This window comes from Streptomyces sp. NPDC007856, assembly GCF_042868225.1.
GTDB lineage: Bacteria > Actinomycetota > Actinomycetes > Streptomycetales > Streptomycetaceae > Streptomyces.
This window is the reverse complement of record NZ_JBIAEC010000015.1, coordinates 53,854-109,602: the sequence shown is the minus strand read 5'-3', so window position 1 is coordinate 109,602 and position 55,749 is coordinate 53,854. Positions and strand designations below refer to the sequence as shown.

47 protein-coding genes and 2 pseudogenes (2 of these 49 cut by a window edge) are annotated in these 55,749 nt (G+C 73.2%); 21 read left to right on the top strand and 28 right to left on the bottom strand.

The features are described from left to right. Window positions 1-697: the end of a DUF885 domain-containing protein gene (locus ACFYOH_RS31660; RefSeq protein WP_388632639.1), read on the top strand. 995 nt of this gene lie to the left of the window's left edge; 697 of the gene's 1,692 nt are visible here — the last part of the coding sequence; its start codon lies beyond the left edge, outside the window; the stop codon is at window positions 695-697. A 12-nt stretch (window positions 698-709) separates the two neighbouring features. Here ACFYOH_RS31660 and ACFYOH_RS31655 read toward each other — a convergent pair whose 3' ends face one another. Further along, window positions 710-1,552, bottom strand: coding sequence for an SDR family oxidoreductase (locus ACFYOH_RS31655; protein ID WP_388632636.1), 843 nt, complete (start codon window positions 1,550-1,552; stop codon window positions 710-712). A 173-nt stretch (window positions 1,553-1,725) separates the two neighbouring features. Here ACFYOH_RS31655 and ACFYOH_RS31650 point away from each other — a divergent pair, with 173 nt between their 5' ends. The 4 genes from ACFYOH_RS31650 (at window position 1,726) to ACFYOH_RS31635 (ending at window position 5,446) form a co-directional block, all read left to right on the top strand. Further along, window positions 1,726-2,394, top strand: coding sequence for a hypothetical protein (locus ACFYOH_RS31650; protein WP_388632633.1), 669 nt, complete (start codon window positions 1,726-1,728; stop codon window positions 2,392-2,394). A 168-nt stretch (window positions 2,395-2,562) separates the two neighbouring features. Beyond that, on the top strand, window positions 2,563-2,793 hold the full coding sequence (locus ACFYOH_RS31645) for a ferredoxin (RefSeq protein WP_388632631.1): 231 nt from the start codon (window positions 2,563-2,565) through the stop codon (window positions 2,791-2,793). Continuing rightward, window positions 2,783-4,174: an NAD(P)/FAD-dependent oxidoreductase gene (locus tag ACFYOH_RS31640; protein WP_388632629.1), complete on the top strand. Its 1,392-nt coding sequence runs from the start codon at window positions 2,783-2,785 to the stop codon at window positions 4,172-4,174. Before ACFYOH_RS31645 ends, ACFYOH_RS31640 begins: the two co-directional genes overlap by 11 nt. A 33-nt stretch (window positions 4,175-4,207) precedes the next feature. Next, window positions 4,208-5,446 (top strand): cytochrome P450, encoded by a 1,239-nt coding sequence (locus ACFYOH_RS31635; RefSeq protein ID WP_388632627.1) that lies wholly within the window; start codon window positions 4,208-4,210, stop codon window positions 5,444-5,446. A gap of 18 nt (window positions 5,447-5,464) precedes the next feature. On the opposite strand, the gene ACFYOH_RS31630 is transcribed toward ACFYOH_RS31635, so the two are convergent. Both ACFYOH_RS31630 and ACFYOH_RS31625 read right to left on the bottom strand, forming a co-directional pair. Then, on the bottom strand, window positions 5,465-5,980 hold the full coding sequence (locus tag ACFYOH_RS31630; protein ID WP_388632624.1) for an immunity 21 family protein: 516 nt from the start codon (window positions 5,978-5,980) through the stop codon (window positions 5,465-5,467). A gap of 26 nt (window positions 5,981-6,006) precedes the next feature. Beyond that, window positions 6,007-6,483: a rhodanese-like domain-containing protein gene (locus tag ACFYOH_RS31625; RefSeq protein ID WP_388632621.1), complete on the bottom strand. Its 477-nt coding sequence runs from the start codon at window positions 6,481-6,483 to the stop codon at window positions 6,007-6,009. 94 nt (window positions 6,484-6,577) lie between these two features. Here ACFYOH_RS31625 and ACFYOH_RS31620 point away from each other — a divergent pair, with 94 nt between their 5' ends. Further along, a complete protein-coding gene (locus tag ACFYOH_RS31620; protein ID WP_356030067.1) occupies window positions 6,578-7,024 on the top strand; it encodes an Lrp/AsnC family transcriptional regulator in 447 nt (148 codons plus the stop codon). 13 nt (window positions 7,025-7,037) lie between these two features. Here the strand turns inward: ACFYOH_RS31620 and ACFYOH_RS31615 are convergent, their stop codons facing one another. The 5 genes from ACFYOH_RS31615 to ACFYOH_RS31595 all read right to left on the bottom strand — a co-directional run bounded on the left by ACFYOH_RS31615 (window position 7,038) and on the right by ACFYOH_RS31595 (window position 13,433). Continuing rightward, window positions 7,038-10,028, bottom strand: a complete 2,991-nt coding sequence (locus ACFYOH_RS31615) for an AAA family ATPase (protein WP_388632618.1) — start codon at window positions 10,026-10,028, stop codon at window positions 7,038-7,040. Further along, complete coding sequence (locus ACFYOH_RS31610; RefSeq protein WP_388632615.1) at window positions 10,025-11,188, bottom strand: exonuclease SbcCD subunit D; 1,164 nt, start codon at window positions 11,186-11,188, stop codon at window positions 10,025-10,027. The genes ACFYOH_RS31615 and ACFYOH_RS31610 overlap by 4 nt, the downstream gene beginning before the upstream one ends. A gap of 106 nt (window positions 11,189-11,294) precedes the next feature. Then, a complete protein-coding gene (locus ACFYOH_RS31605; RefSeq protein WP_388632612.1) occupies window positions 11,295-11,921 on the bottom strand; it encodes a YigZ family protein in 627 nt (208 codons plus the stop codon). A gap of 130 nt (window positions 11,922-12,051) precedes the next feature. Continuing rightward, the gene (locus ACFYOH_RS31600; protein WP_388632609.1) at window positions 12,052-12,594 is read right to left on the bottom strand and encodes a SixA phosphatase family protein; all 543 of its coding nucleotides are present in this window, start codon (window positions 12,592-12,594) and stop codon (window positions 12,052-12,054) included. Further along, a complete protein-coding gene (locus ACFYOH_RS31595) occupies window positions 12,591-13,433 on the bottom strand; it encodes a hypothetical protein (RefSeq protein ID WP_388632606.1) in 843 nt (280 codons plus the stop codon). Before ACFYOH_RS31595 ends, ACFYOH_RS31600 begins: the two co-directional genes overlap by 4 nt. Window positions 13,434-13,540: 107 nt before the next feature. Between ACFYOH_RS31595 and ACFYOH_RS31590 the strand changes: the two genes are divergently transcribed. The 3 genes from ACFYOH_RS31590 to ACFYOH_RS31580 all read left to right on the top strand — a co-directional run bounded on the left by ACFYOH_RS31590 (window position 13,541) and on the right by ACFYOH_RS31580 (window position 17,094). Beyond that, on the top strand, window positions 13,541-13,948 hold the full coding sequence (locus tag ACFYOH_RS31590; protein ID WP_388632603.1) for a CoA-binding protein: 408 nt from the start codon (window positions 13,541-13,543) through the stop codon (window positions 13,946-13,948). Between the two features lie 214 nt (window positions 13,949-14,162). Beyond that, window positions 14,163-15,806 carry an APC family permease gene (locus ACFYOH_RS31585; RefSeq protein WP_388632600.1) on the top strand — a complete coding sequence of 548 codons (1,644 nt, stop codon included), beginning with the start codon at window positions 14,163-14,165 and terminating at the stop codon, window positions 15,804-15,806. A gap of 64 nt (window positions 15,807-15,870) precedes the next feature. Next, window positions 15,871-17,094: a 4-hydroxybenzoate 3-monooxygenase gene (locus tag ACFYOH_RS31580; protein ID WP_388632597.1), complete on the top strand. Its 1,224-nt coding sequence runs from the start codon at window positions 15,871-15,873 to the stop codon at window positions 17,092-17,094. Window positions 17,095-17,132: 38 nt separating this feature from the next. Here ACFYOH_RS31580 and ACFYOH_RS31575 read toward each other — a convergent pair whose 3' ends face one another. Further along, window positions 17,133-17,690 (bottom strand): YbaK/EbsC family protein, encoded by a 558-nt coding sequence (locus ACFYOH_RS31575; protein WP_388632594.1) that lies wholly within the window; start codon window positions 17,688-17,690, stop codon window positions 17,133-17,135. A gap of 32 nt (window positions 17,691-17,722) precedes the next feature. After that, window positions 17,723-18,295, bottom strand: a complete 573-nt coding sequence (locus ACFYOH_RS31570) for an XRE family transcriptional regulator (protein WP_351807939.1) — start codon at window positions 18,293-18,295, stop codon at window positions 17,723-17,725. Between the two features lie 103 nt (window positions 18,296-18,398). Here ACFYOH_RS31570 and ACFYOH_RS31565 point away from each other — a divergent pair, with 103 nt between their 5' ends. Next, window positions 18,399-19,256 (top strand): EamA family transporter, encoded by an 858-nt coding sequence (locus tag ACFYOH_RS31565; protein ID WP_388632591.1) that lies wholly within the window; start codon window positions 18,399-18,401, stop codon window positions 19,254-19,256. A gap of 671 nt (window positions 19,257-19,927) precedes the next feature. Here the strand turns inward: ACFYOH_RS31565 and ACFYOH_RS31560 are convergent. Then, entirely contained in the window at window positions 19,928-20,692 is a 765-nt protein-coding gene (locus tag ACFYOH_RS31560) for an acyltransferase (RefSeq protein WP_388632588.1), read from the bottom strand. Between the two features lie 109 nt (window positions 20,693-20,801). Between ACFYOH_RS31560 and ACFYOH_RS31555 the strand changes: the two genes are divergently transcribed. Then, window positions 20,802-21,329, top strand: coding sequence for a gamma carbonic anhydrase family protein (locus ACFYOH_RS31555; protein WP_388632585.1), 528 nt, complete (start codon window positions 20,802-20,804; stop codon window positions 21,327-21,329). 66 nt (window positions 21,330-21,395) lie between these two features. On the opposite strand, the gene ACFYOH_RS31550 is transcribed toward ACFYOH_RS31555, so the two are convergent. Further along, window positions 21,396-22,043, bottom strand: a complete 648-nt coding sequence (locus ACFYOH_RS31550) for a DedA family protein (RefSeq protein WP_388632582.1) — start codon at window positions 22,041-22,043, stop codon at window positions 21,396-21,398. Window positions 22,044-22,293: 250 nt separating this feature from the next. Between ACFYOH_RS31550 and ACFYOH_RS31545 the strand changes: the two genes are divergently transcribed. After that, window positions 22,294-23,355 (top strand): YbhN family protein, encoded by a 1,062-nt coding sequence (locus tag ACFYOH_RS31545; protein WP_388632579.1) that lies wholly within the window; start codon window positions 22,294-22,296, stop codon window positions 23,353-23,355. Between the two features lie 6 nt (window positions 23,356-23,361). Here ACFYOH_RS31545 and ACFYOH_RS31540 read toward each other — a convergent pair whose 3' ends face one another. From ACFYOH_RS31540 to ACFYOH_RS31505, 8 genes are all read right to left on the bottom strand, one after another. Continuing rightward, a complete protein-coding gene (locus tag ACFYOH_RS31540) occupies window positions 23,362-24,456 on the bottom strand; it encodes a class I SAM-dependent methyltransferase (protein WP_388632576.1) in 1,095 nt (364 codons plus the stop codon). After that, complete coding sequence (locus ACFYOH_RS31535; RefSeq protein WP_388632573.1) at window positions 24,453-25,634, bottom strand: glycosyltransferase; 1,182 nt, start codon at window positions 25,632-25,634, stop codon at window positions 24,453-24,455. The genes ACFYOH_RS31540 and ACFYOH_RS31535 overlap by 4 nt, the downstream gene beginning before the upstream one ends. After that, on the bottom strand, window positions 25,631-26,428 hold the full coding sequence (locus ACFYOH_RS31530) for an alpha/beta fold hydrolase (protein WP_388632979.1): 798 nt from the start codon (window positions 26,426-26,428) through the stop codon (window positions 25,631-25,633). The genes ACFYOH_RS31535 and ACFYOH_RS31530 overlap by 4 nt, the downstream gene beginning before the upstream one ends. 9 nt (window positions 26,429-26,437) lie before the next feature. After that, on the bottom strand, window positions 26,438-26,758 hold the full coding sequence (locus tag ACFYOH_RS31525) for an acyl carrier protein (protein ID WP_388632570.1): 321 nt from the start codon (window positions 26,756-26,758) through the stop codon (window positions 26,438-26,440). Continuing rightward, window positions 26,755-31,632, bottom strand: a complete 4,878-nt coding sequence (locus ACFYOH_RS31520) for a beta-ketoacyl synthase N-terminal-like domain-containing protein (protein WP_388632567.1) — start codon at window positions 31,630-31,632, stop codon at window positions 26,755-26,757. The genes ACFYOH_RS31525 and ACFYOH_RS31520 overlap by 4 nt, the downstream gene beginning before the upstream one ends. A gap of 1 nt (window position 31,633) precedes the next feature. Then, on the bottom strand, window positions 31,634-39,280 hold the full coding sequence (locus ACFYOH_RS31515; RefSeq protein WP_388632564.1) for an SDR family oxidoreductase: 7,647 nt from the start codon (window positions 39,278-39,280) through the stop codon (window positions 31,634-31,636). 388 nt (window positions 39,281-39,668) lie between these two features. After that, the gene (locus ACFYOH_RS31510) at window positions 39,669-41,546 is read right to left on the bottom strand and encodes a ricin-type beta-trefoil lectin domain protein (protein WP_388632561.1); all 1,878 of its coding nucleotides are present in this window, start codon (window positions 41,544-41,546) and stop codon (window positions 39,669-39,671) included. Window positions 41,547-42,062: 516 nt separating this feature from the next. Beyond that, window positions 42,063-42,515: a DUF4442 domain-containing protein gene (locus ACFYOH_RS31505; RefSeq protein ID WP_388632558.1), complete on the bottom strand. Its 453-nt coding sequence runs from the start codon at window positions 42,513-42,515 to the stop codon at window positions 42,063-42,065. Between the two features lie 126 nt (window positions 42,516-42,641). On the opposite strand from ACFYOH_RS31505, the gene ACFYOH_RS31500 reads away from it, so the two are divergent. From ACFYOH_RS31500 to ACFYOH_RS31490, 3 genes and pseudogenes are all read left to right on the top strand, one after another. Next, the gene (locus ACFYOH_RS31500; protein WP_388632556.1) at window positions 42,642-43,655 is read left to right on the top strand and encodes a hypothetical protein; all 1,014 of its coding nucleotides are present in this window, start codon (window positions 42,642-42,644) and stop codon (window positions 43,653-43,655) included. Next, a pseudogene (locus ACFYOH_RS31495) lies at window positions 43,652-43,873 on the top strand (hypothetical protein); the annotation flags it as partial. The gene ACFYOH_RS31500 and the pseudogene ACFYOH_RS31495, both read left to right, overlap by 4 nt. Before the next feature lie 334 nt (window positions 43,874-44,207). Next, window positions 44,208-44,693 carry a MarR family winged helix-turn-helix transcriptional regulator gene (locus ACFYOH_RS31490; RefSeq protein ID WP_388632553.1) on the top strand — a complete coding sequence of 162 codons (486 nt, stop codon included), beginning with the start codon at window positions 44,208-44,210 and terminating at the stop codon, window positions 44,691-44,693. 94 nt (window positions 44,694-44,787) lie between these two features. Here the strand turns inward: ACFYOH_RS31490 and ACFYOH_RS31485 are convergent. After that, window positions 44,788-45,433 (bottom strand): annotated as a pseudogene (locus tag ACFYOH_RS31485) (FMN-dependent NADH-azoreductase). A 150-nt stretch (window positions 45,434-45,583) separates the two neighbouring features. On the opposite strand from ACFYOH_RS31485, the gene ACFYOH_RS31480 reads away from it, so the two are divergent. The 3 genes from ACFYOH_RS31480 (at window position 45,584) to ACFYOH_RS31470 (ending at window position 47,787) form a co-directional block, all read left to right on the top strand. Further along, window positions 45,584-46,252, top strand: coding sequence for a nitroreductase (locus ACFYOH_RS31480; RefSeq protein WP_388632550.1), 669 nt, complete (start codon window positions 45,584-45,586; stop codon window positions 46,250-46,252). Between the two features lie 97 nt (window positions 46,253-46,349). Beyond that, entirely contained in the window at window positions 46,350-47,078 is a 729-nt protein-coding gene (locus tag ACFYOH_RS31475) for an SDR family oxidoreductase (RefSeq protein WP_388632547.1), read from the top strand. Window positions 47,079-47,121: 43 nt separating this feature from the next. Next, a complete protein-coding gene (locus ACFYOH_RS31470; protein ID WP_388632545.1) occupies window positions 47,122-47,787 on the top strand; it encodes a nitroreductase in 666 nt (221 codons plus the stop codon). Between the two features lie 63 nt (window positions 47,788-47,850). On the opposite strand, the gene ACFYOH_RS31465 is transcribed toward ACFYOH_RS31470, so the two are convergent. The 3 genes from ACFYOH_RS31465 to ACFYOH_RS31455 form a co-directional block, all read right to left on the bottom strand. Beyond that, complete coding sequence (locus ACFYOH_RS31465; protein ID WP_388632542.1) at window positions 47,851-48,696, bottom strand: spermidine synthase; 846 nt, start codon at window positions 48,694-48,696, stop codon at window positions 47,851-47,853. A gap of 28 nt (window positions 48,697-48,724) precedes the next feature. Then, window positions 48,725-49,906: an elongation factor Tu gene (gene tuf / locus ACFYOH_RS31460; RefSeq protein ID WP_388632539.1), complete on the bottom strand. Its 1,182-nt coding sequence runs from the start codon at window positions 49,904-49,906 to the stop codon at window positions 48,725-48,727. A gap of 260 nt (window positions 49,907-50,166) precedes the next feature. Continuing rightward, the gene (locus ACFYOH_RS31455) at window positions 50,167-50,451 is read right to left on the bottom strand and encodes a hypothetical protein (RefSeq protein ID WP_388632536.1); all 285 of its coding nucleotides are present in this window, start codon (window positions 50,449-50,451) and stop codon (window positions 50,167-50,169) included. A 140-nt stretch (window positions 50,452-50,591) separates the two neighbouring features. Between ACFYOH_RS31455 and ACFYOH_RS31450 the strand changes: the two genes are divergently transcribed. Together ACFYOH_RS31450 and ACFYOH_RS31445 are read left to right on the top strand one after the other, a co-directional pair. Next, a complete protein-coding gene (locus ACFYOH_RS31450; RefSeq protein WP_388632976.1) occupies window positions 50,592-51,743 on the top strand; it encodes a glutathione-independent formaldehyde dehydrogenase in 1,152 nt (383 codons plus the stop codon). A gap of 97 nt (window positions 51,744-51,840) precedes the next feature. After that, window positions 51,841-52,608 (top strand): TVP38/TMEM64 family protein, encoded by a 768-nt coding sequence (locus tag ACFYOH_RS31445; RefSeq protein WP_388632534.1) that lies wholly within the window; start codon window positions 51,841-51,843, stop codon window positions 52,606-52,608. Between the two features lie 3 nt (window positions 52,609-52,611). Here the strand turns inward: ACFYOH_RS31445 and ACFYOH_RS31440 are convergent, their stop codons facing one another. Continuing rightward, window positions 52,612-53,790, bottom strand: coding sequence for a thiolase family protein (locus tag ACFYOH_RS31440; RefSeq protein ID WP_388632531.1), 1,179 nt, complete (start codon window positions 53,788-53,790; stop codon window positions 52,612-52,614). Between the two features lie 136 nt (window positions 53,791-53,926). On the opposite strand from ACFYOH_RS31440, the gene ACFYOH_RS31435 reads away from it, so the two are divergent. Then, the gene (locus ACFYOH_RS31435) at window positions 53,927-54,397 is read left to right on the top strand and encodes a winged helix-turn-helix transcriptional regulator (RefSeq protein ID WP_388632528.1); all 471 of its coding nucleotides are present in this window, start codon (window positions 53,927-53,929) and stop codon (window positions 54,395-54,397) included. Between the two features lie 50 nt (window positions 54,398-54,447). On the opposite strand, the gene ACFYOH_RS31430 is transcribed toward ACFYOH_RS31435, so the two are convergent. The 3 genes from ACFYOH_RS31430 to ACFYOH_RS31420 form a co-directional block, all read right to left on the bottom strand. Further along, window positions 54,448-54,675 carry a hypothetical protein gene (locus tag ACFYOH_RS31430; protein ID WP_388632526.1) on the bottom strand — a complete coding sequence of 76 codons (228 nt, stop codon included), beginning with the start codon at window positions 54,673-54,675 and terminating at the stop codon, window positions 54,448-54,450. A gap of 143 nt (window positions 54,676-54,818) precedes the next feature. Then, entirely contained in the window at window positions 54,819-55,541 is a 723-nt protein-coding gene (locus ACFYOH_RS31425; protein WP_388632524.1) for a cupin domain-containing protein, read from the bottom strand. Beyond that, window positions 55,538-55,749 carry the end of a PmoA family protein gene (locus ACFYOH_RS31420; RefSeq protein ID WP_388632521.1) on the bottom strand. It continues 718 nt past the right edge of the window, so the window shows 212 of its 930 coding nt (coding positions 719-930); the start codon falls outside the window, past its right edge; the stop codon is at window positions 55,538-55,540. Before ACFYOH_RS31420 ends, ACFYOH_RS31425 begins: the two co-directional genes overlap by 4 nt.

The window sequence follows — 55,749 nt, the reverse complement described above, 5'->3', positions numbered from 1 at the left end:
GGTGGAGTCGCGCATCGCCCCGCCCGGCGGCGCCGCGGCCCCCTATTACACGCCTCCGTCGGAGGACTTCTCCCGCCCTGGGTGCACCTGGCTGCCCACCATGGGGCAGACCCGCTTCCCGGTCTACGACCTGGTCTCCACCTGGTACCACGAGGGCGTGCCCGGGCATCACCTCCAGCTCGCGCAGTGGGTGCACGTGGCGGAGAGCCTCTCCCGCTACCAGGCGACGGTCGGCGGGGTGAGCGCCAACGCCGAGGGCTGGGCGCTGTACGCGGAGCGGCTGATGGACGAGCTGGGCTACCTCACGGATCCCGAGCAGCGGCTCGGCTATCTGGACGCGCAGATGATGCGGGCGGCCCGGGTGATCGTGGACATCGGCATGCACCTGGAGCTGGAGATCCCCGCCGACTCGCCGTTCCACCCCGGTGAGCGGTGGACGCCGGAGCTGGCGCAGGAGTTCTTCGGTGCCCACAGCAGCCGGCCGGCGGACTTCGTGGAGAGCGAGCTGACCCGGTATCTGACGATTCCGGGCCAGGCGATCGGCTACAAGCTCGGTGAGCGGGCGTGGCTGCTGGGCCGGGAGAAGGCGCGCGAGCGGCACGGCGACGCGTTCGACCTGAAGGCCTGGCACATGGCGGCGCTGTCGCAGGGTTCGCTGGGCCTGGACGACCTGGTGGACGAGCTGGCCCGGCTCTGACGCCCGGGAGCGTCAGCGCCGGAAGCCGCCTTCCGAGTTGATGACCTCCCCGGTGATCCAGCCGGCCTCGTCCGTGGCCAGCCACGCGATGAGGCGGGCCGGGTCGTCGGGGAGCCCCCAGCGTCCGCCGGGAAAGCGGGCGGCGACGGCGGCGTGGGCCTCGCCGGTGGCGTAACCGGTGTCCACCGGGCCGGGATTGACGGCGTTCACCGTGATGCCGTGCTCGGCCAGCGTGCCGGCCAGTGAGCGGGTGATCGAGGCGAGGGCGCCCTTCTGCAGGGCGTAGGCGATCTCGCCGGGCATGCCACCGCCGAGGTCCTGTCCGGAGGTCATCAACACCACCCGCCCGCCGGGAGCACCGTCGGTCAGCCGTGCGCGCGAGCGGGCGTAGGCCTGGACGAGCAGCAGGACCGAGCGGGTGTCGACCGCCCAGTGCGCGTCCAGCATCGCGGCGTCGATCTCGTCCAGGGTGCCGTCCGAGCCGCTGAGGGCGTGGTTGGCGACGAGGATGTCCAGCCGGCCGAACTCACCGACGACCGTGTCGATCAGCCGCGCCGGCTCGGCCGGGTCGGCGAGGTCACCGGGTCCTGCGGCGACGCGGGCCCCGGGATCACCGAGCGCCTCACGCACGGAGCCGACGACAGCCTCGGGACTGTCGGCGCCCCACGGCATGGCGGCGTCGTGCGGCACATGGTGATGCAGATACACACTCGCCCCGTACGCCGCCAACCGCCGCGCCACAGCATGCCCGATCCCGGTCCGCCGGCTCGCCCCGGTGACGAGAGCGGTACGGCCACGCAGGGGCAACGGGTCGCGGCGCAGCTCTTCCGGGGCGGGGGGAGTGCTTGCCGACATGGCGGATCACCTTAGGGGGAGCGAGATCGCGCCGCGAGTGAATAGGGCCCCAGCTCCGCGCCCACCCCACCCCCACACACCCCATCGCTCCGCCGTCCGGCCGTGCCCGGTGGCGTGGGGCGGCGGGTGGGGGCTAGCTGGTGCCGGAGTCGATGCGGAGGAGGCGGGCCGGCATGCAGCGGAAGAGGTCGGCGCTGGAGACGCCGCGGGCCGCCGGGCTGGCCGGAGTCGGGTTCGCGCTGCTGCTGACGGCGGCGATCGTCCTGGTCCGGCTGGGGATGCCCCAGGGCGCTGCCGCGATCACCGCCCAAGGGTTCACGAACTCCGCGCGGCGCGGCGCACTTGAGAGGGCCCTCGCGCTCGTGCCGTTCGCAGGCATCTTCTTCCTGTGGTTCATGGGCTCCATTCGGGCGCATGTCGGTGCGGCCGAGGACAGGTTTCTGGCCACCGTGTTCCTGGGCAGCGGCCTGGTCTTCACGGCCACGATGTTCGGCGCCGCCGCGGCGGCCGGTGCCGTCCTCTCCGTCGCGCACCCGGCCGGCACGGCACCCGCGCCCGCGTCCTGGGACTTCGGCCGCCACTTCGCGTACACGATGCTGGTGGGGTACGCGATGCGGATGGCGGCCGTCTTCGTGTCCGTCGTGTCGGTGATCGGCCAACGTCTCGGTGTCCTGCCCCGCCCGATCACCGTCCTGGGCGGCCTCACCGCCCTGACACTGCTCTTCGTGTCGGACAACGTGCCCTGGTCGGAGCTGGTCTTCCCGGCCTGGTCGCTGGTGCTCAGCGGTCACATCCTCCTGGCGGGCGCCGGCTCGCGCTCACCTGCCGCGCCTCGGGCATGACGGACCGGTCCGGCGCGCCCGGCGTGGCGCCGACCCGGACGGGTTCCCCGACGGGCAATCTCGCCGCACTGGACCCATGCTGACAAACGGGACATGACCGCCGTCCGGGAATGCCGCGCGACACGGCCGGCGCGGACCGGACCTGGCCACCGGAAAGGCGGAGCGTCGATGCGGCTCGTCGTCGATCTCAACAAATGCCAGGGGTACGCCCAGTGCGCGTTCCTCGCTCCCGATGTCTTCGCGATGCACGGCGAGGAGTCACTGATCTACAACCCGCACGCCCCCGAGGAGCAGCGGGAACGGCTGGCCCGCGCCGTCGCCGCCTGCCCGGTGCAGGCGATCACCGCGGACGGTCTGGACGACATGGGAGACTCCCGGGAGGCGTCCGATGGCCGGTGATCACATCGAGTGGCTCAGGCGCGAAGGCCGGATCGTGATCGTCGGCGCCTCGCTCGCGGGGCTGCGGGCCGCCGAGACCCTGCGTGCCGAGGGCTTCGCCGGCGAGCTGACCCTGATCGGCGACGAACCGTACGAGCCGTACGACCGGCCGCCGCTGTCCAAGTCCGTCCTGCTGGGGATGGCCTCCCCGCACCGCACCGAGCTGCCGCACCGCCGGGAGATCGACGCCAAGTGGCGGCTCGGTGTCCCGGCGACCGGTCTGGATCTGACGGCCAAACGGGTCCGGCTGGCCGACGGCGACGAGGTGGAGTACGACCGGCTGCTCATCGCGACCGGCGTCCGCGCCCGGCCCTGGCCGAATGAGGACGAGGCCCAGCTGGACGGCGTCTGCCTGCTGCGGACCCGGGACGACGCGGCCGATCTGTACCAGCGGCTCAAGGCAGGGCCGCGCCGGGTGTTCGTCATCGGCGCGGGCTTCGCCGGTTCGGAGGTGGCGTCGGCCTGCCGGGAGATGGGGCTGCCCGTGACCGTGGCGGAACGCGCGGCAGCACCGCTGGTGGGCGCGCTCGGCGGGGTGATCGGCGCCGTCGCCGCCGACCTGCAGACCGACAACGGGGTGGACCTGCGCACACATGTCACGGTGACCTCGCTGGAGGGTGACTCGGCCGGCCGGGTGCGGGCGGTCCATCTGTCCGACGAGAGCGTCGTCGAGGCGGACGTGGTCGTGGTCTCGCTGGGCTCGCTGCGCAACACCGACTGGCTGACCGGGTCGGGGCTGGGCGCCGGCCCCCGGGGCATCGCCTGCGACGCGGGCTGCCGCGCCTTCGACTTCCGGGGCATCGTCACCGACGACGTCTTCGTGGCGGGTGACGTCGCGCGCTCCCCGCACGCGCTGTTCGGCTACCAGTTCCTCTCACTGGAGCACTGGGGCAACGCCGTCGCGCAGGCGGAGACGGCCGCGCACAACATGATCTGCCACGGCGCCGACCGGCGGCCGCACCTGTGGATGCCCGCCTTCTGGTCGTCGATGTTCGGCGTGAACATCAAGTCGGTCGGCGTGCCGCCCATGGGTGACCAGCTCATGATCACGCAGGGTTCGCCGGCCGAACGCCGGTTCGTCGGCGTGTACGGCTACCAGGGCCGGATGATCGCCGCCGTGAGCTTCGACAACACCAGGTGGCTGGAGTTCTACGCGCGGCAGATCGAGCAGGGCGCGCCGTTCCCGGTGGAGCACCCGCCGATGGACCGGCGTCCCGAGGGCAGGCAGCCGGTGGCGGCCGACTTCCCCGACCCGTCCCTGCCGACCCACGGCCCCACCGTGACCCTCACCGGCTACTCGCCGGCCGACCAGCAGCTGGTCTTCCACCCCGCCCGGCACTGACCGCCGCCCGGCCCGACGCTCCAAGGACGTGTCATGACGCAGGCCCCGTTGTTCCGTCGGATCACCGACTTCGCCAGCCGCGCCAACCCGTACCCGCTGTACGAGGAGCTGCGCAAGACCCCGGTCCTGCACGAGGAGGAGGGCGGCCCGTACGTCTTCAGCTCGTACTACGACATCGAGGCCCTGCTGCACGATCCCCGGGTCAGCTCCGACTCCGCCAACCTCGCCGCCGCCGGAGAGGACCCACTGGCCCAGTCGGAGGAGACGGGGGGACTGCCGCCGTCCTTCCTGCGGCTCGACCCGCCGGAGCACGACCGGCTCCGGCGCATCGCCAACAGCGCCTTCGGGCCGCCGCACCGGCCGCGCCGGGTCGACGACATGCGCGGTGACATGGCGGCCATCGTCACCCAGCTGATCGACGGCTTCGGGGACGCGCGGCAGATCGACCTGGTCGACCAGTTCGCGTATCCCTTCCCGGTGACCGCGATCTGCCGGCTGCTCGGAGTGCCCCGGGAGGACGAGCCCCGGTTCCGCGCCTGGGTGGACCCGCTGGTGGCCAGCCTGGACCCGGAGGCGCGCGAGCATCCCGATCCCGAGTTCGTGAAGAAGGCGCAGGAAGCACGGATGCAGCTCGGGATGTACCTGGCCGGGCTGGTCGAGCAGCGCACCAAGGAACCCCGGGACGACCTGCTGTCCGACCTGGTCGACAGCAAGGGCCCGGACGGTGCCATGACGATGATGGAGGTGCTGAGCACCGCGGTGCTGCTGCTGATCGCCGGTCACGAGACGACGGTCAACCTGATCACGAACGGCATGCTCACCCTGCTGCGCCACCCGGACGTCCTGCAGCGCCTGCGCCGGGACCCGGGCCTTTCGGTGCGCATCGTGGAGGAGTTGCTGCGTTACGAGCCACCCGTGCAGATCGTGCCGCAGCGCACCAGCATCACCGACATCGAGGTGCGCGGGGTCACCGTCCCCAAGGGTTCGCGGATCTGGCTGGTACTGGCCGCCGGCAACCGCGACCCCGAGCGGTTCAAGGACCCCGAGCGCTTCGACCCGGACCGCGAGGACATCCAGCACCTCGGCTTCGGCAGTGGCATCCACAGCTGCTTCGGCGCTCCGCTGGCCCGGCTCGAAACCCAGATCGCGCTGTCCGAACTGGCCCGGCGGCTGGAGAATCCCCGTCTGGTCGAGGACCCGCCGCCGTACCGGCAGAACGCGGTGCTGCGCGGCCCCCGGCATCTGAACATCGCCTTCGACAACCTGCGTTGACAGCCGTCGGCGGTCCGGTCAGTGATCGAGCCGTCTGAGCTGCACCAGCCCGACCCAGGTCTCGGGCCCCGGCTGCGCATACGCGGCGCGCACCGCGTACGTGCCCGGCTCCAGCGGCACCCTCAAGTGCTCGTTGCGGTCGGCCGCCGGGCCCGGCCAGGCCGAGTCGAACAGCAGCACCGGTCCGGGCACCCGCCAGTGCACCTCGCTCCCCCACACCGCCGTGTCCAGGGCGGCGGGGACACCGGCGAGGAGTTCCGCCTCCGAGTTCGCGGCGGACCACCGCACGAAGGTGGCGTGGTCCGGGAGGTACGAGGTGGCCGCGGGTTCGTCGCCGAAGACCAGGGCCGCGCTGTCGCCGACGGGCAGCAGGCCGGCGTAACCGTCGACCTCGCACGCGCGGTCGTAGTCCGTGTCGAGTTCCTCGCTGTCGGCGCCCGCCCAGAAGGGCAGCACCGTCTCCGGGACGGCTATCAGCGGGCCGCCGCCCGATTCCACCCACTCCAGCGCGCCTGGATCCGCGTATCGAGCCATGGGCAGAGAACCTACACGGGTGTCGATCAGCAGCCGCAATCGCCTTCGACGGGTGCGGTCAGCGGGTCGGCGTCGCGCTGTGCGCGCCCCTGCCAGGTCTCGTAGGCGAAGCCCTCGCGCGCCCAGTACTCGAAGCCGCCGAGCATCTCCTTGACCTGGTAGCCCAGTTCGGCGAGGGCGAGGGCGGCGCGGGTGGCGCCGTTGCAGCCGGGGCCCCAGCAGTACGTCACCACCGGCACGGACTTGTCCAGGAGCTGCTCCGCCTGCTCGGGGATGAGCGCGGTGGGCAGGTGGACGGCGCCGGGGATGTGCCCCTGGTCCCAGGACTCCGTCGAGCGCGAGTCCACGACGACGAAGCCAGGGTCGCCGCCGGCCGCGAGCGCGGCGGCCACGTCGGAGACATCGGCGTGGAAGGCCAGGCTCGCCCGGAAGTGGGCGGCCGCCTCGGCGGGGGCCGCGGGCGCGACGCGCAGGACAGGGTTTTCCGTGGTCTTCGTGATCATGACTGTGAATCTACGGCTCACGACCCCGGCCCTGAAGCAGGTATCCATGGCATTCCCCTTGTCCAGGCCGGGATTTCCCTGCTATCCATCCGGGATGACCGTGTATTCCCCGGACGCCACCGACTGGCGCATCCTAGAGGTCCTCCAGCGCGAGGGCCGGGCCAGCTACGCCGAGCTGGCGCGGGCCGTCTCCATGTCGCCGAGCGCCGTCACCGAACGGGTCCGCCGGCTGGAGGAAGCGGGCGTGATCCAGGGGTACGCCGCGGTCGTGGACCCCGAGCGGCTCGGGCTGCCGATCCTCGCGTTCGTAAGGCTGCGCTACCCGAACGGCAACTACAAGCCGTTCCACGACCTGGTGGCCGCGACGCCCGAGATCCTGGAGGCGCACCACGTGACGGGGGACGACTGTTTCGTCATCAAGGTCGCCGCCCGGTCCATGTCCCATCTGGAGGAGATCTCCGGGAAGATCGGCGCGCTGGGCTCGGTGACCACCAGCGTCGTGTACTCCTCTCCCCTGCCCCGGCGCGCACTGGGCCGCTGAGCCGGGTACCTGGTCAGACCCCCCGCTGCCGCAGCGCCGACCCCGATCTGCCCTTGACGACCTCCAGCTGGGCGTGGATGCGGCGGCGCAGGTCGGGCACGTGGCTGACGATGCCCACGCTGCGGTCGCGTTCGCGCAGGGAGTCCAGGACGTCCAGGACCTCGTCGAGGGTCTGGTCGTCGAGGCTGCCGAAGCCCTCGTCGATGAACAACGTGTCGAGGCGGACGCCGCCGGCCTCGTCGGTGACGACGTCCGCGAGGCCGAGGGCGAGGGCGAGGGAGGCGAAGAAGGTCTCGCCGCCGGACAGGGTGGCGGTGTCGCGTTCGCGTCCCGTCCAGGCGTCGACCACATGCAGCCCGAGCCCGCTGCGGCCGCGTCCGGCGCGGTCGTCGGAGTGGACGAGGGTGTAGCGGCCCGACGACATGCGCTGCAGCCGGGCGGTCGCGGCGGCGGCGACCTGCTCCAGGCGGGCCGCGAGCACATACGACTCCAGGCGCATCTTGCGTTCGTTGTCGGCGGAGGTGCCCGCGGTGAGGGCGGCGAGGCGGGCGACCCGGTCGTATTCCTCGCGGAGCGGGGCGAGCCGTCGTACGGCCTCGGCGGTGCGCGCGGAGAGGCGGTCCAGCTCGGCGCAGCAGCGGGCCGCCGCGTCGCGTGCGGACGCCGCCTCGCGCAGCCGGTGTTCGGCCGTCGCGGCCGCGCGCTCGGCCGTGGCCGGGTCGGCGGGCGGGCGCTGGGCGGCGGCCGCGGTGTCGGCCTCCGCCAGTACCGCGCGTACGGCGGCCTCCTCGGCCTGCCAGGCGTCCAGGCGGTGCTGCAGTTCGCGGTGGGCCGCGGCGTCCAGGAGAGCGCCGGCCGCGGCCCGCGGGGTGTCGAAGCCGGCCCGGTAGGCGGCGTCGGCGAGGCGGGCGTCGGCGTCCTTCAGCCGCTGGGCGGCGTCCTCGGCGGCGCGCACGGCGTCGGCGGCGTCGGTCAGCAGCGCCGTCTGCCGCTCCAGTTGCGCGGCACGTGCGGCCACACTGCCGGAGTTGCCGCGCGCCTTGGTCAACACCTCTTCCAGTTGCGCCTGTTCGCGCTCCAGGGTCTCGCGCCGGGTGAGCCGGGAGGCGGCCCGTACGGCGGCCTGCTGGCGGTCCGCGAGGCGCTGTTCGCGCTCGTGCTCGGCGCGCCGCAGCTCCTCGTGGGCGGCGTGCAGCGCGGAGGCGTCGCGCCGGGCGCGGGCGTACTCGTGCTCCAACTGCGCGTTGGCTTCTTCGAGTTGGGCGGTGGGCGTGTCTCCGGCCTCGGCGGTGGCGGCGGCCAGGGCTTCGCGGACGACGCCGAGCCGCCGCTCGTCCTCGGCGTGCTGCTCCTCGGCGCGCCGGCAGTCGGCCAGGGCCCGGTCCTCGGTCTCCCGGTCGACGTGTCCGGCGACCTTGCGGGCCGGCGCCGGATGTTCGATGGCTCCGCAGACCGCGCAGGGCTCGCCGTCGGTGAGGTGGGCGGCCAGTTCGGCGGCGATGCCGTGCAGGCGCTGTTCCTTGAGGTCCAGCCAGTGGGCTCGGGCGTCGAGGGCGCGCTGCCCCGAGGCGGCCGCCTGCAGCCGGGCCCCCTCCAGGTCGGCGGCCAGCTGGTCCCGGGTGCGGGCCGCCTCTAGGCGCCCGCGCATCGGTTCCCGCTGGACGGCGAGCTGTTCGGCGCGGGTGGCGGCCTCCTGGGCGGAGTCGACGCGGGACTGCAGCGCCGCGCGGGTGGCGTCCCAGCCGTCGAGCCAGGCCTCGGCCTCGCGGAGCACGTCCTCGTCCGCGCGCTCCTGGCGGTCGAGCCCGGACCGCTCCTCGGCCAGTTCGGCGAGCCGCTGCTCGGCCCGCCGGGCCGCGTCCAGACCGCCCAGCTCCTCGGCGGCCCGGCGGGCGGCGGCGGCGAGTCCGGCCACGCCCGCGTCGGCGTAGGACTCGGGGAGCATGCCACGCGTGCGTGCCTCGGCCGCGGCCGTCCTGCGGTGCTCCTCCTCGGCGGCCTCGCGCAGCTCCAGCGCGGGCGCGACCGCCTCCGCCTTGCGGGACCGCTCCATGCGCCGCTGTGCCTCGTGATGGGCGCCCGCCCGCTCCTGGAGCCGCTCGGCGCGCTGCCGGGCCTCGGCCAACCGGCTCTGCAGCCGGGCGAGTTCGCGTACCTCGTCCAGGTCGCGTCGGGTCTCGGCGTGGGCCGACTCGGCGGCGGCGAGCCGGCAACGGGCGACGGTGAGGCGTTCGCGGGCGGTGGCCCGGGCGACCGCGGCGGCGCCGAGGACGGCGTCGGCCAGGCCCGGGTCGCCGGGGGCCAGCTCGGGCAGCTCCATGGCGTCGCCGGCCTCCTGCTGCATGCGGTGGGCGTCGGCGAGCAGCGCCGCGTCGCCTTCCCGCACGCGTGCCTCGGTGGCGCGGCGGCGCTCGGCGAGGCGCTTCTCGACGTCGGCGAAGCGCTGGGTGTCGAAGAGGCGGCCCAGCAGCCGGCCGCGGGCCTCGGCGTCGGCACGCAGGAAACGGGCGAAGTCGCCCTGGGGCAGCAGCACGACCTGGCAGAACTGCTCGCGGCTCATGCCGAGCAGCTGGGTGATCTCCTCGCCGATCTCCTGGTGGGAGCGGCTGCGGTCCTTCCAGGCGCCGACCGCGGCGTCGTACTCGCGCAGCCAGGTCTGGGCCTTGTCGACGGTCGTGCCGGCGCCGCGCAGTTTGGGCCGCTCCCAGGGCGGCTGCCGGGTGATCTCCAGGCGGCGGCCGGCGACGGTGAGGTCGAGGCGGACCTCGGTGCGGGTGCGCGGCTCGGCGTGGTCGCTGCGCAGGTGCATGCCCTGGCCGCTCTGCCGGGCGCCGGGGACGGAGCCGTACAGGGCGTAGCAGACGGCGTCCAGGACGGAGGTCTTGCCGGCGCCGGTGGGGCCGTGCAGCAGGAAGAGTCCGGCGGCGGACAGGGCGTCGAAGTCGATGCTCTGGGAGCCGCCGAAGGGCCCGAAGGCGGTGATGTCGAGCCGGTGCAGCCTCACCGGGCCACCTCCCGTACGGCGGCGTCGGCGCGCATGGCGTCGAAGGCCTCGCGCAGCACGGCCGCCTCCCGTTCGTCGGGCCCGGCGCCGCGCACATGGGCGACGAAGTCCTGGGCGATCTGCTGGTCGCTGCGGCCCGCGAGACGCCGGGCGTAGGACACCTGGGGGTCGTCCGGGCCGCGTTCGGGGGCGAAGACGAGGCTGAGGGTGTGCGGGAAGCGCTCGGTGAGCCGGGCCATGGGTTCGGCGGGGCGGACCGGGTCGGTGAGGGTGGCCTCGACCCAGGCGTCCTCGTGGCGGGCCAGTGCCGGGTCGGCGAGGAGGTCGTCCAGCGTGCCCCTGATGCGGGCCAGCGGGCGCGGCACCGGGCAGTCGACGCGCTCGGCGGAGACGGAGCCGTCGGGGCCGAGGTCGATCAGCCACATGCTCTTGCGGTGGTCGGCCTCGGAGAAGGAGTAGGCGAGCGGGGAGCCGGAGTAGCGCACGCGCTCGGTGAGAGCCTGGCAGCCGTGCAGATGGCCGAGCGCCACATAGTCGACACCGTCGAAGACCCCGGCCGGTACGGCGGCGACCCCGCCGACGGTGATGTCCCGCTCGCTGTCGCTGGCCTCGCCGCCGGTGACGAAGGCGTGGGCCAGGACGACCGAGCGGGTGCCCGGCCCGCGGCCGGCGAGGTCGGCGCGGACGCGGTCCATGGCGGCGCCGAGCACGGCCTCGTGTCCGGCCTTGTCCACGGCGAACTCGTCCTTCACCAGGGCCGGTTCGAGGTAGGGCAGACCGTAGAAGGCGACGTCGCCGTGGGCGTCGGTGAGCACCACGGGGGTGCCGGCGGCCGACGGTTCGGTGCGCAGGTGGATGCCGGCGCGGTCGATGAGCCCGGCGCCGACGCCGAGGCGGCGGGCGGAGTCGTGGTTGCCGGAGATCATCACCGTGGGCAGACCGAGGTCGGCGAGGCGGTGCAGGGCGTCGTCGAACAGCTCGACCGCGGCGAGTGGGGGCACCGCGCGGTCGTACACATCGCCCGACACGACCACCGCGTCCACCTCGCGCTCGCGCACGGTGGTGACGAGGTGACCGATGAACTCGGCCTGGGCCCCGAGCATGTTCACCCGGTGGAAGGCCCGGCCGAGATGCCAGTCGGACGTGTGCAGGAGTCTCATGATCCCCGAGACTAACGGCCGGGTCTGACATCACGGGCGGTTACTCCCGTATCGACCCGACACAGCCGGTCAACTATGGCCGTATTTGCCCGATCAGGGCGGAGTGTCAGGCATCTCCGTAGGCCTCGCCGCCCAGTTCGAACCCTGCCGTGCCCGCCGTCGCATCGGCGAGCCAGACGCGGAAGGCGTCCACGTCCGCGTCCGGCAGGCCGATCTCGATGGTGACCGCCTCGGCGTAGCGGACGTCCCGCACCTCGCGTCCGGTGGCGCGCAGGTCGTTCTGGACCTTGCCGGCGCGCTGGTGGTCTACGGTCACCGTGGCCAGCCGGAAGCGGCGCCGGGTGATCGTGCCGAGGGTGTCGAGGGCCTCCCCGACGGCGCCGCCGTAGGCCCGGATGAGTCCGCCGGCGCCGAGCTTGACGCCCCCGTAGTAGCGGGTGACGACCGCGACGACGTAGCGCATCTCACGGCGCAGCAGCATCTGGAGCATGGGGACGCCGGCGGTGCCGCCCGGTTCGCCGTCGTCGCTGGCCTTCTGCACGGAGGCGTCGGCGCCGATGACGTACGCCCAGCAGTTGTGGGTCGCGTCGGCGTGCTCCTTGCGCACGGAGGCGATGAAGTCCTGCGCCTCCTGCTCGGTGGCGGCCGGGGCGAGGGCGCACAGGAAGCGGGAGCGGTTGATCTCGATCTCGTGCACGCCCGCGCGGGCGACTGTGCGGTACTCGTCCTGCATCCCGCAAGCCTATGTGCTGACAGGGAGTGGGCGGCGACGGGCGCATGCCGGCGGTGGGGGCACGGACGACGGTCGGGTACGCGCGCGCAGCCGGTGGTCGCGGCGTGGGCACGCGCACGCGCGCGTGGGCCTACTTCTTCTTCCCGCGTGCCACGATCAGCGAGGTCAGAAGGGCGGTGCCGGGGCCGAGGGCGGGCCAGCCGGTGCCGTGCCAGGACAGGACGGCGATGGCGGACGTGGGGAACTTCGTCCGCACCCGCTCCAGCGTGTCCTCCAGACCGTCCCGCGCCAGCTCCAGGACGAGCTCCTCGAGACCGGGGTTGTGCCCGACCAGCAGGAGCGTCTCGACCTCGGGCGGCGCCTCGTGGACCACCTCCAGGAGTTCCGGTACGCCGGCCGCGTACAACCGCCGGTCGTAGCGCACCGGCGGCGGAGTGCCCCACTCGGCGGAGGCCAGCTCCCAGGTGCGGCGGGCGCGCACGGCCGGGGAGCACAGGGCGAGGTCGGGCAGGCAGTCGGCCTCGGCGAGGGCGCGTCCGGCGGCCGGGGCGTCGCGCAGCCCGCGCCGCGCGAGCGGCCGACGGTGGTCCTCGACGCCCTCGGGCCAGGCGGACTTCGCGTGCCGCAGGACCACCAGCCGGCGCAGCGAGCCCCTGCCCGCCCGCGTGATCACGCCGGGCTCCCGAGGTCGCGGGCGAGGTCGAGGGCCAGCAGCCGGTCGGCGTAGACGTAGGTCTCGAACCGGGCCCCGTCGGGCAGGTCCGGGGCGCTCTCCACGTCCCGCAGCACCTCCAGCACTCCGGGCAGGTCGAGGTCGTCCTCCCACGCGGAGCGCAGCCGCGCCCGCACCTCGTCGGGCACGGGCCGCGAGGGCTGCCGCGCCCACCCCGCCACTGCCCGCCGCCACCGGTCCAGCCGCCCGGCGGCCTCCTCCAGCACGGCGAGGCCCAGCCGGACCGGCTCGCCACGCGGCACGCGGAGCAGCGCGAGCCGAAGGGCAGCGGGGTCGGAGAGACCGGAAAGGAGGTCGGGGAGCGTGGGGTGTGCAGCGGGCTCGGGGACGTGCCCCGCGGCGGGATCCGCCCCCGGGCCGCCCACCGGCTCCCCCGTCCACTCCATCGGCGCCACCCACGCCACCGGTCCCCCGCCGGAGGTGTCCGGGATTTCGGTCGTCACGTGGATCGTCTGGGCCTCCCCGAGGCCCGGCGTGGCGTCGTGGGCGTCCTCGAAGGGGCGGATGGCCAGGGTGGTCGCGGCGGTGTGGAGGCCGGCGGGGCCGCGGGGTGCGGCGAGGGTCGCCCAGACCGGTGTGCCGCCCAGTTCCAGGGCGCGGACGAGGAGGTCGGCGGTGAGCAGCACCCGCAGGGAGGTCGGGTCGGGGCCGGAGGCGTGGGCCTGGATGCGGGTCAGGCCGCGACGGGCGGGCGCGGCGGGGACGGGCTCACCGGTTCGGGCGTCGAGGATGCGCAGCACGGGCTGAGCGTAGGCGGGCGGACGGTCGTACGCAGGCATCTTGTGTCCATTCCGGACATGGTGGCGAGAGGTCGGGCCGGGAATCCGGACCCGCCGGGGTGCTGTTGCCCAGGGGAACAGTTTCCCGCAGCCCCGAGGAGGCGGCCGTGTACGGCGACGAAGCGACGATCCGCAGGATCCTGACCGGGCTGGGCGACACCTGGGCGGTGGTCGGTCTGTCCGGCAACCGGGGCCGGGCCGCGTACGGCGTGGCGCAGGTGCTGCAGCGGTACGGCAAGCGGATCGTGCCGGTGCACCCCAAGGCCGAGACCGTGCACGGTGAGCAGGGCTACGCCTCCCTCTCGGACATCCCCTTCGAGGTCGACGTGGTCGACGTCTTCGTCAACGGCGACCTGGCCGGCGCGGTGGCCGACGAGGCGGTGACCAAGGGCGCGGGGGCGGTGTGGTTCCAGCTCGGTGTCGTTGACGAGGCCGCCTACGAGCGCACACGGATGGCAGGCCTCGACATGGTCATGGACCGGTGTCCGGCCATCGAAATTCCCCGTCTGGGCTAACGAATCTCTCCTTCTACTCACAATTGGTCGCTGAATATTGACATTCCTACTAGGCATCTGACCTGTGACAAGTCAGTGACCGAGTGTGCGCCCAAGACACCGAAGATCCCAGGTCAAAATTTGGTTAACACTCTTTTGCTGACTCGGAAAGCATCCCTAGCCTGTGGCCTCCTTGCTCGTTAACGCTGCGTATAGATCTGAGAGGCCACTAGACATGGCGAAAGTCGACCAGGCTGCTACGCCGGTAGCCACAAGCGACACCGGCGGCGGCCTGCGCCGCGATGTGGGACTCATCGGCCTGATGTGGGCTTCGGTGGGTTCCATCATCGGCTCCGGCTGGCTCTTCGGTGCCGAGAAGGCGGTCACGGCGGCTGGCCCCGCGGCGATCATCTCGTGGGTGATCGGTGCCGTGGCGATCGTGCTGCTCGCCCTCGTGCACGCCGAGCTCGGCGGAATGTTCCCGGTTGCGGGCGGTACCGCCCGTTACCCGCACTACGCCTTCGGCGGTCTGGCGGGTATGTCCTTCGGCTGGTTCTCCTGGCTGCAGGCCGCGACGGTGGCCCCGATCGAGGTCGAGGCCATGATCGGCTACGCCAAGCACTGGCACTTCGCCGACGGACTGCAGAACGCGAACGGCACGCTCACCACCAGCGGCATCGTCGTCGCAGTGCTCCTCATGGCCGTGTTCGTCGCGGTCAACTTCCTTGGCGTCCGCGTGCTGGCGCACACGAACAGCGCCGCCACCTGGTGGAAGATCGCGGTCCCGCTCGCGGCGATCTTCATCATCGCCATCGGCAACTTCCACCCGGCCAACTTCACCTCCGAGGGCTTCGCCCCGTTCGGCGCCAAGGGCGTCCTCACCGCGATCAGCTCCAGCGGCATCATCTTCGCGCTGCTCGGCTTCGAGCAGGCGATCCAGCTGGCCGGCGAGAGCCGCAACCCGAAGCGTGACCTGCCGCGCGCGACGCTCGGTTCGGTCGCGATCGGCGCCACGATCTACGTCCTGCTCCAGGTCGTGTTCATCGCCGCCCTGCCGCACGCCTCCTTCGCGAAGGGCTGGGCCAACCTGGCCTACGCCGGCATCAGCGGCCCCTGGGCGGGTCTCGCCTCGCTGGTCGGCCTGGGCTGGCTGGCCTGGGTCCTGTACGCCGACGCGATCATCTCCCCCGGCGGCACCGGCCTGATCTACACCACCGCCACCTCCCGCATCTCCTACGGCCTGGCCAAGAACGGCTACGCTCCGAAGGTGTTCGCCAAGACGGACTCGCGCGGTGTGCCGTGGTTCGGCCTGGCGATGTCGTTCGTGACCGGTGTGATCTGCTTCGCGCCGTTCCCGAGCTGGCAGACGCTGGTCGGCTTCATCACCTCGGCGAGCGTGCTGATGTACGCGGGCGCCCCGCTGGCCTACGGCGTCTTCTCCGACCGACTGCCGAACCACGAGCGTCCGTACAAGCTGCCCTTCGGCAACATCATCTCGCCGCTGTCCTTCGTGGTCGCCAACCTGATCATCTTCTGGTCCGGCTGGGACACCCTGTGGCGCCTGGGCTGCGCGATCCTGATCGGCTACGTGCTGCTCGGCTCCTACGCCTGGTACGCGATCCGCAAGAACCTGCCCAACGCGCCGCGCCTGGACTTCAAGGCCGCGCAGTGGCTGCCGCCCTACCTGGTGGGCATCGGCGTGATCTCCTACCTGAGCACCTTCGGCGGTAACGGTGACCTGCCGCTGTGGTGGGACATCCTGGTCGTCGCGGTGTTCTCGCTCGTCATCTACTACTGGGCCAAGGCGACCGCCTCCAAGCCCGAGCAGATCGAGCGCGACATCGAAGAGGTCGTCGTCACCGACGCCCCCGCGCACTGACCTCGCTCCCCCCTGGTGTCCCGTCGGCCGGATCCGGCTGACGGGACACCGTCATAATGCGGGGATGATCTCGCCTTCCCCCCACCTCGGCTCCGCGCCCGAGGAACGCCGTACCGTCGTCGTCGTGGGCGCCGGGCCTGCTGGGCTCACCGTCGCCGGCATCCTGCGGGCCGCCTCCGTCGACTGTGTCGTCCTGGAGACCGAGAGCAGGCAGTTCATCGAGACCCGGCCCAGGGCCGGTGTCATCGAGGAGTGGGCGGTGCGCGAACTGGGCCGGCGCGGACTGTCCGCACGGCTCCTGGAGCGGGCCGAGTCGCACGGCGCCTGCGAGTTCCGCTTCGACGGCGAGCGGTACCGCTTCCCCTACGCCGACCTGACCGGCAGCCGTCACTACGTCTACCCGCAGCCGTTGCTGGTGACGGACCTGGTGCGGGAGTACGCCGACGTACGGGGCGGCGACATCCGCTTCGGCGTGCGCGACGTCACGCTGCACGACCTGGACTCCGACCGGCCCGCGGTGTCCTACCGGTGCCCGGACACGGGTGAACGGCGGCTGCTGCGCTGCGACTTCGTCGCGGGCTGCGACGGGGCGCGCGGGGTGACCCGGGACGCGATACCCGTCGAGCGGCGGCGCATCGCACGGCAGGACGACGGCATCGGCTGGCTGGCGCTGCTCGCGGAGGTCCCGCCGTCGACGGACTGCGTCCTGTTCGGCGTCCATCCGCGCGGTTTCGCCGGCCAGATGCCCCGCAGCCCGGAGCTGACCCGGTTCTACCTCCAGTGCCCGCCCGGCGACGACCCGGACAACTGGCCGCACGACAGGGTCTGGACCGAGCTGCGCGAGCGGCTCGGCGCGGCCGGAGCGCCCCCGCTCGCCGAGGGCCGGCTGATCGAGAAACGCGTCCTGGACATGCACCACTATGTCGTCGAACCCCTGGCCCACGGGCGGCTTTTCCTGGCCGGTGACGCCGGTCACCTGGTCGCGCCCATCGCCGCGAAGGGCATGAACCTCGCCCTGCACGACGCCTTCCTGCTCGGCGACGCGCTCGCGGCCTGCGTCACGAAGGGCGACGGCAGCGGCCTGGACGGCTACTCGACGGCCTGTCTGCGCCGGGTGTGGGACTACCAGGAGTTCTCGCAGTGGCTGTCGGACATCTATCACGGTGTCGCGTCCGGCGACCCGTTCCGCGCCGGCACCACACTGGCCCGGCTGCGCCGCCTGTTCACCTCACCGGCCGCGGCAGCGGCCTTCGCCGAGCAGTACCTCGGCACCGCCACCGCCTACTGAATCCCAACACGGGCCGGGCCATGCGCGGGGCAGCCGCCTCAGGCGACCCCGAGGCCCTCCAGCACCACGGCGCCCGGCAGTTCCGCGAGGGCCTTGCCGGGCACCAGCAGCTTGCCGCGCCGGCGTCCGCTGCCGACGAGGACGTAGGGGAGGTCCACGACGGCGGAGTCGATCAGCAGGGGCCAGCCGGCGGGCAGTCCGACCGGGGTGATGCCGCCGTACTCCATGCCCGTCTCGCCGGTCGCCGTCTCCATCGAGGCGAACGAGGCCTTGCGCGCGCCGAGTTGGCGGCGGACCACGCCGTTGACGTCGACCCGCGTGGTGGAGAGCACCAGGCACGCGGCGAGAGTGGTCTCGCCGCCCCGCTTGCCGGCGACCACCACACAGTTCGCCGACCGCTCCAGCAGCTCGCGGCCGTAGTGCTCCACGAAGACGGCGGTGTCGGCCCAGCGCGGGTCCGTCTCGACGTAGAGGACGCGGTCGGCGGGGATCACGCCCCGCCATTCGCGTACGGCGTCGGCGACCGGGGCGGTCAGCTCCTCGAGGCAGTCCGGGACGGGGGTAGCGGTGTCGAAGTCTCCGATGGGCGCGCGCATGGCCGCACGCTAACAGGCCCCCGCGGTGCGGTTCAGCGCACGGGCGGCACGGAGACGGCCATCACCATCTCCATCGGTACGTCGCCCTCGTTGCCGTAGGTGTGCGAGGTGCTCGCTTCGAACGTGGCGCTCGCGCCGGTCGGCACCAGGTGCTTGACGCCGTCCACGGTGAGGGTCAGTTCGCCCGCGGTGACATGGACGAGTTCCACCGTGCCCACGGGGTGCGGCTCGGAGGGGCTCTGCTCGCCGGGCATCAGCCGCCAGTCCCACATCTCCAGTGGACCGGGCGCCTCCGTGCCGGCGAGGAGGCGGTTGTAGCTGCCGGCGTCCGTGTGCCACAGCCGTACGGCCTGCTCGGCGGGGACGATGCGGACGGTGGGGCCCTGTTCGTAGTCGAGCAGGGTGGTGATGCTGATGCCGAGCGCGTCGCCGATCTTGACGACGGTGCCGATGCTGGGGTTGGTCCGGGCCTGCTCGATCTGGATGAGCATGCCGCGGCTGACGCCCGCGCGGGCCGCGAGCGCGTCCAGGGTGAAGCCGCGCTCGGTGCGCCAGCGCTTGACGTTGCGCGCCAGGGACTGGGTCAGCAGGTCGAGGTCCGACACATCACGTCCATGAGGGTTCAATATACGGCATGACAGAGTTCACTTGACTGAACTACGGTGTGGTGTACCTGATTGTTCACCACACTGTACTGCGAGGCCAGCCGTGACAGCATTCTTCGCCCTCACCACCAGTCTGCTGTGGGGACTGGCCGACTTCGGCGGTGGACTGCTGACCCGGCGCACGCCCGCGCTGACGGTCGTCGTCGTCTCGCAGGCCGTCGCGGCGACGGTCCTCGGCGCGATCGTCGTCGCGACCGGTGGCTGGAGCGAGGCCGGGCCCCGCCTGTGGTTCGCGTTCGCCGCGGGGCTGGTCGGACCGATCGCCCTGCTCTCCTTCTACAAGGCCCTCGCGCTCGGCCCCATGGGGGTCGTCTCCCCGCTCGCGACACTGAGCGTGGCCGTGCCGGTCGGGGTGGGCCTCGTCCTCGGCGAGCGGCCCGGTCTGCTCCAGGCCGCGGGCATCGCGGTCGCCGTCACCGGGGTCGTCCTCGCGGGCGGCCCGCAGTTGCGCGGCGCGCCCGTCCAGCGGCGGACGATCCTGCTCACACTGATCGCGGCGCTGGGCTTCGGCACGGTCTTCGCCCTGATCACGGAGGCCTCGACCACCGTCACCGGCCTGTTCCTGTCCCTGTTCGTCCAGCGGCTGACGAACGTCGCGGTCGGCGGGGCCGCGCTCGCCGTCTCCCTACGGCGGGGCGGCCGGGCGGTGCCCGAGGGCGGCTTCCCGTGGGCCTCGCTGCCCGCGCTGGCCTTCGTCGGGCTCGCCGACGTGGCCGCCAACGGCACCTACGCCGTCGCCGCCCAGCACGGCCCGGTCACCGTGGCGGCCGTCCTCGCCTCGCTGTACCCGGTGGTGACCGCGCTGGCCGCGCGCGGCTTCCTCAGCGAGCGGCTGCGGGCGATCCAGACAGCGGGCGCGGGCCTGGCGCTGCTCGGCACCCTGCTGCTGGCGACCGGCTGAGCGAGCCCGCGGGTCCCAGCTCCGACTGGACCGACCTTCGGTTTCCAGCTCCGAAAGGGTCAGCCTGGGCGCTCTGGTCCTGGCGGACCCGACCTGCGGGCCCCGGTCCCGACCGAACCCACCTGCGGCTTCCGGCCCCGGCCGAACCCACCGGCGGAATCCGGCCCCGACCCAGCCGACCCGCGAGCCCCGGCCCCGACCGAGCCGCCCCGCGGACCCCCGGCCCCGACCGAACCAGCCCGCGGACCCCGGAACCGGCCGAACCGACCGGCGGAATCCGGCCCCGACCGAACCCACCGGCGGAATCCGGCCCCGACCCAGCCGACCCGCGGACCCCGGCCCCGACCGAACCGACCCGCAGACTCCGGTCCCGACCGAACCCACCGGCGGAATCCGGCCCCGGCCGAACCGACCCGCGGGCGCCCGTCCCGACCGAACCGACCCGCGGGCGCCCGTCCCGACCGAACCGACCCGCGGACCCCCGGCCCCGACCGAACCGACCCGCAGACTCCGATCCCAGCCGAACCAACCCGCGGCCCCCGGCCCCGACCGAGCCGCCCTGCAGGCTCCGATCCCAGCCGAACCGACCCGCGGACCCCCGGCCCCGGCCGAACCGACCTGCAGGCTCCGATACCAGCCGAACCAACCCGCGGAATCCAACCCCAGCCGAGTCAGCTTTCGGTTTCCAGTTCCGCGAGGCGGGCCACCCCGTCCTCGTCCAGTTCGGCCAGTGCCCGCAGCTGCTGTGGTGTCATGCCGTCCGGGATCGGAACCGGGGCCGGCGTCCTGAGCGGCGGCTGCCAGCCCTGCTCGGCCGTCCAGCGCCGGACGACCCGGGCGGGCGCCCCCGCCACGACGGCGTGATCGGGCACCGTGCCGCGGACCACGGCGCCGGCCGCGACGACCACGTTCCGGCCTATGCGCGCGCCCGGCAGGATCACCGCACCGGTGCCGATCCAGCAGCCCGGGCCGATGTCCACCGGCTGCATGCGCGGCCACTGCCTGCCGATGGGCTGGTGCGGGTCGTCGTAGGAGTGGTTGGTGGAGGTGACGTAGACGTACGGGCCGAAGTAGCAGTCGCTGCCGATGGTGACCGTCGTGTCGGCGATGACATGGCTGCCGCGGCCGAGCACCACGCCGTCGCCGATGCGCAGGATCGGGTCCGGGCCGAGGTCCAGGTCCGGCATCAGGCCGGCCGTCAGCGTGACCTGTTCGCCGATGATGCAGTGCGAGCCGAGGTGGATCCAGGGCTCGCCGAAGACCGTGCCGAGCGGGAAGGTGAGCCGGGTGGCTTCGCCGATCGCGCCGAACTTCAGGCGGCCGGGATGCTCGGCGGAAACGGAGCCGGTGCGTTGGGCCCACGCCCAGGCCGCGTGTACCGCGCGTTGGGCGAGGCCGCGGCGCCAGGACGAGAACGTGTTCTTGGGCTTCGGCACGGGCTTACGTTACTCAGCGGTTGCCTTCGGCGAGAGAGCGGGCTGCTGTGATCTTTGCCCCACGCCGTGTCGTAGCGTGCGGGGTACTTACGGATGCGAGGAGACGGTGATGACACAGCAGGCGCTGATCGTGGGCATCGGAGGCAAGGAGCCGCGGGTCGATCCGGAGGCGTTCGTGGCGCCGACGGCTTCCGTGATCGGTGATGTCACCCTGCACGCGGGGGCCAGTGTCTGGTACGGGGCTGTGGTGCGCGGGGATGTCGAGACGATCACCGTGGGTGCGCAGGCGAATGTGCAGGACAACGTCACGCTGCATGCGGATCCCGGGTTTCCGGTGAGCGTGGGCGAGCGGGTGTCCATCGGGCACAACGCCGTCGTTCATGGGGCGACCGTGGAGGACGACTGCCTGGTCGGGATGGGGGCGACTGTCCTGAACGGGGCGGTGATCGGGGCGGGGTCGCTCGTCGCGGCTCAGGCATTGGTCCCGCAAGGAATGGTCGTGCCGCCCGGGTCGCTGGCGGCCGGGGTGCCGGCGAAGGTCAAGCGGCCGTTGTCGGAGGAGGAGCGGCAGGGGATCACGCTCAACGGCACGATGTATGCGGAGCTGGCCAAGGCGCATCGTGGGGTGCATGAGTAGGCGCGTCGGCGGGTGCGGGTGCGTTTCGGTTGATCCCGCAGTTCCCCGCGCCCCTGTGGGGGCGTCCTACTCCCCGGCGCTTACAGGTTCTGCTTCTCGGTCCGCCTGCTGCTGGGCCTTCTTCGCCTTGCGCTTGATGATCAGCATGGTGGCGAGACCGAGCAGGACCGCCGCCGCCAGGCCCACGTAGGAGAACTTCTTCAGCCAGCCCTCGGCCACCACGCCGACGTAGTAGACGGCGGCCGTGGTGCCGCCCGCCCAGCAGATGCCGCCGAGGACGTTGGCGATCAGGAACTTCCAGTACGGCATCTGGAGGACGCCCGCGAGCGGGCCGGCGAAGATGCGCAGGAGGGCGACGAAGCGGCCGAAGAAGACGGCCCACATCCCCCACTTCTCGAACGACCGCTCGGCGGTGGCCACATGGCCCTCGCTGAAGTGTCTCGGGAACTTGTCGCCCAGCCAGGCCAGCAGCGGGCGGCCGCCCTTGCGGCCGATCGCGTAGCCGATGGAGTCGCCGATCACGGCACCCGCGGTCGCGCACGCGCCGAGGACGACCGGATTGATGCCCGAGTGCTGGGAGGACATCAGCGCCGCCGAGACCAGGATGATCTCTCCGGGAAGCGGGATGCCCAGGCTCTCCACACCGATCACCAGGGCCACCACTGCGTAGACGGCGGCCGCGGGCACCGTGTCGAGCCATTCCTGGACGTGCACCGCGGGATCCTCCCCTGTCGCTGTCCTTGCGTTCCGGGCCGCCGCATGCACAGCGCGCCCCAAGGGAAGGCTACCTGGTCGGCGGTGAACGGCGGCTTGCGCGCACCCGCCCGGCGGCACCGTCCCGCCCTCGCGCCTTCGGTTTTCGGACATCCCCGTGTCACGCGGGAGGGGAAGGCTCCCCGCGGTATCGCCCGACCCGCCTCCCCCAGGTCCCCGCAGGGACCCGCTGCGGAAGGACGACGTCCCCGTGTCCTCACTGTCTCCGTCCCCTTCGCTCCCCTCCCCGCCGTGTCCCCGGACGGCGGATCCGCTCCCCGTCGGCCCCGGTGCCCCGCCCGACACCGGTTCCGAATCCGCTCCCCGGTCCGTGTCCCCCCTCGCGGCCCGGCACGTCCGGCTGGTCCTGTGCCTGGCTCCCCTGCTGCTCGCCGCCGGCTGGGCCGTCGCCAACCGGCCCGTGATGTACGAGGGGGTCCGGCGGCTGCTCGCGGCCGACCCGGGGTGGCTGCTGGCCGGGGCCGGTTTCACCTGCCTGAACTGTGTGGCGGCCACGTGCGTCCGGCAGGGCGCGCTGCCCGACCGGGTGCCCCCGGGGCTGCTGCTGGCCTCGCAGTTCGCCGCCGGTGCCGCCAACCACGCGCTGCCGGCCGGGCTCGGCGCCCATGCCGTCACACTGCGCTTTCTGCAGGGCCAAGGGGTGACGCCGGCCCGGGCCACCGCGTCGATCGGGCTGTACTCGCTGGCCAAGTCGAGCGCGAAGACCCTGGTGCTGCTGGTGTTCCTCGCCACCTCACCGGCCTGGCGGCGGCTCGGGGATCTGGTGCCGGACGGACGGCTGGTGGTTCCGGTCGCCGCCGTCGTGGGCGGGGCCGTCGCGGTGGCGGGGGTGCTGCTGACGGTCGTACGGCCGTTGCGGCGACCGGTGACCGGGCTGCTGCGCTCCGCCCTCGCCGACGCCCGGGAGGTGCACACGAGGCCCTGCCGCGTGGTCGCGCTGTGGGGCGGGGCGGTGGCGATGCCGCTGGTGCAGGGGTCCACCCTGGCCTGTGTCGGTGCCGCGCTCGGGCTGGGGCTGCCCTGGGCGCATGTGGTGCTCGCCTATCTCGCGGCGGGCACGGCCGTGGGGGCGGTTCCGGCGCCGGGCGGGTTCGCGGTCGACGCGGCGCTGGTGTGGACGCTGGTCACGTTCGGCGCCGGGCCGGCGGTGGCCACGGCGACGGTCATCGGCTACCGGGTGCTGACCGACTGGGTGCCGCTGCTGCCGGGCACCCTCACGCTGTCCGCGCTGATCCGGGCCAAGGTGCTGTGAGCGGAGTCACTCGCGGCGCGCCACCAGGCGGTAGGCGTTGGACAGGCCGAGGCGGTGGGACAGGGGGCGTACCGCGAACCGGTCGAGGAGCGTCGCCGCGATGAGGGCGGGCACCCCCGCGAGCAGCAGTGCGGTGCGCGTGGCGCGTCGTAGGGCGCGGGGCGGCTCCGGCAGCCAGGGGGCGTCCTCGCGCGGGGCGGTGTGGTCGAGGGTCAGCCAGACCGCGGCGAGCAGGTCGACCGGGTCATGCGCTTCGGCGTGTTGCTCGGCGAGCACGGTGAAGCCCAGCTCGGTCAGCCGCCGTCGGAGGCTCGCGACCGGCATGAGGTGCAGGTGCTGGGGCTGGAGCCAGGGCAGCCACCAGCGGCCGAGCAGCCGGGCGTAGCGGCTCTCCGGGTCCGGCACCTCGATGAGCAGGTGGCCGCCGGGGCGTACGACCTGGTGGGCGGCACGGAGTTCGCGGTCCGGGTCGGTGCTGTGCTCCAGGTAGTGGAACATGCTCACCACGTCGTAGCGGGCGCCCAGTTCGGGCGCCAGATCGGGGAAGGCGCCGCGGTGGGCGTGGTCCACGCGGCCCTCGCGGGCGGCGAGTTCGACGCCGTCGGTGAAGTCGAGGCCGTCGAAGGAGGTGCCGGGCAGGACGGCGCGGGCGCTCGCGCAGAAGTGACCGTGGCCGGTGCCGACGTCCAGCCAGGTCTTCGGGGCGGGGTCGTACGGGAGCATCGCCTCGGCGCGGGCCCGGTACATCGCGCCACGGCCGCCGAAGGTGCCGCTCATGCGCTGTTCACCGAGGCCGTCGTAGAAGTCCCGGTAGTAGAACTCCAGCCCGGCGGCGGCGAGTTGGGGGTTCTGGAAGATGTGGCCGCAGTCGGCGCACCGGTCGAGGGTGAAGCGGCCGGGCTTGTGCTGGAGCAGGTCGGTGGTCCGCAGCCGGGTGGTGAGCCGGGCCGAGCCGCACCAGGGGCAGTCGGGGCGGCGGGCGGTGAAGAAGCGTTCCGTGCCGGCCGCCAGGTCGCTCTGGTAGGCGGGACGCAGGGCGGCGATACGCGCCGTCCTGTCCTTCTGGGCGCTCTCGGCGTTCTGTTCTTCGTGGTCGCTCATCGGCCCTCCGCTGCGAGTCGTTCGAGATGGGCCGCCGCGGCCCGGGCCCCGCCCGCCGCGCGGAACGCGGTGCGGATGCGGACGGCGGCGGCCCGGTGGACCGGATCGGTGAGGACGGTGTCGAGTGCCGCGCCGAGCCGGTCCGCGCGGGCCCGGCCGAAGCGGATCCGGACGCCGGCGCCGGCGTCCACGACCTGTCCGGCCACCACCGGCTGATCGTCGCGAATGGGCGCGACGACGAGCGGCACGCCGTGCCACAGGGCCTCGCACACGGTGTTGTGTCCGGCGTGGCAGATGACGGCGTCCATCCGCTCCAGCAGCGCGAGCTGCGGCACGGACGGAAGGACCAGGACGTCCTTGTCGCCGGGTGGCACCGCGAGGTCACCACCCGGGTCGGCGATCACCGCCTGCACCCGGTCGGCGCGTTCCCGCAGCGCGCTGAGGCACTCGGCGAGGAACCTGGCGCCCGCGTCGGCGTTCGCCGTGCCCAGGGTCACCAGCACTTTCGCCCGGGACCGGTCCAGCAGCTCCCAGGGGAAACCGGGGCCGGTCGGGCGGGCGGCGAGGGAGGGGCCGACGTAGTGGATGTGCGGGGCCAACGGCGCCTGGACGCCGAGGAGTTCGGGCGTGCTGAAGATCACCGTCAGGTGCGGCGAGAAGCGTGGGTCGGCGGTGCCGGACGGGTCGCCTACGCGGGCGCGCAGTTCGGTCAGGCGGTCTCGCAGCCAGGCGGCGACCTTCGGCAGGCCGTCGTAGGCGCCGGTGAACTCCGCCGAGGTGGTGGCCGAGGTGGCCCACGGCAGTCCGAGGCGTTCGGCCACCAGGGCGCCGGCGAAGGCCTGCTGGTCGGCCACCACCACGTCCGGGCGGAACGCCCCCGCCGCCGCGCGGACACCGGGCGCCATGGCGTCGGCGAGCGGGAGCAGATAGCCCTCCCACAGGAACCTCAGCGCCTCCGCGCCGCGCAGGTCCGGCGGCCGTACGGCACCCTCGGCGCCCGGCACCGGGCCCCCGCAGCCGAACACCTCGGCGTCCGGACCCGCGAGCCGCCGTACCAGCGCCGGATCCGCGCACACCCAGGCCACGCGGTGCCCGTGCGCGGCCAGTCGGGCGGCGACGCCGACGGCAGGGTTGACGTGACCGGTCAGCGGCGGCACCACGAAGAGGAAGCCGCTCATCCGACGACCCCCGCCCCGGCGCCGATCAGGTCCAGGATGTGCCCGCCGACGGCCGTGTGCGCCTCCACGAGCACCGAGTGCTCGTGCCCGGGCAGCACGACCGCCCGGTAGTCCGCCAGCAGCGACCGCATCAGCGGGACCAGGTCCGCGAGGTCCGACTCGCCGCCGTAGACGCCGAGGACCGGGCAGCGTACGGCCCTGACGGCGGCCTCGGTCAGCACCCGGCTGGTGGGGATGTCCCGGCCGAGGGTGGTCTCCCGGGCGAGCCGGGCCGCGCCCTTGGCCAGCCGGGCGGTGTTGCGGCCGCGGTGCGTGGTGATCCAGGCGATCGCGTCGGGTTCGTTGTGGGCTAGTTCGGTCATGACCCGGTCGAGGATCCGGCCGAGTTTCGCCGCCCAGGCGGTGGTCGCGGGCTCGGACTCGATCAGCGTCAGACTGGCCGTGCGCGCCGGGTGGCGGGCGGCGAAGCCGAAGGCGATCGTTCCGCCGTAGGAGTTGCCCACCAGATGGACGGGCCCGGTGACGGCCAGCCGGTCGAGGATGGCCTCCAGGTCGTCGATGTTGTGGTCGAGGGTGTAGCCCTGCTTCGGGCGCTCGCTGCGGCCGTGGCCGCGCAGGTCGTACATGAGGACGTCGAGGCCGGCCGCGGCGAACATGGGCGCGACGGTGAAGTAGTAGCTGGCCAGGCTGTCGGTGAGCAGCCCGTGCACCAGGACGACGGTGGCGTGCGGGACACGGCCGTCGGCCGGCCCCGTGCGCTGGACGTGCAGCCGGATCCCGCCGGCGTCGACCATCGCCACGGCTCAGCCCGCCTGCGTGGTCTTCAGGCTCCACACGACGTGCTCCACGAGCCGGCCGACGGTCAGGTCGATGATCTCGTCGAAGTCCATGCCGGCCAGGAACTCGGCGAGGTTGATCCGCTGCCCGTAGCGCTCCTCCAGCAGCCCGGCCAGGGTGACGAGGTCGATGCTCTCCAGCTCCAGGTCGCGGTTGAAGGTGGTGGACATGGTGATGACCACGTCGTCGTCGCCGTACTCCGCGAGCACCGTGAGGAGCATGCCGGTGAGGTCGGCGAGCACGGTGTCGGCGGTGGGCCGCGCCGGGACCGGCTGGGTGGGGTTCATCGGGGGTACTCCTCGGCTGCTTCGTCTGGTTGTCCGGGGTCGGGGTGTCCGTCGTCGGCTCCGGGCCCGGTCGTCCAGGCCACCACGTAGGTGCGCTGTGACAGGGCGGGCGGATTGGCCACCGGGGTGCAGTGCACGGTGTAGACGCGTTCCAGGCGGCCGCAGACCAGCAGCCGGGTGCCGTCCGGCGCGGCCTCCAGCACCGCGAAGTCCCGTGGTCTGCCGCCGAATCCGGTGCCCTCGGCCTTGGCGACCGCCTCCTTGGCCGCCCAGAACCGGGTGAACCACACGGCCTGCCCGCCCGTGGCCGCACGGGTGTGCAGCAGGCGCAGTTCGGTGGGGCCGAGCGCGGTGGCGAGGGTCGCCGGGTCGCGCTCGGCGACCTCTTCGATGTCGATGCCGGGGCCGGGCCACGGGGTGTGCGGCCGGACGATCGCCACGGCCGCCTCGGCCCGGTGGGCGAGCGACACGTCCAGCGGGGGCAGGGCGCGTCCGTGCACCCCGGTGACGTACGGGCGCCCCGACTGGTCGTTGCGCACGCGCAGTTCCGCGGGGAAGACGGGTCCTTCGCCGTGCTGCCAGAGCCACTGCCGTACGGCGTCCTTGACCGCGATCCGGCCGAGCAGCCACTGGCGGCGGCCGCGCGGCGGGCGTTCGGCGTAGTCGGCCCGTTCGGCGCCGCCGAGCGAGTTGCGCATGATCAGCTCGCGGGAGGCGAGGTCCGGCCAGCGCTCGTGCACCAGCGTCCAGCCGCCGGGCTTGGCCCGGGACAGGGTGTGGCGTTCGGGGAAGCGTTCGACGGGCCGGGTGGTGGGGTCGTTGTCGAAGCGGCGGTCCTGCCAGCCGCCGATCAGCGCCCACACCTGGCCGCCGACGGTGAGTTCCGCGTGAGCCTCCAGGACGGTGTCCGTGAGGGAGCTGATGCGCAGCACGCAGCCGACCTCGGTGCCAGGGGCCGGATGGGGTCCGTGGAACCGAAGGTGCCGTATCCGCACGGGGAAGACGACGGTCCGCTCGGTACGGGTCGCCATGATCCAGTAGCCGAGCAACTGGCCCACGTTGTCCAGCAGCGCGCCCGGGGCGGCGGGCGCGCTGATCACTCCCCGGATGTGCCGCTCGCCGATCGCGGTGAGGCCGGTCAGGCCCTGGAAGCCGGGGCCGTGGAACATCCAGCGGTCCCGGTAGAGCTGGGCGGCGGTGTGCTCGGGGCGGCGTTCGGGGGCGTCGGGGAGCGGGCTGGGCGTGGGCGGGGTCGGGTGGTGCGGGGCGAGTTCGACCGTGGCGCGGGCCGTGGGGCCGAAGGCGACGGTGACGCGGACCGGGTGGCCGGGGACCGGAGTGACGGTGACCGGTACGTCGACGGGGGGTGTGGCGGTGAGCCAGCGGTCGAACCGGGCCTCGTGCACGGCGACCGCCCGCAGGCCGGGGGCCGCCGCCTCCGCCGCGTCCATCATGTGCCGGACGATCGTGGTGGCCGGGACGACCGGCCAACGGTCCTCCAGGTCCGGCCAGCCGGGGCGCTGGGGGAAGAAGCAGTGGTCGAGGAGGTGGGGCATGGTGTGGGGGGAGATATGGACGGTGGTGGTCGTCGCGGTCGGCGTGACGGTGGTCCTGGTCGTGGTGGGCACGGCGGGCGGGGCGGTGGGTGCGGGGGGCGGTGCAGCGGGCGCGGGCGCCGTGGCTGTGGGGGCGGGGCCGCTCCGGTCGCGCCGGGCGCTCGCCGCGATCAGCTCCGCCGCGGTGTCCGCGGTGTCCCGCAGCAGGGCGGTCAGTTCGGCGGCGGCCGGGAAGTACGGGGCCAGGTCGTCGAGTTCGCCGAGGCCCGGGCCGGTCGGGTGAGCCGTGGGCGCGGGGCGTGCGGCGACGGACGGTCCCGGGGGGTGCGTGGGTGCGGGGTGTACGGCAGGTGGTGCGGGGCGCAGTTCTGCGCGGAGCGCGTCGAGTGCTGGTCCGTCCAGCGAGACGAGGGCCCCGCCGAGGTCGAGCCGGACGGGTGGGCGGCGCCGGGGGGCCGGTGCGGTCGCTGTGACGGGTGGCGGCCCAGCGGACGTCGTCGCCGTGGTGGCCGGTGGCTCAGTGGGCGTGCTCGCCGTGCTGTGTGCTGCCACGGCCGGCACCGCCGCTGCCACCGCCGCTCCGGCGGTCCACAACGCCGTTGCGGCACGGTGCAGTTGGGCCAGGCCACTGTGCTCGGGCGCGTTGGCGGTCACGGACAGGTGGTCGCGGTCGCCGAGGGTGTCGGCGATCAGGGAGGTGAGCCGACCGGGGCCCATCTGGACGAAGACGCGGTGCCCGGCGGCGTACAGGGCCTCGGTCAGCTCGCGGAAGCGGACCGGTTCCAGCAGATGCCGTACGAACAGCTCGCGCACCGCCCGCTCGGCCCGGGGGAAGGGCGCGGCGGTCGTCCCGGACCACACCGGTACGGTCGGCGGGTGGAGCCGGAAGCGTTCGGCGGCCTCCCTGATGGGGGCGAGGTAGGGCTCCAGCATCGGCGTGTGGAAGCCGGAGCGGAAGGGCAGCACCTGGCAGATCACACCCTGCGCGCGCAGGGATCGTACGAACTCCTCGACCGCCGCGCCGGGGCCGCAGACCATGGACTGGCGGGGCGCGTTGTCGTGCGAGAGCACGATCCCGGAGTCGGCCCAGTGCTCGGCGAGCAGGGCGCGGACGTGCGCGGCGGACGTGCCGAGGGCGGCGAAGGTGAGACCGGGGACGGTGACGGTGTCCGGGTCGAACCCGGCCATGAACGTGTCCACTTGCTCCGGAGCGTACAGCCCGCCCGCCGCCATGGCCGTCCACTCGCCGACGCTGTGCCCGGCGACCGCGTCCGGTACGACACCCATGCGACGCAGGGCCCGGTCCAGCAGGCGGCCCACCCCGACGACGCCGAAGCCGTGCCGACCGACGTCACCGACGCGGACGTCCGTGCCGGGCAGCGGGGTGAGGCGGAAGTGGGCCGCGATGTCGTCGGTGCGGGGTGTGAAGACGCCTTCCAGGCCGGGGAAGACGAACACCAGCCTGCCGCCGCCGGCCGGGCCGAGCAGTGGGCCCGGCCGGAACCAGACATCGCTGCGGCCGTGCCAGCCACGCCCCTTGGCGACCGCACGGCGGCCCAGGGCGAGCCGCTTGGCGGTCGGATCCACGATCCCGAGCCGGACCGGGCCGGCGGCGGGGTGCGGCCGGCCCGGGTCGAGACCGGCGGCGAGGACGGCGGAGTCGTCGGCGCCGAGTACGGCGGCGAGGTCCGTCACACCCTCGGCGGCGAGCAGCAGGATCCGCTCGGGCTCGCTGACCTGCGCGGAAGCGGAGGCCGGGCGCGCATCGGGCGGCGCTGTCCCATCCACCCCTGGTCCCGTCGACCGGCCAAGCACTGTCTCAGCAGGCTCCGGACCAACACGCGCGGCCCCCGTCCGGCCGGAAGGCGCACCCCCGGCCCCACCCGGCTTGGAACCGGCACCCGGCGCCTCCTCCAGCACCACATGGGCGTTGATCCCGCCGAAGCCGAACGCGTTGACGGCGGCCCGGCGGACCGGCTGCCGGGGGCCCTTCTCCCAGGGCTGTGCCTGCTGCAGTGTGCGGAAGCGGGTGGCGGCGAGGGCGGGATGGGGGTCGTCGCAGTGGAGGGTGGGCAGGAGGGTGCCGTGGTGGAGGGCGAGGGCGGCCTTGACCAGGCCGGCGACCCCGGCGGCCGGCATGGTGTGGCCGATCATCGACTTCACCGAGCCGAGGACCGGGCGGATGCCCTGGCCGTCCGGCGGCCCGAACGCCGCGGCCAAAGTGGCGAGTTCGGCCGCGTCACCGGCCGGTGTGGCGGTGCCGTGCGCCTCCAGCAGGCCGAGGGAGTCCGGTGCGGCGGGGTCGAGCCCGGCGGCCCGCCAGGCCTGGCGCACGGCTCTGGTCTGCCCGCCGGGGTCCGGTGCGGCCGGCCCCGCCGTACGGCCGTCGCTCGCCACGCCCGTGCCCCGGATCACCGCGTACACGCGGTCGCCGTCGCGTTCGGCGTCCGCGAGCCGCTTGAGTACGACGACGCCGGTGCCCTCGCCGATGAGGATGCCGTCGGCGCCGCGGTGAAAGGGGCGGATGCGCTGGCTCGGGGACAGGGCGCGCAGTTGGGCGAAGACGCTCCAGAGGGTGATGTCGTGGCAGTGGTGCACTCCCCCGGCCAGCATCAGGTCGCAGCGGCCGGCGGTGAGTGCGGTGACCGCCTGGTCGACGGCGACCAGGGAGGAGGCACAGGCGGCGTCCACGGTGTAGGCGGGGCCGCGCAGGTCGAGCCGGTTGGCGATGCGGGAGGCGGCGAGGTTGGGGACCAGGCCGATCGCGGACTCGGGGCTGTCGGGGCCGAGTCGTTCGGTGAACGCCGCACGGATCCGGTCGAGTTGGGCGGTGGCGAGGTCGGGTAACAACTCGCCCAGCGTACGGGTGAGTTGTCCGGCCGTGCGCACCCGCTGGTCCAGGCGGACCAGGCCCGGGGTGAGATAGCCGCCGCGGCCCAGGGCGACCCCGACCCGGTCCCGGGCCGGGAGCCGTTCCTCGCCGCCCGCGTCCGCGAGGGCGGCAGCGGCCACGTCGAGGGCGATCAGCTGGTCGGGCTCGGTGCCGGGCACCGAGGCGGGCATGATGCCGTAACGGGTGACGTCCACCTCGGCGAGGCCGTCCACGAATCCGCCGCGCCGGCAGTAGATCCGGTCGGGGGCGGCGGGTCCGGTGGCCGAGCCGGGCCGGTAGTAGTCGGCGTCCCAGCGGCCGGCGGGGACGTCGGTGATGGCGTCGACGCCGTCGCGCAGATTGCGCCAGTAGGCGTCCAGGCCGGGGGCACCGGGCAGCAGCACCGCCATCCCCACGACGGCGACGGGAATCTGACGTGCCGTCATGTCACCAGCCCGACGCGGTGTAGACGACGGCGCGGGCCGACGGTTCGCCCCAGGCGAGTTCCCGCAGCAGGGCCGCGGTGCCCTCGTCGGGGTCGATCAGCTCGATCCCCCGCCGGGCGTACTCACGGCCGAGTTCCGCGCCGACCATGCCGCCGTGCGTGGCGGTCGGCGCCCAGGGTCCCCAGTGGACGGTGAGCGCGCGAGCGCCGGTCCGGGCGGCCCAGTCGGCGCCGAGGGCTTCCAGGGCGTCGTTGGCGGCGGCGTAGTCGGACTGGCCGCGGTTGCCGAGGACGGCGGCGATGCTGCCGAACAGCACGGTGAAGGCGGGTGCGCCCGGCAGGTCGTCCAGCGCGGCGAACAGCGCCGCGGCCCCAGCCGTCTTCGTGCCGTAGACCCGCTGGAAGGACTCGGGGGTCTTGTCGGCGATCAGCCGGTCCTCGATCACCCCGGCGGCGAAGACGACCCCGTCGAGCCGGCCGTGTTCGGCGTGGATCTCCTTGACGGCTCGCAGGACGGCGTCCCGGTCCCGGAAGTCCACCGAGCGGTAGCGTGCCTCGCTGCCGAGCGCACGGAGTTCCGCGAGGGTCGTGGTGATCTCCCGCTGAGCGAGGATCAGTCCGGCGGCCCGGTTGATCTCGGCTGGGCCGCGCGCGCCCGGTCCGGCGGCGAGCGCCGCCCGCAGCTCGACCGGGGTGCGCGCGGCGGCGGTGAGCGGAGCCTCGGATGCGGTGGGCGCGGGCGTACGGCCCAGCAGCTCGATACGGCAGCGGCAGGCGCCGGCCAGGGTGGCCGCGAACCTCGCGGTGATGCCCCGGGCGCCGCCGACCAGCAGGACCACGGAGTCCCGGTCGAGGCCGAGCGCTGCCGCCTCGGCGGCGCCGTCCCCGGCAGGTCCGGCGCCGGTCGCGGCGAGCGGGCCGAGAGGCGCGGGCACCAGCGCGAGACCCCGCCGGGCACCGGCCGCCGTACGGAGGACCACGGGGGCCGGTTCGGGCGCCCGCAGCTCGGCGAGCAGGGCGTCGGCGACGGCCGCCGGGGCGGTGTCCGTGACGGCGACGACCCGTGCGAGCAGGTCCGGGTACTCACGGCCGACGCTGCGGAACAGGCCGTCCAGTCCGGCCGCCCGGAGAACGCCGGCACGGTTGGCTGCCGGCAGAGCGCCCGCACGGTCGTCGGCCCGCAGGGCGCCGTCAAGGTCGGTGGCCCGGAGGGCGAGCAGTCGGCGCGGGCCGCATGCGAGCGCCGCGCGGAGCACCGGGAAGGCGTCCGGCAGCACGGGGACGTCCGGGCCGGGCAGCGCGCCGAGGTACACGACGTCGTCCACCGGGCCGTCGGCCGCTGTAAGGAGGTGGGCCGCGTCGAGCAGTACGGCTTCGGCGCCGTGCTCGGCGAGCCGCGCCGCGAGCGCCGCCGCCGCGCCCGCACCGTCCCCGAGGAGGGCGAAACGCCGGCCGGACAGGGCGTGGTCCTGTTCGTCGGCGGCAGCCGGGTCCGGCTCCGGGAGGGGCACGGGCCGCAGCTCGCAGCGCCGGGGCGAAACGCCGAGGGCCGGGGCGGGGGCGTATGCCGCCTCGGCCGGTTCCCGGGTGGGCGGGGCCGCCGCGTCGGTGAAGGCCGCATCGGTCCGCTCTTCCGCGTACCCGGCCTGGCCGCCGGTGCTGGACTCATCGTGCCGGCCTTGCCCGTGAGCGGACCGCGCCCCCACCCGTGCCGTCAGCCACCCCGTCACCGCGGCCGCCGTACGCGCCTTGGCCAGTTCCTCCAGTTCGGCGTCGTCCAGCACCTCTGCGCCGCCCGCGATGCCCAGCCGCCTGGCGAGTTCGCCCGCTATCTCGGCCCGCTTGATCGAGTCGATGCTGAGGTCGGCCTCCAGGTCGAGGTCGGGCTCGATCATGTCGACGGGGTAGCCGGTGCGTTCGCCGATGATCTCCAGGACGACCCGCTCGATGTCGTCCACCGGTCCGGCCGACTCGGCCTCACCCGGTGGCGGTTCAGGTGTGACCAGCTGCGGAAGCGGTGCGGATGGGACGGGCACCGGCGGTGTCACGCCGGGTGCCGCGCCGAAGTAGGTGAGCAGGACATCGCGCTGAGCGGCGATCATCTCCCGGCTGGTGCGCAGGAATTCGGAGATGAGCGCGTCCCGGTCGGCCGGGGCGCGGTACGGCTGGTCGGTGGTCACGGTCGTCTCCACGACTCGTCGGGCCGGTGCGAGAGCACCGGGCAGGAGTGCTCCGTCGGCGGTGCGGACGAGGTGTCCGTCGACCGTCCAGCCGGGTCGTTCCGGTGCCGGGCCACGCAGCGCGTCGACGGCGTCGCGGCCCCGCAGGAGCCAGGAGGTGCACACCGGCTGTCCTGCGACGGCGAGCCGTGCGAGGGCGTCGAGCCAGCCGCGCAGGCCGCTGTCGGCGTCCGGTTCGCAGGCGATCGTGCGATGCGGGCGGTCGCCGAGGATGCGTGCGACGAGCCGGGTGAGGACGGTGCCGGGGCCCACCTCGACGAATATGCGCGCGCCTGCCTCGTACATGGCCTCGATCTGGGCGGCGAACGCGACGGGGGCACCGATCTGGGCGGCGAGTTCGGCGCACACGTCGTCGGGGTCGAGCGGATAGGGCGCGGCGGTGCGGTTGGCCCAGACGGGGAACTCGGGGGGCCGTACCGTCCTGTCCGCGAGGATCTTGGCGAACCGTTCCCCCGCAGCGGCCACGAGCGGGCTGTGGAAGGCGCAGGCCACGGGGATGCGCCGGGCGCCGAGCCCCGCGTCGCGCAGCAGCCGTACGGCCGCCTCGACATCCGCCGTCGGTCCGGAAATCACCGTCTGCTCGGGTGAGTTGAGGTTGGCGACGACGACGGAGGCGGGTGCGCCAGTCGTGTGCAGGGTGCGTACGACGGTCTCTGCGGGGGCGCCGACGGCGGCCATGGTGCCCGGGTCGTCGCCCGCCGCCGCCAGGATCGCGCCGGCTCGCTCGGCGCTCAGGTCGAGCAACGTCTCGGGGTCGAGGGCGCCGGCTGCGGCGAGGGCGACCAGCTCGCCGTAGCTGTGCCCGGCGGCCTGGTCGGGACGGACCCCGGCCGAGGTGAGGAAGGCGTGGGCGGCGAGGCCCGTGATGCCGAGGGCGGGCTGCGCGGCCCGGGTGTCGGTGAGGGCGGCCCGGCGGCGCGCTCGCGCGGCCTCGTCGAAGGCGGCGGGCGGGTGGACGGTGTCGGCGTGTGCGCGGCCGAGGTCCAGGTAGTACCGCAGCTCGGGAAGGTGCACCAGGAGCTCGGCGAGCATGCCCGGGCGCTGGCTGCCCTGACCGGGGAAGAGGAAGGCGACCTCACCGGCCACCGGACGGTCCCCCTCACCGGCCACCGAGCGGGCGACCTCACCGGCCACCGGGTGGGCATCCTCCCCGGCCACCGAGCGGGCGACCTCACCGGCCACCAGACGGTCCCCCTCTCCGGCCACCGGGTGGACGACCTCACCGGCCACCGGGTGGGCATCCTCCCCGGCCACCGAGCGGGCGACCTCACCGGCCACCGGACGGTCCCCCTCCCCGGCCACCGGGTGGACGACCTCACCGGCCACCGGGTGGGCATCCTCCCCGGCCACCGGACGGCCCCCCTCCCCGGCCACCGGGTGGGCGACCTCACCGGCCACCGAGCCGGCGACCCCACCGGCCACCGGACGGCCCCCCTCCCCGCCCACCGAGCGGGCGACCTTGCCCGCCGTCGGGTGGGCGCCCGCGCCCGGCACCGGGTCGGCGAACTCGCCAGGCGCCGGGGCGGCGGCCTCGCTCTGGAGCGGGTCGGCGTTCCGGCCCGGCATCGGGTCGTCCAACCCGCCCGACGCCCGGCCCTCGATCACGTCCTGCACCGGACCCGCCACTCCGGCCCGCTCCCGGCCCACGATCACGCCCGGCACCGGACTCGCGACGCCCCCCTCGACACGGTCCAGCACGCCCGCCCGCACCGAGTGCGCGGCCTCCCCCTGCGCCGGAGCGGCGGAAGCCTCCCCCTCCGCCAACGGGTCGGCGACGTGGATGCCGGCGGCCGGGTCGTGCTCTCCGGCGAGGAGCCGTCGTAGCTGATCGGTGAGTTCCTCGGTGTCGCGGGCCACGAGCGCGGCCCGGACCGGTTCGTGTGAGGTGTCGGCGCGGTGGGCCGCGGCGAGGGCGAGGTCGCGCAGGCGCCAGGGGGCGCCGTCGGCCTCGGCGGCCCGGAGGATCTCCGCTGCCTGCCGGTGGGCCGCCGCCGTGTCCCGGCCCCGGAAGAGGAACAGCTCGACCGGCCAGGCGTCCGCGGACTGACGGGGTGGTACGGCGCCGGCGTGGGCGGCCAGCACCGCGTGGAAGTTGGTGCCGCCGAAGCCGAACGCGCTGACTCCGGCGAAGCGTTCGGCGGCCGGTGCCGTCCAGGGCCGGGCGCGGGTGTGGAAGGCGAACGGGCTGTCGCCCTCCGCCCAGGCCGGGTTGGGCCGCTCCAGGTGCAGGGTGGGCGGGATGACAGCGGTGTGGAGGGCGAGGGCGGTCTTGATGAGGCCCGCGAGGCCGGCGGCGCACTTGGTGTGGCCGATCTGCGACTTGACCGAGCCGAGCGCACAGCCGCCCGTCCCCGCCCCCGCCTCGCCGAACACCTCGGCGAGAACGGTGAGTTCGGTGCGGTCGCCGACGACCGTACCGGTGCCGTGCGCCTCCACCAGGCCGACGTCCGCGGGCGAGACACCGGCGTTGCGGTACGCCCGCTCCAGCGCCGCCCGCTGGCCTTCCGGGCGGGGCGCGGTGAGGCCGAGGGAGCGGCCGTCGCTGGCGGAGCCTAGGCCCTTGACCACCCCGTAGATCCGGTCGCCGGCGCGTTCGGCGTCCGCGAGCCGTTTGAGGACCAGGCAGGCCACGCCCTCGCCGAGCGCGATGCCGTCGGCGGAGGCGTCGAAGGCACGGGAGCGTCCGGTCGGGGAGAGCGCGTGGACGGAGGAGAACAGGACGTAGTCGTTGATGCCGTTGTGCAGGTCGGCGCCGCCGCACAGGACGAGGTCGCTGGTGCCGGAGCCGAGTTCCTTGCAGGCCACGTCGAGGGCGGCGAGGGAGGAGGCGCAGGCGGCGTCGACGGTGAAGTTGGCGCCGCCGAGGTCCAGCCGGTTGGCGATCCGCCCGGAGATGACGTTGGCCAGCATGCCGGGGAAGGAGTCTTCGGTCAGCCGGGGCAGTTGCTCGTCCAGCCCGTCGGGCACCGTGCCGTAGTACTTCGGCAGTACCGCGCGCAGGGTGACGGCGTTGGACAGGTCGCTGCCCGCCTCAGCACCGAACACGACCGAGGTCCGCGCGCGGTCGAACGCCCGCCCCTGTTCCCCGTATCCGGCGTCCTCCAGCGCCCGCCGGGCCGCCTCCAGGGACAGCAGCTGCACGGGTTCGATGCTGCCGAGGGAGGCGGGCGGGATGCCGTAGCCCAGCGGGTCGAAGGGGATGCGGGGCAGGAATCCGCCCCACTTGGAGGCCGTGCTGCCGGCCGCGTGGTGCACGGCCGGGTCCCAGCGTTCGGGCGGCACCTCGGTGACGGCGTCGCGGCCGGTGACGATGTTGGACCAGAAGGCGGCCAGGTCGGGGGCGTCGGGGAACATGCAGGCCATGCCGACGATGGCGATGTCCAGCGGTGCGGGCGGCTCCGGCTCGGCGGCGGAAGCCGCGCCCGGATGGGCGGCCCGCCGCGTCCGGACATCGCCGGCGCGCCGCGTCAGGAGCTCGGCGGCGCCGTCGGTGACCGAGCGGTGCAGGTCCGCCAGGGTGGTGGTCGCCGAGCGCAGGACGGCCACCTCGCCGGCCATGAACATCCCGTCCGTGAGCTGCCGTTCCTCGGCCACGGTCGCCAGCGCGCCGTCGGCTCCGCGCTCGACGCCCTTGCTGGCGATGCGCAGCCGGCCCACGTTGAGCCGTTCCAGCGCCTCCCAGACCTCGCGGTCGGTCAGCCCCTGCGCGCGTAGCGCGGCCTCACGGGCACGGTAGTCGGCGGTGAAGGGGCTCGGGACGCAGCGGGTGGCGTGGCCGGGGGCGGTCTCCAGGAGGGTGGTCGCGGTGGCCTTGAGCACCTGCCGCTGGAAGAGCGGCCGGACGGCGCCGTGTGCGACGGCCTCCTCGGTGAACAGGTAGGCGGTGCCCATGAGCACGCCGACGGCGGCGCCCCGGGCGGTGAGCGGTGCGGCCAGGGCCGCGACCATGGCAGCCGACCGCTCGTCGTGGACGCCGCCCGCGAAGAACACCTCCAGCCGCCGGGCGGTCGCCTCGTCGGCGTCGGCCAGGAAGTCCTGCAGTACCGCGAGTTGCGCCTCCCAGAGGGGGAAGGAGGCCCGGGGTCCGACATGACCGCCGCACTCGGACCCCTCGAACACGAACCGGCGCGCGCCCGCGTCGAGGAACTGCCGCAGCAGGCCAGGCGAGGGCACGTGCAGGAAGGTGTGGATCCCGGCCCGCTCCAGCGTCTCCGCCTGGGCGGGCCGTCCGCCGGCGATGATCGCGTGCGTGGGCCGTAGTTCCCGTACGGCGTCCAGTTGGGCGTTCCTGGTCTCCTCGGGCGCGAAGCCGAGCACGCCCACGCCCCAGGGCCGCCCGTCCAGCGCTGCCCGCGCCTGGGTGAGCATCGACCGGGTCCGCTCGCCGTCGGCCAGGGCCAGCGCCAGGAACGGCAACGCCCCGTCCGCGGCGACGGCCGCGGCGAAACCCGCCTGGTCGCTGACCCGGGTCATGGGCCCCTGCGCGACGGGGAGCCGGGTGCCGAGGGCCTGGCTCATGGCCGACCCGGGGCGCAGCGCGGTGGCCGCACCGCCGTCGGCCACGGCGTGCATCGCCGCCGACACCTCCCGCACCGACCGTCGTACGTCCCCGAACCGTTCGGCGAACCGGGCGGCGAGGAAACCGTCCTGGCCGACCGGCAGCAGCCGGCCGCGCAGATCGCCGGCGCCCAGCAGGGACGCGACCGCCTCGGGGTCGTCCGCCGGTGGGCGCGGGGCGTCCGGCCCCCGGCGCCTGAGGACCCGGTGGCCGCCGAGCACCACGGTCTCCGAGCCGTCCAGGGAGCGCAGCACCGACCGGACCGTCTCGGGCAGCCCCGACTCGGCGAGCAGGGCCAGCTGGCTGTCGAGGACCACCCCGGCGGCACCGCCGGCCACGGCGGCCGCCGCGGTGCGCGGGCCGATGCCGCCGCAGGCCCAGACCGGGACGCGGCTCGACTCCTCGTCGGACAGCAGCTGTTGCAGCAGGACGAAGGTGCTCGACGCACCGACCCGGCCGCCGCTCTCGCCCCCGCGGGCGATGAGCCCCTGGGCACCTGCGCGCAGGGCCGCGTGCGCCTGCCGGATGTTCGTGACCTCCGCCAACAGGCGGCAGTCGGAGGGGAGTTCGGTCCGGGACCAGGGTGCGTCCGCCGTGCGGACCACGGTGTCGGGGGCGTCGCCGAGCTCGGCCGGGGTCAGGGCGCAGCGCCCGGTCACCCGCACCCCGAAGGGGCCCGGCGCCGACCGTCTCAGCCGGGACAGCGTCTCTCGGGATCTGCGGTCTCCGGTGCCGAGGTCGAGGATGCCGAGCGCGCCGGCGGCACACGCCGCGGCGGTGAGACCGGCGTCGGGTTCGGCGAAGGGGGTGAGGCACAGGACGAGGTCATGGGGGCGCACAGGCGAGGTCATGATGCTCCGGCACGATCGGCGAGACAGCACGGTGGGGGGTGTGCGGCGGAACGCTCTGGTGCGAGGGCACCGGAAACTAGCCTCGGGCTACTCACGGGTCAATAACGCCGCCCCCTTTTCGTGCCCGGTGACATGGATTCGGCCAGTGGGCCGAATTCCCCGCAAGAACCGGGAAAACGCGGTAATTCCCCTCACCGGTGCGAGCGGGAGACCACCTGGTCCCCCGCACCACACCACCACAACCCCGGCAAAGTGCCCGCCCGCTTCACCGTGCACTCACCCCGCCGCAATGCGGCGGGACATCCGCTCGAAGTCTGTAAATTCCGCATGACTTCGGCGCCGTGACCCGATCGCGGTCAGGGGCTCCGGGGACGTCCCGGGCCGCGCGTCAGCGCAGCGGTCCGCCCACGGTCGCCGGTACGACGGCGACCGTGGCGGCGAGGGGCGGAAGGGCCCGGTGCACTGCGCGCACCGCCCGCGCGGGCGACCCGGACCCGGTGTGCCGCCGGCCGTGGTCGGCGCGGGCCTGGGCGATCCGGGTCTCGTTCGGCTCGCCGGACTCCCCCGGCGTGTCCCCGCGCGTCGGGCCCTCATTCTGTGAAAGTCCGTCGCCCTTCGAGGATCCATGGTCCTGCGAGGATCCATGCCCGAGCGAGGACCCATCGCCCTTGGAGAACCCCGGCTGCCCGCTACCCGGCGCGTCCGACCCGCCCTGCACCGCGTCCGGCCGCCTTCCTCCTGTCCCCTGCGCCCCCGGTTCCAGCACCCACCGCCGCTCCGGCGAACCGTCGCGCGCTGCCGGCACGACCCGGGCGGACGCATCGCCGGTGCCGGGAGCGAGTGCGGGGCCCGCGTACCGGGGCGGCAGGATCTCGCCGCGCACGGTGATGTCGTACACCACCTTCCCTGCTTGCACGACGCACGCGGCCGGCACGACGCGCTTCGTCCCGGGGCCGGCGGCCAGGCACCGGGACGGGCCGGCGGCGCCGCGCGGCAACCCGTCGTCCTGGTACGACCACTGTTGCGAGGCAGCGGAGGAGCACGGCGCGAGCCCGACGCCGGCGCCCGCCCGCACGCCGTCCGGAAGCACGTCGAGGCAGCGCCCGGAGCTGAGGCCGCGCAGGCCACCGTGGGCCGGCTCGACGGGTTCGCCGGCCGAGGCGGCGGACGGGGCGGTCGCGGCCCGGGGGCCGGTGCCGCCCGGATGGGTGTGGTGGCCGGCCGGGGCACCCCAGGTGGCGCCGGGCGCGGGGACACCGTTGTCGTCCGACCAGCTTTTGGCCACGAGGACGGTGGCGAGCAGCGCGAGCGAGGTCAGTCCGACGCCGATGACGACCGCCTTGCGGTGGCGGCTGCCGGGCCCGGTGCGGTGTCTGCCGCCGGCCCCCACTCCCGTCGGGGCGGCTTGCGGCGCACACGGCGACTCCTCGGCGGCGCCGCGTCCGGGGCGCGAGTCGAGATAGCGGCGGGCGCCCCAGCCGAGCACGGTCTCGGCGAGCAGGAGGCCCAGGCCGTCGTCGAACAGCCCGAAGGTCTCGGCGGCGTGCCGGCAGTAGACGCACACCGTCAGGTGCTGTCGCACGTCGGGCAGCAGGGCGCCGCCACGGCGCATGGGAACGTCCAGGAGCCGGTTGTAGAAGCGGCATTCCCTGGAGGGCGCGAGTTCTCGGTGGGCGCGTACGCAACCCGTCCGGAATTGCTCGCGCGCCTGTTCCAGGGCGGCCGTCGCGGTGGCCGGGTCGATGCCCAGCAGACCGGCAGGTATGTTTATGGGTTCGGCTTCGACCTCGGTGTGCCACAGAAGGCATTGCGAGGCGCCGGGAAGTGCCCGGAAGGCGCGTTCGGCGAGTTGTCGCCTTTCCGGTGTTCCGGGCTTTCTCGCACGCAGTCCGCGCCCTCCGGCGGGTTTGCGCAATTCCGGCAGAGTCGCGCAGGCCACGTCGTCCGCCGCCCAGGCGCGGACGATGTCGCGGACGGCGGCCAGCAGTTGCGGGCGCAGGGCGCCGCCGGCCACTCCGCCCGCCATCCGGCCGAGGACCTCGTGGAAGGCCGCGGTGGCGACGAGTTGCGGCGTGGGACCGGCGGAGGCCAGGCAGACGACGGCGTAGTCGCGGGCGGCCCGCCAGTGGCGGGCCAGCAGCAGGGCGACGGCGTGATGGCGGACGGGATGCGGGCCGCCGAGCCGGGCGGCGAGATTGCGGTCGGACTCCCCGGGCGAACCGGGCAGCGGCGGATGGGGCGGGCGTGGGGGGTGAGGGGACTGCACGGAACCATTTCCTTCCAGCCGCAGGACCGCACTCGAAATGCCGTCCTGTCGGAAAGCAGTGCCGATGTGGGGCATGCCTGGTTCTGGTACATACCTGTAGGGCCGGCCTTGGCGTTCGACGCCTGCCTTTGCCCTCCCGCGGGAAGGCTCACCTTCGCACACGCGACTCACAGGAAACAAGAAGTTCGATTGACCCGGCCTCATATTCGGTGAATTGCATGAGAGTTGCCGTCGGCATCGCTTCCACAGCCGGTTCCCAGGTTTCTCCCGGCGCGCTCTCATCCGCGCCCCCCAGGACGGGCCGCATGATCGCCCCCCCACTCCTCAGCGAACCCCGCCCTTGCCCGTACGGTCCGCAAGGCGGTCGTCCCGGGCGCCGGACTCGGCACCCGCCTGGCAGGGCTGGAGGAGAGCGCGAGCGGCGGCCGGGACGGACGCCGGGCGGCGTAGCCCGACGCACGCAGGAAGAGGGGGCTCTCCCAAGAGCGAGCCCCCTCTCGAACACCCCGTGGACGCCTAGCCGTTGGGCCGCAGCGTCCAGACGACGGTCATCTCGCCCGTCACGGCGCCGTCCGCGCGGCGGATCTCGATCGCCACGGGGAACTCGGGGCGCTGCCCGGCGTCCAGCTCGGCGACGACCTCGGCGGCCGGACGTCCCAGCATGGCGGTCGCGGTGACGGCGCCCATCGCGAGCTTCCTGTAGGCGATGTCGGCACGGACCGCCAGCGGCACCGCGCGGGAGAGCTGGTCCCCGAAGGCGGCCAGCACGATGGCCCCGCTGGCCGACTCCCCGAGGGTGAACATCGCACCGGCGTGCGGCCCGCCCACATGGTTGTGATACGCGCCCTGGTCCGGCAGGGACACGACCGCCTTGTCCGGAGAGGTCTCCAGGAACTCCAGGTTCAGCGTCCGGGCCATGGGCACGGTGGCGGCGAGCATCTCGCCGATCGACATCTGGTCTGCGCTCATGGCGTCATGTTACTCACGAGTAGCCCAAACTGGCCAGCACCGGATCCCCGCCCGCCCCCCTTCGCTACGACCCTGACGAGGGCCGGTGACCGAATCGTGTCCCTGGCAGCACTAGGGTTACTCGCCATGTGGCCAGATCAGCAGCCGCCAGGGGGCGCGCCCAACCCGCAGAACAACCCGTATCAACAGCCGGGTTACCAGCAGCCGAACCCGTACCAGCAGCCCGGATACCAGCAGTATCCGCAGGCCGGGCCGTACGGTCAGCAGCCGCAGTGGGGGCAGCCGCAGCCGCCCACCGTGCCCGTCCCGCAGCCGCCGCAGGGAGGTGGCGGGCGCACCAAGCTGATCGCGATCGCCGCGGCCACGGCGGTCGTGGTGGCCGCGGGAGTGACCGGCTATCTCGTCCTCGGCGGGAAGGACGACAAGAAGGACCAGGCGGACAGCGGCAAGGGCGGACAGCACGCGAGCCAGTCGCCCACGTCCCAGCCCACGGCCAGTTCGTCGGCGACGGACGACCCGCGCGGCACCGGGACGGAGAAGCCGACCATCGCCGGCTGGAAGGTCGTGGTGAACCCCAAGTGGGGCGTGGCCTTCGACGTACCCGCCGACTGGGAGGTGCAGTCCCCCGGCATGAGCATCGGCTTCGACTTCCCGAAGGGCGAGCAGGACACGGGCATCATCATGTCGGGCGTCGCCGAGGACCAGCCGAAGTGGTGCGCCTCCGACGACGACAAGGACGGACGTACCGAGGACACCTCGCTGGGGACCGTCGGCGTCAAGGGTGCCAGCGGCGCCAAGAACACGGACGAGATCGCGATCAACACGCCGGCCTGGTGGGTCTACGGCGGTTACACCCAGCCCGACAAGAAGAGCATCTCCTGGGACAAGAAGGCCACCCCCTTCACCACGGATTCGGGCATCAAGGGCAGCTACGCCTGGGCCCAGTCGACGCACACGCCGAAGAAGGGCAAGTGCATCAGCGACGGCAAGGCGCTCACCTTCGGCTTCCAGAACTCGGTGCACGACTATGTGTCGTTCAACTTCTACGGAGCAACGGGAGTGAACGGCGAGGTCCCCAGGGCGACCGTTCTGAAGATCCTCCACACGGTCCGCCTGCACGGAGACCCGACGAACCAGTGACCCCGCGGGGCGGCTTCGGCACCGCGGTCGAAAACGCGCACTGCGACGCACCGCGCAGTCCCTCCTGCGCGGGCCGCAACTGCTCGCTGCTGACCGCGGCGGCCGTCGTGACCGGTGCCGGTCCCAACGGCTCGCTCGCCGCCGCCGCGTTCGCCGTGCTGTACGCGGGCGGCGACGGCACAGAGGCGGGACTGGTCGCCGCCTCGCGCACCGTGCCGCGCCACCACCTGCCTACCACCAGCGGAAACGCCGTCGAAGAACGAAGCTGCCCCATGTCTGCAGCAGGCGCGGTGGCGCGCCGCCAGTCGTCGGCGAGGTCGGGCCGAGGGCACGCAAGCGGCGGGCTGGGTTCACAGGCGCACGATGATCAGGGCGGTGTCGTCGGTGGCGTCACCGGCTGGGAGTAGATCGGTGAGCACGGCGCCCTCGCGGAAGGCCGCGGCAGCCTGGATCCGGGGAGCGTGTTGAAGGCGGGCGGCCAGGATGCCGACAAGCCACATTTGGTTTCAGACGATACCATATCGAATGAGTAGATAGCGTAAAGTTGACCTCATGAGCGCCGACGTTCCTCTCAGGACCACGCCCTCGCGTGTGACCGACCGCCCCGGGGACACCTCACCTTTCGCTCTCGGCCTGCTGCTGCGCCGGGCGCACTGGCGCGCGGCTGCTGTGATGGAGGAGGCGCTTCGGCCGCTCGGCATCGAGCTGCGGCACTTTGCCGTGCTGATCGTGCTTGTCGACCGTGGGCCCACGGTACAGCGGGACTTGGCGGCGGCGACAGGGTCCGACAAGGCGGGCATCATGAGGATTGTGGACGATCTGGAGCGCAGCGGGCTCGCCGTACGCAAGAGCGTTCCAGGGGACCGGCGGGTGCGGGCGGTGGAGATCACGCCTCAAGGACTGGAAATCTTCGATGCGGCCCATGTGGCGGCGGAGCCGCTGGCTGAGCGTCTGGTTGCCGATCTCGGTCCCGGCGAGCCCGAGAAGCTGACCGATCTACTGACCCGGATCGCGTATCCCGCAGACGGCGAGGCGTAGGCGCGCCTGCGCACTGGTTGCCCGCCACGTGGGCGGCGACGCCGCGTGACCCCTCGCCCCAGGGCGTCACACGGGCACCCATGGCCCTGGGGGGTCACACGGCGAGGCGCTGCGCGAGCTCCTTGGCCTTGGTCAGCGCGTGCCCGAAGGCACGCTCGCGCGCGGCCTCGTAGAGGGGGATCAGTTCTGCCATGGCCGGGTTGCGGGGGGCCATGGTGAGTTCCGGGACGATGAAGTCGAGGTCCAGGCCGAGGGTGCCTTTGAGGACGGCCTCCAGGTAGTTCTGCACGATCTCGTAGCCCTCGCGCGGGGTCCCCGGCGCGTAGGAGCCGCCGCGGCTGGCGACGACGGTGACCGGGGTGCCCTGGTCGGAGGGGGTCTCGCCGGCCGTGCGGCCGAGCAGGAGCATCCAGCCACGCCTTGAGGGTCGAGGGGATCGAGAAGTTGTACATGGGGGCGCCGATCAGGACGGCGTCCGCCTGCTCCAGCTCCTCGATGAGCTTCACGCGTGCGGCGAACGCGGCGGACTGCTCCGGCGTGCGCTCGGTGGGGGCGGCGTATCCGGCGGCCCAGGCGTCGGCAGTCATGTGCGGGACAGGGGCGGCGGCGAGGTCGCGGTAGATCACCGTGCCCTCCGGATGCCGTTCCTCCCAGGTCCTGCGGAAGGCGGCCATGACCGAGCGGGACGAGGACGTCTCGCCGGGAAACACGGACGAGTCGATGTGCCGCAGCGTGGCCATGGACCTTCTCCAAAGTGCAGCTGCCCGAGGCGGGAGAACCAAGGGCCGGGGATTTGTGCTCGACGATAGTTAAACACGCGATGGTATTGAGTGATATCATCTCGCATGTAACGGAAGCGGGGGCGTTAGCAGACGAGGAGTCGGACGGTCATGGACGTCCACGAGGCGGTCGGGAGCCGACGAGCGGTGCGCGGATTCACCGATCGGGATGTGCCGAGAAAGGCGCTGGAGCGCGTGCTCTCCGCCGCGGCCTGGGCGCCGTCCGCGTCGAACCTCCAGCCGTGGCACGCCTACGCGGTGACCGGCGCACCGCTGACCGAGATCAAGAAGCGCGCCGGCGAACGCCTCGCCGCAGGTGACCCCTGGGACGAGCCGGAGTACGAGCAGTACCCGCCGGCACTGAAGTCCCCGTACCGCGAGCGCCGGGCCGCCTTCGGCGAGCAGCGCTACGGCGCACTCGGTATCGCTCACGAGGACACAGAGGCGCGCCAGCGGGCCGCTGCGGCGAACTGGGACTGTTTCGGCGCGCCCGCTGCCCTGTTCTGCTACATCGACCGGGACCTGGGGCGGCCGCAATGGTCCGACGTCGGCATGTATCTGCAGACCGTCATGCTGCTGCTCCGCGCAGAAGGACTGCACAGCTGTACGCAGATGGCCTGGGCGAAGTTCCACAAGACCGTCGCGGAGACACTGTCACCCCCGGACGAGCTCATCCTCTTCTGCGGCATGTCGATCGGATTCGAAGACGCCACGGCCCGTGACGCCCGTACCGGCCGGGCCCCACTCGACGAGACGGTCACCTTCGTCGACGGTCTCTGACGCCGCCCATCCTCAGTCCCATGAGGCGCCTGCTGCCGCGCCCGCACAGTCGCACATATGCCATATTTGCGCACATAAACCCAATGAAAGGCATACCATGAAGATCGCAGTCATCGGCGGTACCGGACTGATCGGATCACAGGTCGTCACAGACCTGACCGCTGCCGGGCACGAGGCGGTACCCCACTCGAAATCCACGGGTGTCGACGTCATCAGCGGCCAGGGACTGGACCAGGCTGTGGCAGGAGCCGACGTCGTCGTCAACCTGACGAACTCCCCGACCTTCGACGAAGCCTCCCCGGCCTTCTTCCAGACCTCGATGGACAACCTCCTGGCCGCGGCCCACAAGGGCGGCGTCGGGCACTTCGTCATCCTCTCGATCGTCGGGGCGGACCAGGTGCCGGAGCTGGACTATTACAAGGCCAAGGTGCTCCAGGAGAAGCTCCTCGCGGCCGGGCCGGTGCCCTACTCGATCGTCCGGGCGACGCAGTTCATGGAGTTCATGGATGCCGTCCTGTCCTGGACCGCCGACGGCGACACCGTCCGGTTGCCCGCCACGCCGATCCAGCCGATCGCCTCCAAGGACGTGGCCATGGCGGTGGCACAGGTCGCCGCGGGCGCCCCGCTGAACGGCATTCGCAACATCGCCGGCCCCGAGATCTTCGGCCTGGACGAGCTGGGCCGCATCACCCTGTCCCACAGGGGCGACAACCGTACTGTCGTCACCGACCCCGCTGCCGGCATGTTCGCCGTCGTCAAGGGTGACGTCCTCACCGACAAGAACGCCCACCTCGCCCCCACCCGCTACACCGACTGGCTTTCCTGACCCGCTCGCGTTCCCTCGGAGCAGATGGGGGAGGTAGATGATCTTGGATGTCTATGAGGCGGTCATGAGCCGACGGGCGGTTCGCGGGTTCACCGACCGACAAGTCCCGCGGGAGGTGCTGGAGCGTGTGCTCTCCGCCGCGGCCTGGGCGCCGTCCGGATCGAACCTCCAGCCGTGGCACGCCTATGTGCTGACGGGCCCGCCTCTGACCGAGCTCAAGAGGCGGGCCGGCGAGCGCGTGGCCGCAGGCGACCCCTGGGACGAGCGGGAGTACGAGATGTACCCGGCCGCACTGAAGTCCCCGTACCACGAGCGCCGATCCGACTTCGGTCATGAGCGCTACAGCGCACTCGGCATCTCGCATGAGGACTGGGAGGCGCGCCAGCGGGCCGCTACGGCGAACTGGGACTGTTTCGGCGCGCCCGCTGCCCTGTTCTGCTACATCGACCGCGACCTGGGACGGCCGCAATGGTCCGACGTCGGCATGTATCTGCAGACCGTCATGCTGCTGCTCCGCGCAGAAGGACTGCACAGTTGCCCGCAGATGGCGTGGTCGGTGTATCGCAGGACCGTCGCGCAGATCCTGTCACCCCCGGACGAGCTCATCCTCTTCTGCGGCATGTCGATCGGGTTCGAGGACGTCACGGTGGGCTACGTCCGTACGGGCCGGGCGCCGCTCGGTGAGACGGTCACGTTCGTCGAGGGTTAGGTTTTCCCGGACGTCCGCACGCCGGTCCGCCGCAGCCGGCCGGTCGCCGCCTCCCCGGCCGCGTCAGCCGATGCCGAACGCCCCGCCTGGGGGCTCGGGGGACGGTACGGCGTCGGCGTCCTCGACCGGCCGGGCGGCACCGGTGAACTCCCGCACCGCCGCCCCGTGTTCGACCCGCGCGGGAAAGGCGTCCGCGGCGGCACGGCGGGCCAGCGCGGCGGTGTCGAGGGGCCGGTGCGCGGCGGCGAGCACCGCGTTGCCGAACCGCCGCCCGCGCAGCACCGCCGGCTCGGCGATCAGCACCAGCTCCTCGAAAACGGCGGCCAAGGTGGCCAGTTGGGAGCGCAGGAACCCGAACGGCGCGGCGTCCGCGAGGTTGGCCAGATAGACCCCGCCGGGCCGCAGCACCCGCTCGGCCTCCCGTGCGTAGGCGAGCGTGGTCAGATGCGCCGGTACCCGGGACCCGCCGAAGACGTCGGCGATCAGCACATCGGCGTGGTCGTCCGGGGCCGCCTCCAGCCAGGCCCGGGCGTCGGCGGCGTGCACCGCGACGCCCGAGCCCTCCGGCAGCGGCAGATACTCGGCGACCAGCTCCAGCAGCCCCCGGTCGGCCTCGACGACATCCTGCCGCGAGCCGGGCCGGGTGGCCGCCACGTACCGGGGCAGTGTGAGCGCCCCTCCCCCGAGGTGCAGCACATCCAGCGGCCGCCCGGCCTCGGCGACGGTGTCCAGGACATACCCGAGCCGGCGCGCGTACTCGAACTCCAGATACGCCGGCTCATCCAGATCGACGTACGACTGCGGCGCCCCGTCGACGGTGAGCAGCCAGGCCCGCGCACGATCGACGTCGGGCATGAGCTTGGCGGTGCCGTGGTCGGTGGTGCGGGAAACGGGTATCGGTTCGTTCACTTGTCCATTGTGGTGTCCGTGGGGGGTCTCACTCCACGGTGGACACCGTCCCCGCACCCACGGTCCGTCCACCCTCACGGATGGCGAACCCGAGCCCCGGCTCCAACGGCACCTCCCGCCCCAGCTCAACGATCATCTCCACGGTCTCCCCGGGCCGGGCGGCACCCACCGGACCGAGGTCGACGTCCCCCACCACATCCGCCGTACGGATGTAGAACTGCGGCCGGTACCCGGTCAGCACCGGCGTCGTACGGCCCCCCTCGCGCCCCGACAGCAGATACACCCGAGCCGAGAACCGCCGGGCGGGCACGACACTGCCCGGAGCCGCCACGACGTGCCCGCGTCGCACGGCGTCGCGTGGCACGCCCCGCAGCAGTACCGCCACGTTGTCCCCGGCCTGCGCCTCGTCCATGGGCTTGCCGAAGGTCTCCAGCCCGGTGACGACGGACTCCACATCGGCGCCGAGCACCGACACCCGGTCCCCCAGGCGGAGCGTCCCCCGCTCCACGGCGCCGGTGACGACCGTGCCCCGGCCGGTGATCGTGAGCACGTTCTCCACCGGCAGCAGGAACGGCGCGTCCAGGTACCGCTCCGGCATGGGCACATAGGTGTCCACCGCGTCCAGCAGCGCCTCGATGGATGCCGTCCAGCGCGGGTCGCCCTCCAGCGCGCGCAGCCCGGAGACCCGTACGACCGGCACGGCGTCGCCCGGGTAGCCCTGGGCCGTGAGCAGGTCGCGGACCTCCAGCTCGACGAGGTCGATCAGCTCCTCGTCGTCCGTGCCGTCGGCCTTGTTGAGCGCGACGACGATGTGGTCGACGCCCACCTGCCGGGCGAGCAGCACGTGTTCGGCGGTCTGCGGCATGATGCCGTCGAGCGCGGACACGACGAGGATCGCCCCGTCGAGCTGCGCCGCGCCGGTGACCATGTTCTTGACGTAGTCGGCGTGCCCCGGCATGTCCACGTGGGCGTAGTGCCGGGTGTCGGTCTCGTACTCGACGTGCGCGATGTTGATGGTGATGCCGCGCGCGGCCTCCTCCGGGGCCCGGTCGATGCGGTCGAACGAAACGTATCGAGTGGTGCTGCCGGAGCCGCGCTCCGCGAGGACCTTGGTGATGGCGGCGGTCAGGGTGGTCTTGCCATGGTCGACGTGCCCCATGGTGCCGATGTTCAGGTGCGGTTTGGTGCGCACGTAGGCCGTTTTGGACATGGCTGTACCTCGAAGCCTCTCAGCCGTGAGAAGGAAATGCGGGACCCCGGGGACTGGCCGACCCTCCCCCTGCGGGGTCCGCCGGACGTTCCGGAGAGGGTCAGCTTCGGGCGCCGTCGCCAGCGGCCACGAGGATCTGGACGGCAGCCTTCGGCGCATCCGCGACGGCGGATGCTGCGAGGAGGAAGGCGTACCGGAACATGCCGTCGATCCTCGTCGACGGCGTGTCCGGCGTCGAATGGTTTTCCGCCGCGGGGAGTTCAGCCGCCGATGTGCTTCAGCGCCTCCCGGACGGTCAGCGGCGCGAACCGGCCCCGGACGAAGAGGTCGGGATGCCCGGAATGGAGCAGGCAGTAGGTGAACAGCCGGTCCGTGTCGGTGCCTTCCTTGTGGGCCAGCTGGTGGAGCAGGGCCGTGCGCACCGGCATCGGGCCGGCCCGACCGGGGTCTGCGGCGGCCGGGAACACGGCCGTCACCCGCTCCAGCACGGTGTCGGCGAGGGCGCTGCGCGGCAGATCCGGCGGGGCCGCCCCGGTGACGGTCATGAACGCACCCTACTGTCGAATACACGTTCGCGCGCGTCACGCGAACCACAGCTCAGCGGCCCCTCCCGACGCGGGTTGCACCCCCTTGCGCACCGGCGTTACCTGGAAGTACTGGCGGTGGAGCGGCGGAGGTGACAGAGGTGAAGGCCGTCGTCTACGAAGAGCCCTTCAGCGTGGTGGTGAAGGACGTCCAGGATCCCCGGATCCAGCATCCCAACGATGTGCTGGTACGCGTCACGTCGAGCGCCATATGCGGCTCGGACCTGCACATGTACGAAGGCCGCACGGCGGCCGAGTCGGGCATTGTCTTCGGGCACGAGAACCTCGGCATCATCGAGGAGGTCGGCAGCGGCGTGACCTCCCTGAACCAGGGTGACCGTGTCGTGATGCCGTTCAATGTCGCCTGCGGATTCTGCAAGAACTGTCTCGCCGGGAAGACCGGCTTCTGCCTGACGGTCAACCCCGGATTCGCGGGCGGGGCCTACGGCTATGTGGCGATGGGCCCCTACAAGGGCGGCCAGGCCGAGCTGCTGCGGGTGCCGTTCGCCGACTTCAACTGCTTGAAACTGCCTCCGGGCGACGAGTTCGAGACCGATTTCGTGCTACTCGCCGACATCTTCCCGACGGGCTACCACGGCTGCGAACTCGCCCAGGTGACCCCCGGTGAGAGCGTGGCCGTCTACGGCGCCGGACCGGTGGGGCTGATGGCCGCCTACTCGGCGCTGCTGCGCGGTGCGTCGAAGGTGTTCTCCGTCGACCGGGTGCCCGAGCGGCTCGCCAAGGCGGAGGAGATCGGGGCCATCCCGATCGACTTCACCAAGGGCGACCCGGCGGAGCAGATCAAGGAGCAGACCGGGGGCGAGGGCACCGACAAGGGTGTCGACGCCGTCGGCTACCAGGCCCAGGCGCACGACGCCAGCCACGAGGAGCCGGCCATCGTCCTCAACGAGCTGGTCATGACGGTACGGCCGACCGGCATGCTCGGTGTGCCGGGTCTGTACGTGCCCTCGGACCCGGGCGGTCCCGACGAGCACGCCAAGCACGGCCAGCTGCTGGTCTCCATCGGCAAGATGTTCGAGAAGGGCCAGCAGATGGGCACCGGTCAGTGCAACGTCAAGCGGTACAACCGTCAGCTGCGCGACCTGATCATCGCCGGGCGCGCCAAGCCCAGTTTCGTGGTCTCCCACGAGCTGCCGCTGGACCAGGCGCCGCAGGCGTACGAGAAGTTCGACAAACGGGTCGAGGGCTACACCAAGGTGGTACTGCATCCCGGGCACGCGCTCGCCGCGTGAGACACGGGCCGACGGGTCCGGGCGCCATGGGTGCCCGGCCCTGTCGATGCGCGGCGCTTGACGGCGATCACACGCGTTCGTCGGTTAATGTCGCCGGATGCTCGATGCCAACCGCTCTGGCACCGCCACGGCCCCTCCCCGGGCCGCCGCCACGGAGCTCGTCGTACCGGTGACGCCCCTGCTCCGCGCCGGTTTCGCCGGGCGGTGTGCGCGGGCGCTGGCGCACCCCTATGCCCGACTGTCGCTGCTGCTCGCCCTGCTCGCCGGTGCCGCCGCCTGCGTGCTGGTCTTCGAACCGCAGCGGCTGCTGACACACGGCTGGCCGCCGCAGCTGGGCGGGGCCGCGGCGCCAGCGGTGTTCGGTGTGGCGTACGGTCTGTGCACCGTGGCGTTCGTTCCGCGTCCCCTGCTCAACCTGGCGGCGGGCGCGCTGTTCGGCTCGCAGCTGGGGCTGGCGACGGCGCTGGCGGGCACGGTGCTCGGGGCGGGTGTGGCCTTCGGGCTCGGGCGGGTGCTCGGGCAGGACGCGCTGCGCCCGCTGCTGCGGGGCCGCTGGCTGCGGGCGGCCGACGGTCAGCTGAGCCGGCACGGGTTCCGGTCCATGCTGGCGGCCCGGCTCTTCCCGGGCGTGCCGTTCTGGGCGGCGAACTACTGCGCGGCCGTCTCCCGCATGGGCTGGTGGCCGTTTCTGCTGGCCACCGCGGTCGGCTCGGTGCCGAACACCGCCGCCTACGCGGTCGCCGGCGCCCGCGCCTCCGCGCCGACGTCTCCCGCCTTCCTGATCGCGATGGCCGGTATCGCCGTACCGGCGCTGCTGGGCGCGGTGGTGGCCTGGCGCAAGCGCCACCACCTGCGCCGCCGGTAACGGTCACATCGGTCGGACGCCTTCGAGGATCATCGCGTTGGCCAGTCCGCCCGCCTCGCACATGGTCTGCAGGGCGTAGCGGGCGCCGCGTTCCCGCATGGCGTGGACCAGGGTGGTGGTCAGCCGGGTGCCGCTGGCGCCGAGCGGGTGGCCGAGGGCGATCGCGCCGCCGTGCACATTGACCTTCGCCAGATCGGCGCCGGTCTCCTGCTGCCAGGCCAGCACCACGCTGGAGAACGCCTCGTTGACCTCGAAGAGGTCGATGTCGGCCAGGCTCAGCCCCGCCCTGCGGAGCACCTTCTCCGTGGCCGGTATGACGCCCGTCAGCATCAGCAGCGGATCGGAGCCGGTGACGGCGAAGCTGTGCAGGCGGGCCAGCGGGCGCAGACCGAGGCGGGCCGCGGTGTCGCTGGAGGTGATCAGTACGGCGGAGGCGCCGTCGTTGATGGGGCTGGCGTTGCCCGCGGTCACGTTCCACTCGATCTGCGGGAAGCGCTCGGCGAAGCCGGGGTCGTGGTAGGCGGGCCTGAGGCCGGCGAGGACCTCCGGGGTGCTGTCGGGGCGTACGCACTCGTCGCGGGCGACGCCGTCCAGCGGCGCGATCTCAGCGTCGAACAGGCCCTTGTCCCAGGCCGCGGCGGCCTTGCGGTGCGAGGAGACGGCGAACTCGTCCATCCGCGCGCGCGTGAGGGACCACTTGGCGGCGATCAGCTCCGCGCTGATGCCCTGTGGGACCAGGCCCTCGGGGTAGCGCTCGGCGACGCCGGGACCGAACGGGTCCTTGCCCGCGGGCACGTTGGACCACATCGGCACCCGGCTCATCGACTCCACACCGCAGGCGACCACCAGGTCGTACGCCCCGGACATGATGCCCTGCGCGGCGAAGTGCACGGCCTGCTGGGAGGAGCCGCACTGGCGGTCCACCGTCGTCGCCGGGACCGTCTCGGGGAAGCCGGCGGACAGGACGGCGTACCGGGTGGTGTTCATGGCCTGCTCGCCGACCTGGTCGACGGTGCCGCCGATGACGTCGTCGATCAGCGCGGGGTCGACGCCGGAGCGCTCGACCAGGGTGCGCAGGGTGTGGGCGAGCAGTTGCACGGGGTGGACATGGGCGAGGGAGCCGTTCGGCTTGCCCTTGCCAATGGGGGTGCGTACGGCTTCGACGATCACTGCGTCGCGCATGGCGGGGCCTCCTTGGCCGCCTGGCTGTCCGCGGCCGGCCGGGTGGTGGGCTGCGGCAGCTACCAGTGAGTAGGAAATCCAAACTCACCATAGCTCGAAGGGTTGGAAAAACAAACCCTCATCTAGACTGGCCCACATGGCCGCCATGAAAGACCCGCGCCCCTGCTCCATCGCCGACGCCCTCGCGCTGGTCGGTGAGAAGTACTCCCTGCTCGTCCTGCGCGAGGTGTGCCTGGGCAACGGCCGCTTCGACCAGCTCGTGCGCAACATCGGCGCCCCGCGCGACATCCTGGCCGCCCGGCTGCGCCGGCTCGTGGACGCCGGGATCCTCACCAAGCGCGCCTACAGCGAGCGCCCGCAGCGCTTCGAGTACCGGGCCACGCAGGCCGGCCTGGAGCTGGAGCCGGTCCTGATGACGCTCAAGGAGTGGGGCGACCGTCACATCCGCAAGGGCGCCGACCTGCCCATGGCGGTCGAGCACATCTGCGGCAACGAACTGGTCCCGGTCCTCACCTGCCGGGCCTGCGGCGAGGAGGTCCGCCACGAGGACGTGACGGCCCATCCGCAGGCGCCGGGGTGGACGCGCACCGGACCGACGGCGGCGTGAGGCTCAGGGCGCGGTGAGGGCCTCGTTCCACTCACGGATGTGCCATGCCTTCACCACTCCGTGCAGGACGAACGGGTCACCGGCGACGAACTCCTCGGCCGCCTCGCGCGTGCGGAAGACGGCCATCGAGCCCGCTCCCGGGGGTTCGCGAACGGGCCGGTCATCAGCAGCTCGCCGCGTTCGACGAACGGCTGGTAGCGGGCCACGTGGGCGGCGAAGCGGGCGGGCGCCTTCTCGTCCAGGTCGTCGGCCGACTCGTAGAACACCACGTACTTCATCGGGCCTCCCCGCGCATCGGGCCCCTTCCCCCTCCGGGCTACCCGCCCGGCCGACCGGCCCCCGGCCCCCGGCCCCCGGCGGGCCTGCCATGGCCGGCTTGCCACGGCCGGGGCGCGGACGCTCCCGGACGCCGGCACGACCGCTAGGGCCCCGGGTAGACGTCCAGCCGCCCGCACATCCCAAACTTTCCCTGCTCAGCAGGCAGTTCCGCCCGCACGACCGCCTCGGCGAGGTACGAAGCGTCACCCCGTTCCAGGCGGTCCAGCTGCTCCCCCGTGGCCGCTGCGGCAGCGACGGCGCCGCTCCTCCAGCGCCGGCGCCACTCGGCGATCCGGGGCCGCACCAGCGCGGCGGCGGCCCGGTGGAAGGCGGCCAGCGGCTCCGGTCCCGAGGCCTCACGGAGCGCCCGGTAGCCGTCCAGGGCCAGGTCACGCCGGGCGCGGGCGATCCGCTCCCGCTCGGCCTCCGGGGCCTCGGCCGGGATCGTGGTCGCGGCGGCGTACGTCTCCGGGTCGGCCAGGTACTCCGGCGGGAGCGTGAGCACCGCGTCCCCCGCCTCCGGCAGCCCGCTGTTCTGCATCAGGACGGTGATGCGCAGATCGCCCTCGTTGACCAGCCGGTGGATGGTGCCCGGCGTGAACCAGGCGACCCTGCCGGGCGCGAGCGGGGTGACCTCGTAGCCGGACGCGGTCAGCGTCTGTACCGCGCCCCGGCCACCGGTGACGACGTACGCCTCCGAACAGGCCAGATGCATATGGGGAGTTCCGCCGCGCACCCCGTCGGCAGCGGGCCAGTCGTACACGCACAGCCCCGAGACGGCGACCCCGCCCGGCAGACCCGTGAACGTGTGCTCTCCGGCGCTCACCACGGATGCGCCTCCAGGTACTTGACGACGTCCTCCCGCTGCCAGGCACCGTCCGCCACGACGACCCGGTAGCGGCGGCGGAGCGTGTCGCCGGCGGCGAGTTCCAGCTCCTCGAAGAAGGACCAGGAGGCGGCGACGGCGGCGACGGGATCGTTGCGCACGAACCAGTGGGCGGGATGGGTTCCGCCCGCGCCGGAGTGGTCGTTCT

Excerpts from the sequence above, each read along its gene's own strand:
- ACFYOH_RS31535 (WP_388632573.1), bottom strand. The coding sequence starts at position 25,634 with ATGAGCGGCTTCCTCTTCGTGGTGCCGCCGCTGACCGGTCACGTCAAC.
- ACFYOH_RS31605 (WP_388632612.1), bottom strand. The coding sequence starts at position 11,921 with ATGCAGGACGAGTACCGCACAGTCGCCCGCGCGGGCGTGCACGAGATC.
- ACFYOH_RS31635 (WP_388632627.1), top strand. The coding sequence starts at position 4,208 with ATGACGCAGGCCCCGTTGTTCCGTCGGATCACCGACTTCGCCAGCCGC.
- ACFYOH_RS31540 (WP_388632576.1), bottom strand. The coding sequence starts at position 24,456 with ATGAGCGACCACGAAGAACAGAACGCCGAGAGCGCCCAGAAGGACAGG.
- ACFYOH_RS31580 (WP_388632597.1), top strand. The coding sequence starts at position 15,871 with ATGATCTCGCCTTCCCCCCACCTCGGCTCCGCGCCCGAGGAACGCCGT.
- ACFYOH_RS31555 (WP_388632585.1), top strand. The coding sequence starts at position 20,802 with ATGACACAGCAGGCGCTGATCGTGGGCATCGGAGGCAAGGAGCCGCGG.
- ACFYOH_RS31520 (WP_388632567.1), bottom strand. The coding sequence starts at position 31,632 with ATGACGGCACGTCAGATTCCCGTCGCCGTCGTGGGGATGGCGGTGCTG.
- ACFYOH_RS31575 (WP_388632594.1), bottom strand. The coding sequence starts at position 17,690 with ATGCGCGCGCCCATCGGAGACTTCGACACCGCTACCCCCGTCCCGGAC.
- ACFYOH_RS31585 (WP_388632600.1), top strand. The coding sequence starts at position 14,163 with ATGGCGAAAGTCGACCAGGCTGCTACGCCGGTAGCCACAAGCGACACC.
- tuf (WP_388632539.1), bottom strand. The coding sequence starts at position 49,906 with ATGTCCAAAACGGCCTACGTGCGCACCAAACCGCACCTGAACATCGGC.
- ACFYOH_RS31640 (WP_388632629.1), top strand. The coding sequence starts at position 2,783 with ATGGCCGGTGATCACATCGAGTGGCTCAGGCGCGAAGGCCGGATCGTG.
- ACFYOH_RS31655 (WP_388632636.1), bottom strand. The coding sequence starts at position 1,552 with ATGTCGGCAAGCACTCCCCCCGCCCCGGAAGAGCTGCGCCGCGACCCG.
- ACFYOH_RS31500 (WP_388632556.1), top strand. The coding sequence starts at position 42,642 with ATGTGGCCAGATCAGCAGCCGCCAGGGGGCGCGCCCAACCCGCAGAAC.
- ACFYOH_RS31445 (WP_388632534.1), top strand. The coding sequence starts at position 51,841 with ATGCTCGATGCCAACCGCTCTGGCACCGCCACGGCCCCTCCCCGGGCC.
- ACFYOH_RS31650 (WP_388632633.1), top strand. The coding sequence starts at position 1,726 with ATGCAGCGGAAGAGGTCGGCGCTGGAGACGCCGCGGGCCGCCGGGCTG.
- ACFYOH_RS31530 (WP_388632979.1), bottom strand. The coding sequence starts at position 26,428 with ATGGTCGACGCCGGCGGGATCCGGCTGCACGTCCAGCGCACGGGGCCG.
- ACFYOH_RS31625 (WP_388632621.1), bottom strand. The coding sequence starts at position 6,483 with ATGATCACGAAGACCACGGAAAACCCTGTCCTGCGCGTCGCGCCCGCG.
- ACFYOH_RS31620 (WP_356030067.1), top strand. The coding sequence starts at position 6,578 with ATGACCGTGTATTCCCCGGACGCCACCGACTGGCGCATCCTAGAGGTC.
- ACFYOH_RS31505 (WP_388632558.1), bottom strand. The coding sequence starts at position 42,515 with ATGAGCGCAGACCAGATGTCGATCGGCGAGATGCTCGCCGCCACCGTG.
- ACFYOH_RS31440 (WP_388632531.1), bottom strand. The coding sequence starts at position 53,790 with ATGCGCGACGCAGTGATCGTCGAAGCCGTACGCACCCCCATTGGCAAG.
- ACFYOH_RS31630 (WP_388632624.1), bottom strand. The coding sequence starts at position 5,980 with ATGGCTCGATACGCGGATCCAGGCGCGCTGGAGTGGGTGGAATCGGGC.
- ACFYOH_RS31430 (WP_388632526.1), bottom strand. The coding sequence starts at position 54,675 with ATGAAGTACGTGGTGTTCTACGAGTCGGCCGACGACCTGGACGAGAAG.
- ACFYOH_RS31435 (WP_388632528.1), top strand. The coding sequence starts at position 53,927 with ATGGCCGCCATGAAAGACCCGCGCCCCTGCTCCATCGCCGACGCCCTC.
- ACFYOH_RS31490 (WP_388632553.1), top strand. The coding sequence starts at position 44,208 with ATGAGCGCCGACGTTCCTCTCAGGACCACGCCCTCGCGTGTGACCGAC.
- ACFYOH_RS31610 (WP_388632615.1), bottom strand. The coding sequence starts at position 11,188 with ATGAGACTCCTGCACACGTCCGACTGGCATCTCGGCCGGGCCTTCCAC.
- ACFYOH_RS31455 (WP_388632536.1), bottom strand. The coding sequence starts at position 50,451 with ATGACCGTCACCGGGGCGGCCCCGCCGGATCTGCCGCGCAGCGCCCTC.
- ACFYOH_RS31475 (WP_388632547.1), top strand. The coding sequence starts at position 46,350 with ATGAAGATCGCAGTCATCGGCGGTACCGGACTGATCGGATCACAGGTC.
- ACFYOH_RS31480 (WP_388632550.1), top strand. The coding sequence starts at position 45,584 with ATGGACGTCCACGAGGCGGTCGGGAGCCGACGAGCGGTGCGCGGATTC.
- ACFYOH_RS31595 (WP_388632606.1), bottom strand. The coding sequence starts at position 13,433 with ATGCCTGCGTACGACCGTCCGCCCGCCTACGCTCAGCCCGTGCTGCGC.
- ACFYOH_RS31645 (WP_388632631.1), top strand. The coding sequence starts at position 2,563 with ATGCGGCTCGTCGTCGATCTCAACAAATGCCAGGGGTACGCCCAGTGC.
- ACFYOH_RS31515 (WP_388632564.1), bottom strand. The coding sequence starts at position 39,280 with ATGACCTCGCCTGTGCGCCCCCATGACCTCGTCCTGTGCCTCACCCCC.
- ACFYOH_RS31525 (WP_388632570.1), bottom strand. The coding sequence starts at position 26,758 with ATGAACCCCACCCAGCCGGTCCCGGCGCGGCCCACCGCCGACACCGTG.